This is a genomic window from Sphingopyxis sp. YF1 (assembly GCF_022701295.1).
Classification (GTDB): domain Bacteria; phylum Pseudomonadota; class Alphaproteobacteria; order Sphingomonadales; family Sphingomonadaceae; genus Sphingopyxis.
Genome location: NZ_CP033204.1, coordinates 4,067,359 through 4,125,029, shown reverse-complemented (window position 1 = coordinate 4,125,029; position 57,671 = coordinate 4,067,359). Strand labels below are relative to the sequence as shown.

Below are 57,671 nucleotides of genomic sequence, written 5' to 3'. Positions count from 1 at the left end.
TGAGCTGCGAGGGCGACCGTTTCTCTGACAACATATGCGTCGTCGCGATATATCCGTCCAAGCTCCGAGGACTTCGATCCGGAGGAATTCGGCCTAGCGTTCGGAATAAGATCAAAGGCATGATCGCAACTGAAGCCGAACCACCACGCATGCGAATCTTCGACCCGGTGGTCGGTTGCGTGTTCTACCGGATGGTAGACCGCCGGTCGTAATGTCACGTGACAGATGCGGCGCGCTTCGACGGCTAACCGACGCGTCGGACTCGGCCCTTCTTCGCACAGTCTTGAATAAGTCAAACCGCCATGCACATCGATCCCGATGTCCGGCGGAACGGCGTTTGCATCCCAGCCCCAGAGAGGGTGATCCTTGGGAATGCCGACATATCCGCAGAGAAAGCCATTATCCGTGTTACGCAACATGATGCAGTCGTATCCACTCGCCGTATCGCGCCAGCTGACCTTGTCCGCCTCTCCGAGCCACGCGCCCTTGCCACCGGGCCGCGCGGCCTGATCGTAGAATATTTCTTCTGCGGGAACGACGCATTCGCGAGTTGCATAGGCGCGGCCGGTAACGAGACCGACGCCGCCCTCTCGGGTGACATCGCCTCCGTCGCCGATCAGCTTCTCGGCGGCGAATTCGGAGCCGAGGATCGGCAGCAGCGTGTCGACCGTTGCGGGCACGACGACTAGCGTCGCCGTTTTCCTGCGTACGGCCGTCTGGCGCCGCTCAGCCGGAACAAGCGCCTGCGATTTGATGGTATTCTTAGCCATGCCTATTCTCCCGCTTGGTTTGAAACATCAATGCCACTCGCCCCCGACAAGGCCTCAGGGTGTTGTGCCGGATGGTCTCTGCGCGCGTATCGCGCTCGCTCATCAGCCGCCGGATAGTTGATCCAAGAGCATGAGTTCCGCCGAGTGGACGGCCCAGCCGCGAGGCTCGGCAATGCTATGCTGGCTATGGTCCAAGCGTCACCTCCAGTATGACAGATAATAACAATATCGTTCGATATATCATACGATAAGCGAAGTCAATCGATCGAACGAAAGCGTTCACTTGACCGAACGATCGTTGATTTCTATGTCCCCGATCTCATGGTAAGTTGGGTCTAAGGAGGTCATGGGCGTGTCGTTGGCGATGAGGCTGCAGAACCTTCGCACGTCAAAGCAGCAATCGCTTCAGGAAGTGGCTGACGCTATTGGTGCGTCGAAAGCCCATATCTGGGAGCTTGAGAAAGGCACCGCCAAGAATCCGTCGATCGAACTCGTCCGAAAGCTCGCCGATTATTTTGAGGTGTCCATCGCTCACCTTGTCGGTGAGAAGCCGGACGAAGATGGCGATGACGAGCAGTTGCTCGTAATTTACCGTCAACTGAAATCTCTCGATCTGCGCGACCGCTTGGTTCTTGGAGATATCATCAAGGGAATGCAGAAGCGCCGTTCGGGAGCTTAGAAGAGTCGGCGCGCTTGGCATTGGTCTGAAGGTTCGGCCAATACTGTCGTGGCCGTCACCGGCTCCAGATCCGCGGCGAAGGACTTCGGGGCGGTCGGCGCCTTGGTCGATCGAGCTATCGCCAATTCTGTCAGTCGGTCTTGGGGGCGAATATTTGCATAGCGGACATTCAGCTCAATCGATCGAGGATGATCAAGGAATTGGTAAGCGGACCGGGCTAGTTTATCCCCCATGAAATGGTTCTTTGTAATCGGGCTGGCGCTGACGCCGGCGTTCGCATTCGCGCAGGGCATTAGTGGCTCGGCCCGGGCGATGGACGGCGACACTCTCAATATGGCGGGGATCGTCATCCGCTTGCACGGTGTGGACGCCCCCGAGCTCAACCAGACTTGCGCGCGCGAGGGACAAAGCTGGGCATGCGGCAAAGAAGCGTCGGCGAAACTGGCGCAACTGGTCAATGGTGCCGAAATGCGGTGTGAGCAGCGCGATGTCGATGATTATGACCGGATCGTCGCCAGCTGCACCGCGCGGCTGATAGATCTGGGCCAAGCCATGGTCGAAGCGGGCCTTGCAGTTGCGTTGCCTCAGTTTAGCGATCGCTATCTTGGCGCCGAGGCGCGCGCCAAGGCCCTCAAACTGGGCATCTGGAATTCCGATTTCCAACAGCCGGCCGACTATCGGGCCGCCAATCCCAGAGCCCATCGACCCAAACCGCAGGCATCCGCCGCGCGTCAGCCTATTGCCTCGCCGGCGCCGTCCGGCGTCTATTACCGCAATTGCAATGCGGCATGGGCAGCGGGTGCCGCGCCGTTATACCGCGGTCAGCCGGGATATCGGCCAGAGATGGATGGAGACGGCGACGGCGTGGCGTGCGAACCATTCCGGCGGCGATGAGCAATGAAGATGGGTTGATAGAGGTTCAGCCAAAATTTCTAGCGCGGTGCTGCTACTTTACATACGGCGAAGACGTGACGATGATCGGCTCGAGAAAACTGGCACGATGGTCGCCGCCGGCGCGGATCCCTTTCTTTGGATGTGACGTGCTCCCCTGATTGTTGCCAGTCAGAGGTAGAGTCCGGCTCTTTCTGCGCTGCTACCCAACCTTGGACCACGCGGGCCTGATGTCAGATCTGCGTTGAACCACCGGGACGGTGGTTGCGGCGACCTCGGTCAAACGCCTGCGGACCTTGAGGACCGAATTGCGCACGTTGAGGCACCCGCCCGGAGATCATCATGAGGCTATGACCTCGAAAAGGGGCATGACCCCGGTTCGGATCGACAATCAGGCTTGACAGATACACGCAATTACAGGGCCGTTTGATACTCGAGAACCTTGACCCCCCCACGCAATGGCCTAGTCGGGGAGAGATTCCCGGACCTGATGAAAGACTTGTTATGGCCAGAACCCAGGCTGCCGACTACGAAGATCGCAAAGAGGCGATCCTCGATCATGCTGCCGCCCTTTTTGCACGAAAAGGGTTCCTAGGCACTTCCGTTCTGGACATTGCCCACGCCTGCGGAGCGTCGAAATCGCTGCTGTACCATTACTACCCGTCTAAAGAAGATGTCCTCGCAGGAGTAATGTCATCCCATATTGATGTATTGCTCAACACTGCCTCTGAGGTCCTGGCAGACGCTATGTCGGCTGATGAGAGACTGCGGCAAATGCTCCATCGTTTCTTGGAGCATTATGCTGGCGCGGCCAATCGGCAGAAGGTCCTGCTTCATGAACTCGATAACTTGCCTCCGACGGTTCGAAAGGAAATTGTTTCGAAGCAACGAAAGATCGTTGACGCAGTCCAGTCGCTGCTCGTTCGCGTCTTTCCCGATAAGCTGGCCGACCCCGCAACCGCCAGGGTCAAGACGATGCTGATCTTCGGGATGATTAACTGGACAAGCAACTGGTTCGACCAGAGCGGAAAGCTCACCTACGCCGATCTGGCCGATATGACCCTCGAAATGGCACTCGCTGGACGGGAAGTGAGCTAGCGACCACGCATCTCAAGCATCGAAATCAATATCGACATCATCCGAAATTGGAATGGCCTGGCAGGTCAGGATATAGCCCCGTTCAATCTCGTCCTGTGACAAGGCAAACTGGCGAATCATTTCGACCTCACCCTTGATTACTCGCGCGCGGCACGTCGCGCAGACGCCCGCCTTGCACGCGAATGGGGCTGGCAGTCCGGCAGCCCTGGAGTTCTCCAAAATTGTTTCGAGCTTGGGATCGTACCGTATGGTTCGAGTCTTGCCGTTTACGGTAATCCGGATGGGATTTCCTGCGGCGGCCTCTTCGAGCCGTTCCACGATGGCCCGGCGTTCAACGGTAAGTTCACCCGCCGCAAAGCGTTCGGTCTTGATTAGCTTCTGATCAAGACCGGCAGATTTGAGCACAGTTTCGACAGCCTCCATCATCGCCTCGGGTCCGCAGATGAAAGCTGCATCGATGGCATCACTGGGGAGAAAATGCTCAATGATTGCCGCTGCTTTCTGCATGTCGATCCGGCCGTTCAGTAAGACGAATTCATCGTCCTCGCGCGAGAGGAAATGGTGCACCGCGAGCCGGTCCATATAGCGGTTCTTCAATTGGGCTAATTCCTCGAGGAAGAGAATGCTGCTAACATCGCGGTTGCCATAGAATAACGAGAAATTGCTGCTCGGCTCGCCCTCTAGCCCCGATCGCAACAGGGACATTATGGGCGTGATGCCAGATCCGCTCGCGAACATCGCATAATGGGCCTTGCGGGCGCTGTCGAAAGCCCAGGTGAAGGCACCGGCTGGAGCAAGAGCTTCGACTGAAATGCCTGCAACCAGATTGTCGTTCGCCCAGTTCGAAAATTTTCCGCCATTCATGCGCTTTATGGCAATGCGCAGCTCCTTGTCTTGAGGTGCCGAGCAAATCGAATAGCTCCGCCTGACATCGTCTCCATCAATCATGGCTCGCAAGGTCAGGTGTTGGCCGGGCTCGAACTCGAACTGGTCGGACAAGTCCGATGGCACGGCAAAGCGAACTGTGATCGCGTGTTCGGTTTCCTTAAGAACCTCAGCAATGGCAAGTTGATGGAACATTGACGACATAGCTAATTCCTAATGGCATTTAAAACGATCGAACGGCTCACGGCACTCTATGCATTGCCACAGGGCTTTGCACGGTGTTGATCCGAAGCGGGAAATCTCCATGGTGTTACGTGAACCACACCGTGGACATGCCGCTTGTCCCGACGCTGGCTCGGGGGGCGCAATGCCGTAGCGAAGCAGTTTCTCCCGCCCTTCGAGCGTAATCATTTCGGTTGACCAAGGCGGAGTAAGGACGGTCCGGATCTCGACAGCCTCAAGACCGGCTTGGTCGAGTGCCACTCGGACATTTTGCCTGATCACGTCCGTTGCCGGGCATCCCGTATAGGTTGGCGTAATGCTGACCCACGATAGGCCATCCTTCAAACCAATTTCTCGAACTATTCCGAGCTCAACGATTGAAACTGCCGGAATCTCCGGATCTGGCACCTGCGAAAGCGCCTTGGCAATCTGAGCACCGACTTCATTCGCCGCGTTCACTGGCCTCACCAAGTCGCTGCTGGGTGAGCACGAGGCAGGACCTGCATGATCGCCAACATCATTGAGAGGTGCTCGCTGTGGCGTCCGCCCCGACCACCTTCAACACCCCGGACCTTCTCCGGCATAACCAGTCCTGCCTTCGCAAGCACGGCTCCAACGGCTTGCTCGAAATCGGTTCGCAAGGCCTGCCTCAGCGGAACTATGCCCCTTTCGGCACAATCGATCCAGGATTCATCATCGTGGAACAGATCGTCGATGAAACGCCAGTGCCACTCCAAACCATCCAGTATCCGACTTCGACTGTCTGCAGTCCCGTCCCCAAGCCGAACGATCCAATCTGCGGAGTATTCGGCGTGGTAGCGCAGCTCTTTAACCGTCTTTGCAGCTATCTCGGCGAGTCGATCGTCACGCGAATGGGAGAGCTGTTCGAACAGGGCTTCGGCATAGGTCGCGTAGAGGAAATGACGCACGATCGTTCGCGCGAAGTCTCCGTTGGGTTGCTCCACGAGTAAGGCATTGCGAAATTGCTCTGCATCGCGGTGAAACGCTAGGCGGTCTGCATTCCGGCCACTGCCTTCAACTTCACCAGCATAGTCAAGCAAGAGTGTCGCTTGACCAATCATGTCGAGTGCCAAATTCGACAGACTGAGATCAACTTCGATTGTCGGGGCACGCCCGCACCACTCGCACAATCGCTGACCCAGAACCAGGCAGTCATCGCCGAGCTGGACAAGCGAGCAAAATAGGGAATTGTCCATCACAGTCCTCACATGTGGTTCACGGATTCAGGAAGCACATAGAAGGATGGGTGGCGGTAGATTTTGTTTGCTGCGGGGTCGAACAGCTGCTCACTCTTGGCCCCGTCGGAAGCGACTATATCGGCTGATCGGGCGACCCAAACGCTGACTCCTTCTAGGCGACGAGTATATGTGTCGCGGGCATGACGCAGCGCCATTTCAGCGTCAGGTGCATGCACCGAGCCTGCGTGTCGATGCTCTAATCCGCCGCGAGCCCGGACAAATACTTCCCAAAGCGGCCAGTCCTTCATTTTAACCTCACTCTCAGATCATGCGGCTGCGCGGGCAGATCGCTTCGCCGCAAATGCATCGGCAGCCTCGCGCACCCATGCGCCCTCATCCCAGGCCTTTCGCCGCGCACCCATACGCTCCTTCGCGACAGCCCCCTCGCCGCGCACAACCGCATAAAACTCTTCCCACTCGATCGGGCCGAAATCATAATGGCCCCGTTCCTCGTTCCATTTGAGGACCGGATCCGGAATAGTCAGGCCGAGCAGTTCAGCTTGCGGTACGGTCGCGTCCACGAATTTCTGACGCAGTTGATCGTTTGTCTCGCGCTTGATCCGCCAGCGCATCGATTGCGCACTGTTGGGCGAATTCTCGTCAGGCGGGCCGAACATCATGAGCGCTGGCCACCACCAGCGGTCAAGTGCGTCTTGCGCCATGTTGCGCTGTTCGGTGGTCCCATTGACCATCGAGAGCAAGAGATCGTAGCCCTGTCGCTGATGGAAGCTCTCTTCCTTGCATATGCGAACCATGGCTCTCGCATACGGACCGTATGATGCACGCTGCAGCGGCACCTGGTTCATGATCGCCGCGCCATCGACGAGCCATCCTATCGCTCCAATGTCCGCCCAGTTCAAAGTCGGATAGTTGAAGATCGTTGAATACTTGGCGCGGCCTGCATGGAGCGCCTCGATCATCTCTTGCCTGCTTGTTCCGAGCGTTTCTGCCGCGCAATACAAGTAGAGCCCGTGACCACCTTCATCCTGGATTTTGGCCAGAAGGATCGCTTTGCGCTTGAGGCTGGGCGCTCTAGTTACCCAATTTCCCTCAGGAAGCATGCCCACGATCTCGCTGTGAGCGTGCTGCGAAATCTGGCGCACAAGTGTGCGCCGGTAGCCGTCGGGCATCCAATCATTGGGCTCGATGAAGTCATCCGCCGCGACCCTTGCCTCGAACGCAGCCAGGAGATCAGGATCTTCGACCAGTGCGGGATGTTCTGCGGCGGGTTTGCCCAGTTCCGTCGTGTACATGGTCTCTTTCGCTCCGGTTCCGATCAACCAGGGTCGGGTCGATCAGCAGGTTGACATCATCCTCAGACCAGCCTGCCTCAGCCTTGTCGACATGAGCCATAGCCAGCTCGCGGATTGCACGCAGACACCAAGCCATTGAGGGTTGCACTTGGACTCTGTTGGCAACTTGAAATAGATTTGATCGACCGAATGGTCAATTAATTTATGCTGTCGTGGCTGGGAAACGAGGTCATCAGCGAGTGCATCGCACTCCGACAGTGCAATTCGAGGAGCCTGCCTGTTGAAAGGCTCGTTCTGCGCACAGAGCGCGCCTAGCCTGGCAACGCCTACAGCTCCACGCGGCCGAGTGCGAACTATAACGTAATGAATCTCCGGGTCAGCAGATCCAACCCAGGTCCGGTCTTTAGCTGGCAAGCCGGCCCGGAACGAAACGCGAGAACGCTACGCTTGCAATCGCGCGTAAAGCTCTCGCCGCTAATTCCGCTTGCCATTCATTGTCCGTCCGGGCAGTTAATTCATAACGAGTCGAGCTATGATGGGAGGTGCTATGAGTTATGAGACCATCGTGGTCGACTTCGAAGAGGGCGTGACCAAGATCACGCTCAACCGTCCGGAGCGCCTCAACAGCTTCACCGTCCAGATGCATGAAGAGCTGGCAGATGCGCTGAGCAATATCGAGCGGTCCGATGAAGTCCGTGCCGTCCTTTTGACAGGCGCGGGCCGAGGATTCTGCGCAGGTCAGGATCTCTCGGATAGTTCCGTCGCGCCCGGCAGCGACGCGATCGACCTTGGGCACGCTGTCGATACCTATTATTCGCCCTTGGTGAAGCGACTCGCTGAGATGGCGAGACCGGTCGTCTGTGCGGTCAATGGGGTGGCTGCCGGTGCAGGAGCAAATATCGCGTTTGCCTGTGATATCGTTTTGGCCGGACGCAGCGCAAAATTCATTCAGTCATTTGCCAATATTGGTCTGATCCCGGACTCGGGGGGGACCTGGGTCCTTCCGCGACTTGCGGGTCAAGCCCGCGCCCTTGGCCTCGCGCTCACTGGTGAACCGCTTTCGGCCGAGCAGGCCGAGGCGTGGGGAATGATCTGGAAGTGCGTCGACGATGACGTTCTGGAGAGTGAAGCCATCAAGCTGGCCAAACGCCTTGCCGCTGGTCCGACCCGTGGCCTGGTTGAGACCAAGATGGCTTTGCGAAGCACCTACGACCGCACACTCGACGATGCCCTCGCCTTGGAGCGCGATCTCATGCGCGAGTTGGGCCGTAGCCACGACTATCCGGAGGGGGTTGCCGCTTTCATGGAAAAACGCGCGCCCAAATTCACCGGACAATGATCCGCCCATCACTTGCAAACGGATAATCAATATGACCATCAGGCTGCAGAACTACAGCGTAGACGCTTGGGTGAGCGGTGTCGGCGCGGAACAACCGGTCGTCTCGGCCATCAACGGCGAAGTGGTGGCCCTTGCTAGTAGTGGGGGCCTCGATTTCGCGGCCATGCTTGAGCACGCTCGCTCCGTGGGTGGCCCCGCGCTCAGGGCGATGACCTTTCACCAGCGCGCGAACATCCTGAAAGCACTGGCGCAGGCAATTATCGAGCGAAAGGAAGAGCTTTACGCACTTTCTGTAACAACTGGTGCAACGCGAGGCGACAGCTGGATCGACATTGAGGGTGGAGCTGGAACGCTCTTTTCCATGTCCGCAAAAGGCCGACGCGAGCTGCCGGATGACGTTCTCATTGTTGACGGAGAACTGGAGCAGATTGGCAAGGAAGGCACTTTCGTCGGTCAGCATGTCTACACCACCCTCCACGGTGCAGCGCTGCACATTAATGCCTTCAATTTCCCCGTCTGGGGCATGCTTGAAAAATTGGGACCAGCGTTGCTTGCCGGGATCCCGGTTATAGTCAAGCCAGCCACCGCGACTGCCCAGGTCGCCGAACACGCCGTCCGGATCATGGTCGAAACAGGTGTACTACCAAGAGGCGGACTACAGTTGATCGTCGGCCCGGTGGGCGACACATTCGACCACCTTGGCTGCCAGGATGTGGTCTCCTTCACGGGTTCGGCCGCCACCGCCGTGAAACTGCAAACCCACCCAGTGATAGCCAGAGAAGCGGTGCGCTTCATAGCGGAGCGCGATTCGATCAACGCCTCCATCCTGGGACCCGACGCAGATGCGGACAGCCCCGAATTCGGGCTTTTCGTCAAGGAAATCGTTCGAGAGATGACGGTCAAGGCAGGACAAAAGTGTACAGCGATCCGTCGAGCGTTCGTGCCTCGTGGACTGCTTGATCGCACCCAGCAGGAGATCGAGGATCGTCTCAGCAAGGTTGTCATTGGCGATCCTGCAAATGATACCGTGACAATGGGAGCGCTCGTCGGGATATCCCAACGGGAAGACGTGCGCGCCAAGGCCCGCGAACTCGCCACAGAGTGCAAACTGATATTCGGTTCGATTGACACCGTCGAAACCCTCGGCGATGCGGTGCGAGGTGCCTATCAATCCCCTCTTCTGTTCCGGAATGACGATCCCTGGACTGCGAAAGTTGTGCACGATCTGGAGATCTTTGGCCCTGTCTGCACCCTGATGCCGTACGATGACCCAGGGGACGCTCTTGCCCTCGCCAATCGCGGTAACGGATCGCTAGCTCTTTCGGTTTTCTCCCATTCGCCAGACGTGGTTCGCGCGTTTGTATTGGGCTCCGGGTCCTTTCACGGCCGGCTCGCTTTCATTGATCGAGATTGCGCGAAGGAGTCGACCGGGCACGGGTCGCCGCTGCCCATGCTGATCCATGGCGGCCCTGGACGAGCTGGCGGCGGCGAGGAAATGGGGGGAATGCGCGCCGTCAAGCATTACATGCAGCGCAGCGCCTTACAGGGAAGCCCGCGCAGTCTAAGCACTGTGGTGCGGCAATGGCTGCCTGGCGCTCCGCAAACTGAAGCAATTGCACATCCCTTCAGGAAACGCTTCGGGGAGCTCGAACTCGGATACACCCTGAAGACAGAATCGCGGACGATCACCCTTGATGACGTCGAGCATTTCGCGCACTTCACTGGCGACACCTTCTATGCCCACATGGATGAGGTAGCGGCAGCTGCAAGCCCGATTTTCGGTGGACGGGTGGCCCACGGCTACCTGATCCTGTCGTTCGCTGCAGGCTTGTTTGTCGACCCGGCGCCGGGCCCGGTCCTCGCTAATTTCGGACTTGAAAATCTTCGCTTCATTAAGCCCGTCAAACCGGGAGAGAGCATCAAGGTTGCCCTCACAGCGAAGGCCAAGTCCTTGCGGAGTCCGAAGATGGGAGAGGTCCGCTGGTCGGTAGCCGTAACCAACCAAGACAATGAGTTGGTGGCGGCATACGATCTGCTTACGATGAATGCAGTCTGACGATCTTTGACGGAATCAATCGCGTTCCTCGCGGACTTTTCAGCTGCAGTCACGTGGTGGATTAGGGCTGAGCGATCGCAAAGGTCGCCAAGCCTCCTCTTAGCTGTTTGCAGGCAATCCTAGCGGAACAATCGTCGAAACCTATGTCGAGGCGGGCACGTCCGGCTTAACGGACCGCCGTCCGGCACTCCAGCGGACGATCGCCGACGCCTGCGCGCAGCCGAAACACTATGACGCCGTATTCGTCCACAATTTCTGTAGATGCTTCCGCGATGAGTATGAATGCGAGGGATACCGCAGGAAGCTCGAAAAGGCCGGCGTCAAACTGATCTCGGCGACGCAGGACGTTGGCGAAGGCCCGCAACCGCCGCAGTATGACACAGCTACGCTTGTGCAGGGGCTGTCCACGCCATCGAGTCATATCCTCTTGCGCGCGAATGTCGTCCCGATCGGGCAGTCTTATCGCGAATTCCAATGGCGCGCACCCGAGGAAGAGACGCTGATCCGGCGTTTCGAGTTGTCGGCGGATTGAAGCAACTCGTCGCAAATAAAGAAGGCGGCACCCGTACGGGATGCCGCCTTTTCGACGTATCAGTTGCAATAATCAACCGCGAACGCGCAGCCCGATCCCGAACGTACGGGGGTGAGTGAAGATAGGCTCGAAAAACGCCCCAAAAGAGGGAAGCACGATTCTACGTTCGTCGAATAGGTTGCGCACAAATCCATAAACCTCGAACCGGTCGTCGATGAGCGCGCCGATCTTGCCATTCACTGCTACCCGCGACTGGCTTTCTTCGATCGCTGTCGGAAATGTTAAAGACCGCAGCGTGATCTTTGCTTCATCGGTAAAATTAATATCAAAATGCGAGATCAGTTCTACGCCGTCGTTAAGCTGTGGAGTCCAGTCGACTGCAAGGGAGACATTAACATCTGGCACCAAGTCAAGCGGATCGCCTTTGATATTGCTGACAGTGTCAGTATCGAACCGCATATTGTTATAGCCGAAGGAACCCATCACTGAAAAATCACGCGAAGGCTTGGCCCTGAAACCGAAATCAAATCCGAGACCACTCGCCTCGCCTGAATTCACGGCGATTGCCTGACCGGGATTATTGGGATTGATGTCGTTCGTCTGAACATTCTTATAATCGTTGTAGTAAACCGAAGCCTCGACGAACAGGGTGTCATCGATCAGGCTCAGCTTCGTGCCGGCTTCGTAGGTCCAAAGATCTTCAGGATCAAAGCTGGCCAGTTCCAGCGGAGCACCGGAACCGTTGAACCCGCCGCTGCGGAAACCCTTTGCCGCCGAAATAAAGAAAATCCCCGAGCCGGTATCGGCAGTAAGGCTGACGCGTGGGTTAAACGTATCGAAGCTTGCGCTGTCCTGGAATACCGAACTCGCGGGAAATCCCGTGATTTGGAAGTCGCTTGTCAACGATCGCTTGTCGCGGAAGTATCGCCCGCCGGCTTCGAATGTCAGCCAATCAGTGAGCTTGTAGCCCAGATTTCCGTATAGAGCCCAAGTCTTGGACTCTGCCGATTGGTCGACATTGAAAACTACGCCCAACGCTTCGGCTGGCAATCCGGGAACAGCAGACTCGCCGGTTCCGATGATAATCCCATTCACATCGGTGTCTGTATAGACGGCGCCGAACAAATAGCTGAGAGGGCCGTTCCCATTCGAGGTTAGCCGGAGCTCCTGTGAGAATTTCGCCGTGTTGCCTATCGAGTCGCTCAAGGCGTTAACGAGCAAAGGCGCTCCAAAAAGTTCATTAAAGAACGGCCCCGAATCGTCGATTGAGCGTCCATCGCTGTCCAGATAGCCCGTTGAACTCAATAGCGTGAAGGATCCCGCATCATATTCCAGGACGAGGTTGCCCAGAGAGAATTTCTGCTTCGCGAGCGAGTCAAATCGCTGAGTGGTGTTTTCGCCGTCAAAAGAATAACTCTTGAAAGCCTGCGACCGCTCCGAATAAATGCCGAGGAGCGATGCTTTGAACCCGGTGCTGGGCTCGAGGACCAGTTTTACTTGCAGGGCGCGAGTATCGATGCCGTTGATATCTTTACCCGGAGGCCCGTCGGTCCAGCCTCCCGCATCGTTATACATTCCTGCGAGGCGAATCCCGGCCACGCCGGGAGCGATGGGGATCGAAACGCCCGCCTGAGCCCTAAAACCCGTTTCTCCACCCTTGATGAAGGATACTTCGCCCAATCCGTCGATCTCGATTTCATTGAGGCTGGGGTCGCGGGAAATGTAACGGATCGTGCCGCCCATCGATCCTTCGCCGTAGAGCACGGGCTGGGGGCCGCGCAGCACCTCAACTCGCTGCATGTCAAACAGCTGGATTTCCGGTACGCCCGAGGCGCCGATATTGTTGATGGAGAATTCATCGACATAATTGCCGACGGTAGGCAAACCCTGAAACTGCGAAACACCACGAAGTTGGATGCGTTGGGATCCTGGACCAATGTCGACTAGGCGGAGCGCAGGCACGGCTGCCTGCAGATCGCCAAGCGCCGAAGCGCCGCGATTGGCGATTTCATCTTCGCCGATCGCGCTCACTGCGATAGGCACATCTTCGAGCCGCTCGGCGCGTAATGTAGCCGTAACAATAATGACCGAGCCGTCGCTATCAGCATCCCCCTGTGGCTGAGTGTCAGCTTGCTGAGCGCTCGCTGGCGCGGCAAAGATCACGCTAGACATGAGGGCAACGCCCGCGAGCAGGCTGCCTTTACGCAAAAAAATCCCCTTCATTAACGCCTCCCATTGGACTGGCACGGTTGCTCCCGCTCAAACGCATCTTTCTCCGTGAACCTACTCGATACACTAATGCATCGTGCCTTATTGCGCCCAATAAGGCAAGAGGCGATACATATATGTATTGAGATGTTCTTTCTGATCTGCCCCCTTCTGAGTGATCCAAAATTGATGATATTTTGGACGACGAAGGAGATATGGAATGCCGAGCAAGAAGCATCGCCCGGAAGAGATTATCGGCAAGCTGTGTAAAGCTGAGGTCGTGCTGGCGCAGGCGTGATTATCCCACACCAGCATATCACGCACCAAGTTCTCGCCATTTATCATTTATCCCGTCGATCTCTCCCGCGCCGAGCAACGAAACCGCCGTGCAGCTTATTGATCGCTTAGATACATATGTGTATCGTTCAACTCCGAGAGGGAGACGCCATGATCAGCCAGACCGGAATTACCGACTACCGGGCGTATGGCGTGGTCTATGTGCCGCAGGTGCTTTCAACGGACTGGATCGAACGTCTGGCTAAAGCGACCAACGCGGCCGTTGCGAGCGCACCGGATGACTCGGAAATCTATGAAGGCTCGCGGGTAGCGCCACTTTCCTATGGTGAGTTACAGGTGTGGAAGCGGCTCAGCCCATTCCGCGAGGCGATCTTCGAAGGCAGCCTTGCCAGTCTTGCCGCACGGGCTATGGTTTCTTCAACCGCCCGGTTTTTCTGCGACCAGCTGCTAGTTAAAGAGCCGGGATCGACCCGTCGCACCCCGTGGCACCAGGACATCCCCTATTGGAAGGTCTCGGGCCGACAGGTCTGTTCCATCTGGCTTGCGCTCGATTCCATCCCTAGTACCGCCGCGCTGGAATTTGTCCGCGGCTCGCACGTCTGGGATGAACATAACCCCCAGCACTTCATAGACGCCTCGCCATATGAGGGCACCGGCCTTGCTGCCCTGCCCGATATCGAGGAAGCTCGCACAGACTATGATATCGCGGCGTTCGACATGGCTCCGGGCGATGCCCTGATATTCCAAGGAGCGATTGTGCACGGCGCACCGCCGGCAGGCGAAGCGGCTCGGCGGCGCGCATGGTCGACGCGGTGGCTGGGCGACGATGCTATCTTCGCTGAGAAACCGGGCGAACGGGCGTTCCCTGCCGACGTTACCGACCTCGAACACGGCAAGCCCTATGTCGGGCCGGATTATCCACTGATCCATCGAGGAAACTGACGCTATGACACGAACTTTCAAATATGCGTTCCGGCACCTCGTTTGGTTTGCCAGCGGTCTATCGGCGGCCCTCGGCGCGGCCTCAACAGCAGCTCAATCCAATTCGTTTGCGACCGAAGCGATGATCAACCCCACCCCTGCCCCGCAAGCGCAGCTTGCTGCGGTGCATGACGAGCTGGTCGCAACGCTGCGCCCCTTCGATCTATCCCTGCGCGGATTGCTCGGCGATCCCATCCCGATTTTGCCACCCGACACGCTAGAGCAGTGGGAGGCGGTCGCGGTCAAGGGAGCAGGCGTTCGCGCCAAGCTCGAAGCCATTCCGGCCGGTGGTCTCGACGAGCAGGATCGCTTGACTCGCGACTACCTCATCGCCCTGACCCATGGGATTGAGGACTATCCGCGCTTCTGGCTATATGCCTTTCCCATAACACCCTATGCGGGTGGATGGCGGCATAACACCATTCGGCAATCCGCGATCAGCACGCCGCTAGAGACGGCGGAGCAGCGAGCCTACTATCTCGCTGCGCTAAAGGCCTACGCGGCGCACGTCCGCTCACAACGAGATAAACTAGCCCTGCAAGCGGAGCGCGGAATCCGTATCGCAGTTCCGGCAATACCCGGAGCCCGCCGGACTGCCGCCAACCTCGCGCAAGCGTCGGCAGCCTTCGTGCCCGCGCCCGAACGTCTCGTGTCTGCGAGCTCCGAAGAAGCAGCGTCCTTCCGCGCCGAGGTGACCGCGCTGATCGAAGGTGAGCTGGCCCCTGCCTTCTCAGCGCTGGCAGAGATGTTAGATGACGCCTATGTCGCCGCTGCCCCGCAACGTCCGGGGCTAATGTGGCAGGAAGGCGGCGCTGATCACTATGCTCGTCTCGCAGGCCTGCACACGGGGACCGGCCTCGCTCCGGACGAAATCCATGTGATCGGTGTTGAAATCCTGGTCGATGCGCGGGCCGAATTAGCCGCGATAAAGAAGAGCGTCGGCTTCACCGGCAGTGACCGCGCTTTTGCCGCCATGGTCAATGCCGATCCGCGATTCTCGGCCGCCACGCCGCAGGACGTCGAAGCCCATTTCCGGCGCGGGATGGAAAGGATCGAACCGATTCTCCCGCGCTATTTCTCGTTGCTGCCCAAGGCGCCCTACGGCATCGAACGCGCCCCACCCCATATCGAGGAAGGTATGACCTTCGGCTTTTATCGATCGCCAACGCCCGAGCAGCCGGTCGGCGCGTATGTCTACAACGGTGCCTCGCCCGGGACGACGTCCTATGCCAATGCCGCAGCGCTCATCTATCACGAGCTCTTGCCGGGCCACCATTTCCAAATCGCCCTGCAACAGGAAAACAAGGCTCTACCCCTCCTGCGGCGCGCCAACGGCTTCTTATATCTCAACGCCTATGTCGAAGGCTGGGCGGAATATGCCGCCGATCTGGCGGACGAGATGGGCATGTATGCGACCCCTTACGAGCGCTTCGGGCGGCTCTATTCCCAGATGTTCCTCGCCAATCGCCTCGTGGTCGACACCGGTCTCAACGCGAAGGGCTGGACGCATGAGGAAGCTCGGCGATTCATGCAGGACAACACCTTTGCGTCCGAGGCCGAGATCGAGAGCGAGCTACTGCGCTATTCCACCGACATTCCCGGACAGGCCCTATCCTATGCGATGGGCCAGCGCGAACTGTTGCGGATGCGCGCCGAGGCGCGCGCGGCACTGGGCGAGAAGTTCAGCTGGCCAGCGTTCCATGCGGCGGTGCTGAGTCCAGGAGCCGTGCCGATGTCATTGCTCGATGCGCACCTTAAGCGGTGGCGAGAAGCGGGCGGAGACATGTCGGCCGCAGATCCTGAATGACGCGCCCATGGCTCAGATGAACGAGGCGATCTGATCCAGCGGCTTCTTCTTCAGGGCATGAACCGGCACGGTGGCATCCTTCGCAGAATAGCCAACCACCAGCAGGAGATAGGGCTTCTCGCTCTTGGGCCGGCCGCACAGATCGTTGAGGAAGGTCATGGGCTTGGGCGTGTGGGTCAGCATGCAGAGCCCGGCATGGTGCAGTGCGGCGATCAAAAAGCCCATCGCGATCCCGACGGATTCGGGGACGTAGTAGTTCTGCTGCTCGCCGTCCTCGCGGATGCCGCCCTTCCGCTGACCGAAGACGGCGATGATCCACGGGGCGTGTTCGAGATAGGGTTTGTGCGCATCGGTGCCGAGCGGGGCGAGCGCGTCGAGCCATGCCTCTCCGGCCTTGCCGGCATAGAACTCGCGTTCTTCCTTCTCGGCCAGCTCACGCAAGGTCGCCTTGGCCTCGGGCGTGCCGATCGCGCAGAAGTGCCAGGGTTGGTGGTTCGCGCCGCTGGGTGCGAGGCCGGCAGCGGCGATCGCCGCCTCAATTACGGCGCGCTCGACCGGACGATCGGAGAATTCGCGCACGGTATGGCGCTTCTTCATCCGCGAGAGGAATTCCTGCGCTTCGCCAAGCATGCGGGCAGGCGGCAGTTCGACATGGTCCATCAGTGGGACCGCGTCATGTTCCTGCATTTTTCGTTCTCCAAAGATCTGCCATGCCGACCGTCACGAGGCGAGGCGAGGCGCGCAGGCTCTCACTTCGCCTCGCCCTCCCCGTCCAGAGCGAACCGGCGGATCAGCGCAGCCTCGTCCGGCGCACGGCCATGGAATTCGCGATAGGCCTGTTCGACCGGCACGCAATTGGCCCGGGCGAGAACCAAGTCGAAGTATCGCTCTCCCTCCTTCCGGTCATGCAGGCCGCCCGGAGCGCGCAGGAACACCTCGGCAAGATCGGCCGCGAGAATGTCGGACCACAGGTAGGTGTAGACATTCGCCGCATATTCGCGCGACCAGGTGTGATAGGCGGCCGATGCCTGCATGATCGGATCAGCAGAGGCGGGAAAGCCCCGCTCGGCCAGCACCGCGGCCTCGAAAGCATTGACATCGGGTATCGGCCCGTCGGCCTGGTGCAGCTTCTGGTCGACCAGCGCCATCGCCATGTATTCGGGATTGACGCTGAACACCCTTTCATACTGCCGAGCCGCGCGCAGCCGTTCGCGCAGGTCTGCGGGCATCATCTTTCCGGTGTGATGATGCGGCAGACGGTCGAGCGTGCGGTCAGTCAGAAGCCAACGCTCGTTGAGTAGCGAAGGTACTTCGACGAAATCCCAGGGCACGGTAAGCGATGCAGTTCCGTTATAGCTCGCGGTGCTCGCCAGCATGTGCAGCACATGGCCGAATTCGTGGAACAACACGTTGGCATATTCGAAGGGGAGGAGGATTTCCTCGCCCACGGCGGCTTGCGGCGGGCTCGAATTAAGCACGATCACCGGCAGTTCGCCGGGAGCGAGATCTCCCGCAGGGCGATACTGCGCCGCCCACGATCCTTGAGGCTTCTGCGGGCGCGGACGGATATCGAGGTAGACAATACCCGCAGGTGCGCCCTTGCGGCGCGCGAGATAGACTTCGATTTCCGGACTGACGGTCGGCGCGCCGCTAAGTCGTTCGAAGCTGTAGCCGTAGGTGTCGCCCGCTGCGGCAAAGATCGCGTCGCGCACGCGCGGCAGGGGGAAGTAACCCGCGATCTCCTGCGCATCAATGCCGAAGCGTTCGCGCGTGAAGCGGTCGAGATAGTGGATGCGATCCCAGGGTTCGATGGTGCCGATCCCGTCCTCGCGCGCAAGCACGGCCAGTTCGGTCATGCGGCGGGCATCGGCGGCCATGACCGCGGTCCAGTTTGTCTCGATGATGTCCAAAGCGCGCTCGGGCGTAGCGACCATGCGCGAGGCCAGCACATAGTCGGCAAACCGCGGATAGCCGAGCAACCGGGCCTTGGCCTTGCGCAGGGCGAGGATCTCGGCCGCAATCGGGCGGTTGTCGTACTCGCCTTCAGTGCCGCCGCGGTTCATCCATTGCTGCCACACTTCGCGCCGGGTTTCCCGATCGCGCACGAAGGTCTGAACCGAGAAAACCTGCGGGCGCTGGTTGGGGATGGCAAAAGCGCCTTCGCGCCCCCGGCTTTTCGCGAGATCGGCAGCGGCGGCGATCTGCGCCTGCGGTAAGCCATCGAGCCGTGCGGCATCTTCGAGGAACACGAACTGCCCGGCAGCCTCGCGGTTGAGGTTTTGGTTGAGCTGGAGCTGGAGGCTAGCAAGCTTCCCGTCGATCTCGGCAAGCCGCGCACGCTCGACAGCGCCCAAGCCTGCCCCTGCACGCGCCATCGCCGCATAAGTCAGCTCGGTCAGCCGCGCATCTTCAGGGTCGGAGGTTCCAGACGGGAGCGAACGGTAGACCGCCGAGACCCGCAAGAACAACGCCGGATCGGAAAGCGCCTCGGCCTGCACCGCTTCGTTCATCGCCACCAGACCGGTGCCGACCGCGCGCCAGTTCTCGTCGGAATGGGACGAAAGGAAAGTGCGCAGCAACGCCATCAACCGCCGCAATGGGCGGCCGGCCCGGTCGAGCGGCGCGACCGTGTTCGCAAAGCTCGGCGGAGCGGGATCGGCAGCAATCGCGGCGAGTTCACGGCGGTAGGCTTCGACCGCTGCGGGAACCTGCTGCGCGAGCGCTTCAGGCGTCGCGCGGTCGAACGGCGGCAGGCGCCATTCGCCTGTCCAGTCCGAAAGCGCGCTTGTGGCCGGCCGCTCCGCTGCCGCGGCCCCCGGCGTCTGCGCGAGGACCGACACCGATGCCGCCAGCGCGATGGCCAGCCGGATGCTCACTTGCCCGGCTCCTGCAATGCTGTTGCGGGCGGCGCGTAATTGCCACGCGCGATCTGCCGCAGGACATCTGCCGTCTCGGCGGGGTATTCATAAAGGAAGTTATGGCTCGCGTCGGCTGGCGCAACGATCCGGGTCGAATTGTTCGAGTAGTCGAGATAGCGCTCGCGGGCGACGGCATAGAAGTTCTGCAACCTCTGCGCCTCGCGCTGCTCGGCATTTCGCAGCGTGGAGACATCCGACAGGCCGACCGCGTTCTGCGGCGCAAACAGGTAGAGCGGGACGTTGCCCAACTCCCCCTCGTAAAAGCCGGTCTCGTAGCCCACCGCCGCCATTCCTTGGGGGGTGAGTTCGCGAAAGATCGAATGCGCGGCCATTTGCGTGCGCGGCCGAGTCACATAAGTCTTCTGGATGGAATAGGCCTTGCCCATGGTCGCCGCGATCTTACGTTCGAGCTGGGCGTAGGCGGGCGGGGTTTCAGTCTCACCCTTCAAGGTCTGGTAGTCTAAGGCGAATAGCGAGAAGAAGCCGTTCCACCACGGATCGGAGGACAGCGAGGAGAGTTCCTCCAGCCGCGGCCCATAAAGGATCACGTCGGGCGGGGTCGCATCCATCACCACCAGTGCATGCACCTGCTCCGGACGCAGCCGCGCCATATTGGCTGCCAGCAGGCCGCCGAAGGAATGTCCCGCCAGCATCACCGGACCCTTAACGCCAACCTTGTCGAGCGCCTCCCACATCTGCTTCGCCTGAGTAGCGGTCGAAACCGGGAATCGTGCAGGCCCGCTCCAGCCCGTCCCCGGACGGTCGATCAACACACTGCGGAATTCCGGTTTGAGCGCGTCGTGAAGAAACTTCATCGCCGTCCCGGGGGCATAGCCGCCCCCGAACAACACGATCACCGGGCCCCTGTCCTGCGCCCCCTCGGCGAGCACGTGCAGCCTCTGCCCGTCGACCTCCACGAAGCTGCCGGGCGCGGGGTAGAGCCGCTCCATTCCGGCAACGCGATAAAGGTGAACACCGCTGCCGACCGCCATCGCGGCAGCAAATAGCAGCACGGGGGCAGCGGCCCACCTGCGGCGGGTCAGAACGAAGATGACGCCAGCCAGCACCGCCATACCCGCGGCCAGCACGAGGCCTGCCCAGTCATTGCTCAGAAACCCGTGCATTGCGCTTTAACCCCTCCATCTGAACGTCAAGGAGCAAGCTTACGATACACATATGTATCGCGCAACCGCTGTGTTGTGCTAAAGTTGGTTAGACGTCAGTCTTTGCCGAACAGAACGCGAGTGTAGTGCGGCAGCATCGCCCTGCGTTCCTCAGGACTCTCCCCGAGCTCAAGCGTGTAGTAGCCGATCTGGTGGAAATAAGTAACTCGCGCTCTGGCTTTGGCATCGTTGGGTTCATAGTCGTCGTTCAGAAACATGTCGGTAATCGCCTCGATACGCCCAAGATCAACGCTGCGCACTCGTGCGTGGACCGCTGGATCTATCAGCGCCCATTGCCGTATTGCGGCTTCGAGCCGGGGATCGAACTGCCGTTCTTCCATCCAAAGGTCGATCAGCCGCTGCATGCGTTCAGCCAGCGTCCCGCGTTCGGCGAGCCGGTCGAGGAAATGACGGGCGTTAGAACTTTCCCAATCGAGCAGCAGGTGATCGAGCAAATCCTGGCGGTTCTTGAACCGCCAGTAGAAGCCGCCGCGCGTGACACCGAGACGCACCGCAAGAGGATTGATCTGGACTGCGGCAACCCCGCCCTCGATCAGCATTTCGCGCGCGACGGCAATCCAGTCCTTTTCGACTGGAGTGTCCCTTTTGCTAATCGCATGCGCTTTGGCCGACATGCCTGTGGCGTGAGGCCTGCCGCGATCCATGTCAATCCAGCGCTTCGATAATCGCCTTTTCGCGCTGCATAATTTCGGCGACTTCCTGATTATGAAACGCGACGTCCGCCTGCATTTTCTGACGGATGTACTCAGGTGTCAGCTCGCCACCTTCGGGTTTCTTCACAGGCCATCGGGTCTGAATGATGGTCTGGTAAATCGAAGCATCCGCGCCATCGGGGCGCACCTGATGGAACACATAGGCCGGCACGGGATTTTCGAGCACGATCATCAGAGTCAGCAACCGCGCTTCCTCGTCGATACCGCTGACCATGATTGTCACCTTGGGACGACTTGTGTCGCCTTCCCGAACACCCCGGACAGCGCCCAGCCATACCGTGGGATCGTCGGTGACCGGTGAGACGGCAAAGCCCTGCTGGCGCAGCCTTTCGCCGTCGACATAGAGCCGCTTGAGGTGTTGCCACACGACGTCCGCCGACTTCTCGACGCGCATTTCATAATGATCGGCGAAAGGGGCGAGAACGGTCTCGATATCGTGAGCGACGGGAGCTGCTGCAGCCTTGCCTTCCGCCAGTGCAGGCCATGCGGTAGCCAGCATCGCTGCAGGAACGAGGCAAAGCCCCATCACAACTTTGCGTAGTGTCATCGGCAGGTCTCCCCAAGGGGGCGCTAAAAAAACATTGCTCAAGCGCCTGCACACATGAATACAGATATGTATCGTCCGGTCAATGCGACGTTGGGGGGGGGAAGTGGGAATGAACGGTGCGCAAAGCAAGGGAGGGCGACGCTGGTCATCGCGGCTGATGTTTGTCATCGCGGTGATCGGCTTCGCTGTCGGCCTCGGTAACTTGTGGCGCTTTCCCTATCTGGCAGGGCAGAACGGCGGCGGAGCCTTCATCCTGCTCTATGTCGGCGCGGTGTTCGTCATCGGCCTGCCGCTAGTGATCGCCGAACTGGCCATCGGACGCACGGGCGGGGCCGATCCGGCCCGGGCGTGGCGGCAGGTCGCCGCCAACGAGGGCCGCTCGCCGCTGTGGGGCGCGATCGGCTATCTCGGGGTTGGCTCGAGTTTCCTTGTCGTATCGTTTTATTGCGTCATCGGCGGGTGGACGCTCGCCTTCGCCTGGAACGGGGTGAGCACGCTGACCGGCATCGGAGGAACGCTGGACTTCGCGGCCCTGCTTGCCGATCCATGGGCGCTGACGGCGTGGCAGACCGCCTTTATCGTGATCAATCTCCTGATCATCAGGCTTGGTCTTCAGAACGGCCTCGAACGGGCGATGGCGGTGATGATGCCAATGCTGGCGTTGACCCTGTTCGGCATGCTCGCCATCGCGGTCTTCCAGCCCGGGTTCGTCCCGGCCCTCGAGTTCCTATTCGCCGTCAACCCCGACCACGTCACCTGGGACAGCGCCATCAAGGCGGTGGGTCATGCCTTCTTCTCGGTCGGCGTGGCCGCCGCAGTGTTGGTGACCTATGGCGGCTATCTCGGCCCGCAGGACAGGATCGGGCGACTAGCCGCGATCATCGTGTTTGCCCAGACCGTCGTGGCTCTGCTGGCCGGGCTGGTGATCTTTCCCTTCGTCTTTTCGGTGGGCCTCGATCCGACCGAGGGGCCAACCCTGCTGTTCGTGACCATGCAGACTGTCTTCGCCACCCTGCCCGGCGGCAAATGGCTGGCAGCGGTGTTCTTCATTCTGGTGGTGATGGCCGCCGTCACCTCGAGCGTTGCGCTGTTCGAGATGCTGGCAGCAATCGGCGAGGCACGGGGCATTGCCCGCGGACCGCTGCTCGGCGGCGCGGGGGCCGCGCTGTGGGCGATCGGGATCGGCACGGTGGTCTCGTTCAATCTCGCGGCCGACTGGCGCCCGCTGGCCGGCATGCCGCTGTTCGCCGAGGCCAATTTCTTCGGCGTGCTGGACATCCTGACCTCCGCAATCGCCATGCCGCTCGGAGGCCTGCTGACCGCGATCTTCGCCGGATGGTTCGTGCCCCGCGAAAGCTGGGCGAGGATGCTCGGTTGGCCGGTCGACGGCCACGTGCTGACAGGCTGGCTGATGCTGCTACGCATCCCGGTGCCCCTGATCCTTATCGCAGCCCTCGCCGCAGGGCTGATGTCGTGACGGGCAGCAAGGTGGTTGCCCAATACACTAGTGTATTGTAACGAAAGACAGATGCGACCAAAGACGCCCTTCAACGCGTGGTCCCTGATCCGGGGAGGCTTTTCGCGGCAGCAGGTCTGGCAACCGCAGTGGCGCAAGGCCGAGCCCAAACGGAGCTACGACGTCGTCATCATTGGCGGCGGAGGCCACGGGCTGGCAACAGCATATTACCTCGCCGCGCGCCACGGCCTGCGCAATGTCGCAGTGCTGGAGAAGGGCTGGATTGGCGGCGGCAACACGGGCCGCAACACAACCGTCATCCGCTCGAACTACTTCTATCCCGAGAGCGCTGCCTTCTACGATTACGCCTTGTCGCAGTACGAGCAGCTTTCGCGCGAGCTTGATTACAACATCATGTTCTCTCGCCGGGGGATGTGGGTTCTGGCCCATGACCCGCACCAGCGCGACCGGATGCGCCATTCGGCGAACGCGATGCGGCTGAACGGGGTCGATTCCGAGTTCCACGACGCCGAGAGCGTCTATGCCGCCATCTCTGGACTCAACCCCGATCCGCGCCACAGGATCTGGGGCGGGCTGCTGCAACCGCGCGGCGGCACCGCGCGCCACGACGCGGTGGCCTGGGCCTATGCGCGGGCGGCCAATGCGCATGGCATCGACATCATCGAGCAATGCGAGGTGAACGGCTTCGATCTGGTCCGCGGACGCGTCACAGGGGTGAAGACCAGCCGCGGCATGATCGGATGCGGCAAGATCGGCGTCGCGGTCGCCGGACATTCGAGCGAGATCGCAAGGCTCGCGGGGCTGACCCTGCCGATCCAGTCCTATGCCTTGCAGGCCTTTGTCACCGAACCGGTCAAACCCTGCCTCGATACCGTCGTGATGTCTCCGGCGACAGGCGCCTATGTCTCGCAGACCGACAAGGGCGAGCTGGTGCTGGGCGCGGGGCTCGATCTCTATCTGTCCTATGCCCAGCGCGGCAATCTGCCGTGGATGGAGCGCGCGGCGCAGGGTCTGGTCGATCTGTTCCCGCAGTTTTCGCGGCTGAGGTTCCTGCGCCAATGGGCCGGCATCTGCGACGTGACCCGCGATTCCTCGCCGATCATCGACGAGAGCGCGGTCTCGGGGCTCCATTTCAGCTGCGGCTGGGGCACCGGCGGCTTCAAGGCGATCCCGGCGGGCGGCGTGTGCCTTGCACATCACCTGGCCGCAGGAGAGCAGCATCCGCTCGCCGCCTTCGCCAGCTTTGAACGCTTTGTTACCGGCCGCCTCGTTGACGAGGCCGGCGCTGCGGGGATTGCTCACTGATGCTGCGGATAGCCTGCCCCTTCTGCGGCCCGCGCCCGGAAAGCGAGTTCCACTGTGCCGGCGATGCCAGCCGCCGCCGCCCGCCCGCCGACGCGAGCGATGCCGAGTGGACGGACTACCTCTATTGGCGCGCGAACCCCAAGGGGCTGCACCGCGAACGCTGGCTCCATGCGCTGGGCTGCGGGCAGTGGTTCATCGCCGAGCGCGACACGGTAAGCCATGACATCAGCCGCAGCGAGCCGCTATTCGCCCTCGGCGGCGGAGACGCGACATGACAGCCTGGCGTCTCCCCGAAGGCGGCGCCCTTATCGACCGCGACAGTCCGCTGCGCTGGCGCTGGACCGGACGGGGGCTTGGCGGTTTTGCCGGTGACACGATTGCCTCGGCGCTGCTCGCCAACGACGAGGTTCTCGCCGCGCGCAGCTTTAAATATCACCGCCCGCGCGGGCTGATCGGCGCAGGTCTGGACGAGCCCAATGTGCTGGTGCAGCTGGGCCGCGGCGCACGTACGGTGCCCAACCTCAAGGCGACCGCCGTTGCGATCGAAGACGGCCTGGAAGCGGCGCCAGTCAATTGCTGGCCCTCGCCCGGGTTCGACCTGTTGGGCATCAACGCGCTGATCAGGCCCTTCATCCCGGCCGCGTTCTATTACAAGACCTTCAAATGGCCCGACTGGCACCTTTTCGAGCCGCTGATCCGGCGCGCGGCGGGCCTGGGCAAGGCCCCTGCCATCGCCGATCCCGACCGCTACGAACACGCCTTCGTCAACTGCGATGCTCTGGTGATCGGCGGCGGACGGTCGGGCCTTGCAGAGGCCCTCGCCCTCGCGCAGCGCGGCCTTGATGTTGTGATCGCCGAACACGAACCGTTCTGGGGCGGGCATCGCCGGGGCGCGAGCGCGCAGAACGACGCAGAGCTTGCGCAGCTGGTGGCAAGCCTTTCCGCGTTCGGCAATGTACGGATGTGGCCGCACACGCTGGTCTTCGGGGCGTATGACCACAATGCCTTCGGCCTGCGCCAGATGATCCTGGACCCGCAGGACGATGCCCCCCGGGAACGGCTGATCCACCTGCGCTGCAAGCAATGCGTTCTGGCAAGCGGAGCAATCGAGCGCCCGCTCCTGTTCGCCAATAACGACCTGCCGGGCATCATGCTGGCTTCGGCGGGCCTTGCCTTTCTGCACCGTCAGGCTGTCGTTCCGGGTCGCCGGATCGGGTTTGCCGTCAACAACGATGCCGGCTGGGAGGCGGCCCGGGCCTATCTGCACCGGGGTGTGCGCCCCGCCTTTGTCGTCGACAGCAGGCCGAACCCGCAGGGCCCGGCAGTGGAGACGCTGTGCCTTGCCGGGGTGCCGGTCCTCGGCGCAGCCCGAATCGAAGGCGCGGCCGGTCGCAGACGATTGCGCGGTGTGCGTGTATCGGGGCAGTTCGGCAGCCGGAACCTTGCGTGCGATGCCTTGCTGGTTGCGGGCGGTTTCAACCCGGCTGTCAGTCTCCATTCCCAGGCATCGGGCCGGCTTGCATGGCGCGAGGATCTGGCGAGCTTCGTCCCACGCGAGCATCTCGCCGGATGGCGGGTCCTCGGGCGCGCTGCGGGCAAGGGCCTGCCGCCCGTGCCCCCCATCGCCATTCCCGATCCCAATGCCGGACCGAGCGGTAGCGTATGGGTCGATTACCAAAACGATGTCACGGTTCGCGACGTCGCTCTGGCGGCGCGCGAATCCTACACCTCAGTCGAGCATCTCAAGCGCTACACCACGATGGGCATGGCGACCGATCAGGGCAAGACCTCGACAGTCAATGGCCTTGCAGTCGTGGGCCACCTGACCGGCCGTGCGCCCGCAGAAGTCGGCACGACCCGCTTCCGCCCGCCCTATGATCCCGTCACCGTCGGCGCTTTTGCAGGCGACGCACGCGGGGCGCTTCTCGACATGGTCCAGCGCCTGCCTGCCCACGAGCGGCACCTGTCGCTCGGCGCGCAGATGATGGAATATGGCTCGCACCTGCGGCCAGCAGCCTATCCTGCACCGGGCGAGATGCTCGATGCGGCCATCACGCGCGAGGTTCAGGCGGTGCGCGAGGCGGTCGGCCTGTTCGACGCCTCCCCGCTCGGCAAGATCGAGGTCCACGGACCCGATGCGGCACAGTTCATGGACCTCGTCTGCGTCGCCGCAATGGCAAGCCTCGCGCCCGGACGCTGCCGCTACACCTTGTTCGCCGCCGAGACGGGTATCCTGATCGACGACGGCGTCTGCGTGCGCCGTGGGGACGGCAGCTTCATCCTCGGCACCAGCAGCGGCGGGCGTCAGCGCATGCTGGCGCAGCTGGAGGAATATCTCCAGTGCGAATGGCCGCAGCTCAAGGTCGCCATGATCGACGTCACCGACCAATGGGCAGTGCTCACGTTGGCCGGCCCGCGGGCGCGCAGCGTGCTCGAGAGCAGCGGAATCGCGGTCGATCTTTCGCCCGATTCTCTACCGCATCTCGGCTATGCTGAGGGCAGTTTCGAGGGCAGGCCGATCAGGCTCTCTCGCGTGTCCTATACCGGCGAGCTCAGTTTCGAGGTTTCCTGCCCGGCGGATCTGGCGGATGATATGGCGGGCCAGATACTGACCGTTGGGGCTGGACACGATATCATCCCCTTCGGGATCGAGGCGCTCGACGTGATGCGCATCGAGAAGGGCTTTCTGCATGTCGGCAACGAGACCGATGGCACGACAATGCCGCAGGACGTCCGCTTCGGCGCGGCGCTGGCCCGCAAGGCTTCGGACTTCATCGGACGGCGCGGTGCATTGATGCCGGTCGGCAGAGACCCGGGCCGCAAGCAGCTTGTCGGGCTTGCAAGCCTAGATGGATCGCACCTCCCCGTCGGCGCGCATTTGCGCGCGGCAAGCGGGATGGGATCGGACGGGTGGGTCACCTCATCGGTCATCTCGCCGACACTCGGCTGCCCGCATGCCCTCGCCATGATCGCTGATGGCGGGGCCCGGATCGGCGAGGTCATTGCGCTATGGGATCTCGGTCCGGACAATCGTGGGCGCACCTATCGGGCGCGCATTGTCGACCCATGCGCCTTCGACCCGGACGGCGGGAGGATGCGCGATGCAGCTTGATCCGGCGATGTACGAGAGGCTTGCCGAAGGCGATCTCGCCCTCGCGCGCTATGCCAGCTGGCGGCGCGGCGGCGGGATGGTTGCGGCTGTCGAGGGAATCGCGCAGGCAGCGTCTTTCGGCGAACTTCAGCCGGTGGGCGATGGACATGCCGCCGCCGTCGCACCCGATCGATGGGTGTGGATCGCGACCGGCGTCAGCGCCGCACCCGCCGCCGCACCCGATTGCATCGCCGCCGATGTTTCGGCCGCAGTCGTCGGCTACCGCATCGGTCGCTCGCGGCTTGACGCGCTGCTGCGCCGGCACGCGCCTGCCGCGATGGACGCAAACCTCCTCGCCCCGGGCTTCCGCAGGGTGGGGTTCGCGACATGGACCGTCGAGCTGGCGATCCTTCCCGACCGCCCGGCCCTGGTGATCGTGCCGCGCGGTCACTCCCCCAATTTCGAGGCCCTCGCAGGGCACAGCAACGCAGACAACAAGGATGTCATGGCATGATCCGACACGCGTTCCTCGCCGCATGGCTGATAGGCGCAGCTCAACTTGCTCAAGCAAGCGAACATCAGGGCCGCGTGGCCGGATCGGACAAAGCCGAACAGCCATCCTGGATCGTCGCGGCCATCGCCGAGGAGTCATGGCAAGGAGTGCTGGCCAGCGACAATGCCTTGCGCGATGCGGCGGGGTTGCCCTTCGTCGGCGTCAAGGACATCGACCGTGCCGAAGCCGAGCGCGATGCTGCGGCTGCCCGAACGCTGCTCGCCCGTCTGCGGGTGATTGACCCTGCCGCGCTCACGCCGGACGAGGAGATCACGCGCCAGTTCCTCATCAAGTTCAACAAGGACATCGCCGAAGGCCCGGACAACTGGGTGCACGACTTTGCGATCACACCCTATAGCGGCGTTCTGCCTCTCAATGGCCTCATTGAGCTCGCCTCCAAGTGGCCGCTCGCCACCCCAAAACAGCGCGCGGAATATCTCTGGCTGCTCACCGAGATCGGTGACCGGCTAGACCAGATGAAGGAGAGGACCATCGCCCAGCGCGATGCCGGGATCTATCTTGCCAAGCCTGCCATCGCGTCGCTGCGCGCGACCTATCTCGCGCTCGCTGGCGGAGTGGAGGCACGGCTGGTGCCAAGCCCTGCGCGGCTCGCCGCGATGCCCGACAGCGGCGCGGAGAGTTTCACCGCTGCGGCGCGCGGCGCGGCTGCGGCAAGGATCACCGCCGGCCTCACAGACATCGCGGTGCTGCTCGATGCCGATTACGAGACCCGCGCGCCTGCTGCGATCGGTCTTTCGCAGTATCCCGGCGGCCGCGAGCGTTATCGCCGCGCGATCGCCACCTACACCACCACCGACCAGTCGCCCGAACAGCTCCATGCGCTCGGCCTTCAGTTGGTTGCGAACACGCAGCGTCGCCTCGCCGAACTGCGCGTCCGGATCGGCTTTGCCGGGAGCCAAGCAGACTTTCACCGCATGTTGGACACCGATCCGCGCTTCCGCGTCGCCGATGCCGGGGCGCTGGAAGCCTTGTACCGCAAACAGATCGTCCGGATTGAGCCGCACATTCCCCGCTATTTCGGCCGCCAGCCGAAAGCAGGCTACGGCATCCGCCGCATCCCCGCCGCCAGCGAGGGCGGTGTCGCTTTCGGCTATTACGAGAAGCCTTCGAGCGTCGAGCCTCTGGGCCTGTTCCGCTACAACGGCGCCAACCTCGACAGGCGCTCAATGGTGCAGGCTGCGGCGATCAATTACCATGAACTAATACCAGGGCACCACTTCCACCTCGCCCTGCAAGCCGAGCACACGGCGCTGCCCCCGATCCGCCGTGAACTCGCAAGCCTTCGCCTCAGCGCCTACAACGAGGGCTGGGCCCAGTATGCCGCCAATCTCGCGATCGAAATGGGAGCGGTGAAGGATCCCTATGACCATTATGGTCTCGTCGCGCTCGACGCGATGATGGCGGCGCGGCTGGTGGTGGACACCGGAGTCAACGCTCTGGGCTGGGATTTCGAGCAGGCCCGCGACTACCTCGTGGCCCATACCATGATGTCTTCCGAGCAAGCCTCGGCCGAAGTGCTGCGTTATGCGACCGATGTTCCCGGCCAGGCGCTCGCTTATAAGCTAGGGCACGAGAAATTCGCGCACCTGCGCCGCGAAGCCGAGGCCGCATTGGGGGCAGGTTTCGATATCAGGGAGTTCCACGATACCGTGCTCTCGCCCGGAGCGGTGCAGCTTGATCTGCTCGAAACCCACGTCCGCAACTGGGTGGCGGAGATGCGCTCGCGCTAAACGCCTTTGCAGACAGGCCGAGAAGCCAATTTTACGATTTTTCTCGAATTGGCTGTGGGTTCGCCCGGGCGTATGCTTGATCTAAGCAAAGTAGCAGTTTCCATAATCGAACGCGCCAGCACCATCGGATCGTCCATGGATGGCCAAAAGTCTCCTCATTACCAGAAACAAGCGGCTTCCTCGTCTACGGCCAACACTGGCGATGGAGGCGTCAATGCACTAACAATCCGAATGGACCAGCCCGTGGGGGCCGATCATTCCGCAAAGCGGATTAGTGCATCAGGCGCAAAGCGGTCCTCGTGCGGAACGCAGACGACGCGCAGTCTGCATCGGGAATTATGTCGAGCGATATAAAATTTTCCGCGGAGAATTCTCGTCCCAGACGTCTTCCCCCAGTAACCGCTCGCCACGTTTCCGAATGAAAGAACTAGCCACTTGGATGGCCGCCCAACCGGCATTCTTCGAACGCTCAATCTTGTCTTCCGGCGTATCGGCGTCCTTAAGGTTAGGACTGATTCGTCAGTGCCAGAAGATGAGATTGCGGCGAGTACTACGGCCGAAAAGAAGGCGTTTTGGCACCGATCATAGCGGGTCGCGACGCGCCGCCAGTCTTTCAGTCGGCCGAACATGATCTCGATGCGGTTGCGGCGTTTGTAGCGGCGCTTGTCGTAGTGGAGCAAATCGGCCGCGCCAGTGTAGTCGCTGACCTGCCCAGCGGTCATGAAAAAGGTGATCGGACGACCATTCGCATCGGTCACGGCATGCACCCCACCGCGCAATGTGGCCCGGAAACAGCGCTTACCTGCGAGACGCATGTCCGCTATGGCTACCGGCGGGTGTATTACATCCTCCGCCGCGATGGCTGGGCCGTGGACAGGAAGAAGGTATACAGGCTTTACAGGGAGTTGGGCTTGCAGCTGCGCAATAAACCGCCCAAGCGCCGTGTGAAAGCGAAACTGCGGGAGGATCATGCACCAGCGATCCGTCCGAATGATGTATGGGCCATGGGCTTTGTGCACGATCAGTTGGCGACTGGTCGGAAGCTGCACATTCTGACAGTGGTCGACACGTTCTCGCGGCTATCGCCCGTGGTCGATCCTCGGTTCAGCTATCGTGGTGAAGATGTGGTCGCCACGCTGGAACGGGCATGCAGGGAGATCGGTTATCCCCCCGATACGGCTGGCAAACTCAGCCGGTGCAACCAGCCCACCGGACGTGAGTAAGGCGGAAAACTTTAGACCCGCATGGTCCAAGGTTGGGTAGCAGCGCAACAGCTCGACCGGGGCTCGAATGGGCCGACCTCAAACTTCAAGTCCGGCGATCCTAAGGTCCGGCTCAGCCCATCAGACCCATTCAAGAAGTGCCGAGAACGATCCGCCCCGACGCCCTCACCCGACGTCAACGGTTTGAATGCCTCCAAGGACGAAATCACGCACGAGAGCGGCAAGCTGCTCGAGCTTCAGCTTCCCGTCTGGATTATACCAAGTGTAGGTCCAGTTGATCGTACCGTAGATGAGCAAGGTTATCGGTGTACGAAAAGCTGCAGCTTGGGAGATCTCCGGTCTGATCTTGGCTACGATTGCTGTTAGCAGCTTAACTGGTGCGTCCTCGATCGCGCGCAACTCCTCCTGCTGCTCGCTTGTCAGAACCGTCATTTCATTGAACAAAACCGGGTAGTTGATGCGGTAATTGTCATAGATCCGCAGGCATTCGAGGATGAATTTGTGCAGTGAGACCTCGGGAGCAAGCTCCTCGATATCGATCGCTCCAAGTCGAGCTCGAACGACCTCTAGAAAGTCACGCAGCAGTGTGAAGAGAATGTCCTCTTTGGTCGGGAAATAATGATAGATCCAAGCCTTGGAGGCTCTACAGGCTGAAGAGAGCTCAGAGATCGAGGTTTTCGCAAAGCCTTGCCGAGCGAAGAGACCCGAGGCAGTATCTAGGATCAAACGCTTTTTATCTTCATGGTCCTTAGCCCTAACTCCGACCATATACTGTCATCTCCGCCTCAGGTTCGCGTTGACCTTACACTTGGTCGATCGGAGATCAAGCGCGGATCCCAGCCTTATCCCCGGCACCGGGGCGAGATCCGCGCCTTTCGAAATCAGAAACGGCCAGCAAGCCGTAAGCCCCAGGTACGCCCCAGCTGCCTGGTAACCAGCGTGTTCAACCCGACACCAAGCGGAGCCGGGAACCCACCTTCGGAAATCAGGATTACGTCCTGTTTGTCGGCGAGGTTGTTGACAAAGCCGACGAGGTCGAAATGCTTGCCGTAAATGCCAGCCGAGAGGTTGATAGAAGCATATGACGGCGTTGTACGAGCTGCCGAGTTCTCGCGATCGCCGAACGTACTCGAGCGATAGAGATATTCGCCGCGCGCGCCCAGCGACCAGTCGTCGCTAACCGGGACTCGCAAGGTCGCCGACAGGTTGCCAGTCCACTTGGGAGCCCCGGGCAGCCGGTTTCCGGAAAAATTCAGCGCCCCGTCGGTGTACCTGCTATATTTTGCATCGGTGTAGCCAAGTACTCCATTCACCGTCAAAATGCCGGTCGGTCGCACGGTCAGTTCCGCTTCCAACCCCTGCAGTCGGGCCGATGCGGCGTTGGTCACGATAGCTACGACAGCACCGCCACCGCCGAGGACTTGGGTAAGCTGCGGCGTCTGAATGTTGGAATAATCCTGCCGAAAGGCGTCGGCGTTGAACGTGATGCGATTGTCGAGGAACTGTGCCTTGATACCCAGTTCATAGTTCCAAAGGCTCTCGTCACCAAAACGCAGGGCTTTGAAAGTCGTGATGCGCGGCGAAGTGATGTTGTCGACGTTCCATCCACCCGACTTGAAGCCCTTCGAAGCCGTGCCATATACCATGATGTCGCGTGACGGCTGGTAGCGAAGCGTAAAGGTGGGCGAAACATCTGTCGCGCTGATCCTGTCAAACTCCTGCGGCAGGTTGGGGGCGCCGATCAGCGGAAAGCCTATCTGCTGATAATTGAGGCGCTTGGCTTCGTCGGTGTAGCGAATGCCGACAGTGGCAGTCAGCTTATCGACAAGTTCCCAATCCACACTTGCGAACGCAGCCACTGCTTCAGTGTCAGCCTCGCCAAAGGTATTGCCGACCTGCCCCCTCAGCGGTGCAAATCTGCTGTCAGGACCGAACGTACTTTGTGCGAAGTTATCGGTATCCTGGCGGAAGAGATAACCGCCGATCAAATAATTGATACGCTCGGCAAGTTTGCCGGACAAACGCACCTCTTGCGAAAACTGGGTCTGCTTGGACGCAGACTCGCTTACGACGATCGAGAGTGGGCCGACGTCGGAATCATTGGTTCTCTGGTTTTCGGCCCATCGATAAGAAGTAATTGACGTAAGGGTCGCCCCGAAGCCAGTTTCAATGTCAGCTGTTAGCGCGAGTCCTTTGGTCTTGCGCCGGGCGAGATTAGGGGTGTCGACGTTGCTTTCATAGCGTCCAGTCGGTCCGCCATACCCGGCAGAAACCTCATCTACGTAGCCGTAGTTGTCCTCTTTCAGGTAGTCGGCCGACAAAACGAGCTTGACCAGATCGGAGGGTTTCCAAAGGATCTTTGCACGGCCCCCGTAGCTATCGTCGTTTGCGAAGCGCCGATTGTCGATCAGGTTACGGACGTAGCCATCCCGTTTAACCCGAAATCCGCCCACACTTACCGCAAGACTGCTGGAGAGCGGCGCTGAGATAAACCCCTGTGCTTCGAAACGGTTGAAGCTGCCGGTTGAAAGTTCGAATTGGCCGGTGGGCGTGAAGCTCGGGTTGCGCGTGACGATACTGATCGCTCCGCCAATTGCATTTTTGCCGAAGAGTGTCCCTTGCGGTCCGCGAAGGAACTCGACCCGCTCGACGTCATAGAGCGGGGAGTCAAATGTGTAGCTTTTCCCTTGTACCACACCGTCGATGTAGACCCCAATTCCGCTGTCGAATCCGGGATTGTAGCGTGACTGGCTCGAGACGCCGCGCACGGTAATAGTGGCAAGTGGACCACCGCTAAATGTTACGTTGGGAACAGCAGCTGCCAGTTCCGAGACCCGCACATTGTCACGTTCGGCAATCTTGTCGGCTGAGACTGCCGAGATCGCGATCGGCACATCCTGAAGGCGCTCGGTGACCTTCCGGGCCGTGACAACGATTTCATCAGGCGCCTTGTCGTCCTGTGCATCGTCCGCTGCTGCGGGCGTATTCTGCGCGAGGGCTGCAGGCGCAGCTGAGACCATCAAAGTGACCAGGGTCGCCCAAGCAATTGATCGACGAATCATTTTGTTTCTCCCCCAAATTGGTGCAGTGAAACTGCCATTAACCGACCAGCCGGTCAATATATGATTGTAACCTGCTTTTGACCGATATAAGCAAGGGGTCGTGTCCGGTGCGGTGGAGAATCAAGAATGGGGATCGAGTTGGGCGGGTCGCTGGGATCTCTCATCGCGAGAGCCTGTAAACGCTGGCATCCTCGCATTGCGCTTGAATGGCCGGGAGGTTCACTCACTTACGCCGAACTGGGCAATCGCATTTCTCAGTTCATCTCGGCCTTTGGCTCGCTCGGGCTCGCCCGTGGCGGGGCCCTGGCAATTATGGCGCCAAACCTTCCCGAAACCGCTATTGCCAATGCTGCAGCTATGGTTGCCGCCATCCGCGTCACGCCGGTTTCGCTCTTCATGTCCGACGAGGATCTGGCCTACATCCTTAGCGATGCCGAGATTGACGTCATACTGGTCGCACCTGAGCAGGCCGAGCGAGTAGCATTGTTGGCGATGAATCTGGACCGTGTTATCCAGGTTGCGACTCTCGGTGCAGCCCAACAAGGCATCGACCTTATGGCGCGGGCTAATACAGCCGCCCCGTCCATACTGGAGTCAGTCGCTCAATGCGGTGATATCGCGGTGATTGCTTACACTGGGGGGACCACCGGCCGGCCAAAGGGAGTCGTCCATACCCACAGTTCGACTCTGGCAACGGTTTTGATGGCAGCAAGTGAATGGGAATGGCCGAGTCCCACGAATGTCGTAGCCGTCACTCCGGTGTCACATGCAGCGGGAATGCTATGCTACCCTGCATGGCTGAGAGGCGGAACCTTTCATCTATTACCTTCATTCGAGCCGGCGGGCTTGGCGGACTATGCGCGCAGGCACAACGTCACCGCAACTTTCCTCGTCCCGACGATGATCTACCGGTTAATCGACCTTGCAAAGGATACTGGGCTCGATCTTGGACCGCTCGAAACGATCATTTATGGCGGCGCGCCGATTGCCATTCCGCGTCTTGTTGAAGCGATCGAGCTTTTCGGACCATTGTTCATGCAACTCTATGGCCAGACTGAGGCGCCAACCTGCATCGCTTATCTGGCCCGGGAACAGCATGTGCTGAGTCGTCCAGATCGATTGGGTTCCTGTGGAGTGCCGCTGGCCAGTGTGGATATCCAACTTGTTGATGCAGATGGCGCGCCCGTCCCCACTGGTGAATGCGGGGAAATATGTGTCCGTGGGGCCTTTGTGATGCAGGGCTATTGGCGGCGTGAAGCAGACACTGACGAAGCGATGCGTGATGGCTGGCTTCGAACTGGCGACGTGGGACGCTTTGATGAAGACGGCTACCTCAGCATCGTCGATCGCACTAAGGATCTGATTATCACGGGCGGCTTCAACGTCTACCCGAACGAGATTGAGCAGGTCATTGCAGGTATTCCGGGGGTTCTGGCCTGCGGCGTGGTAGGCATCGATGATCCGCATTGGGGCGAGGCCGTTACAGCATTCATCGTCCCTGTGGACTTAACCAACACGCCTGATCCTGCTGAGGTCGCGCGTGTTGTCCGGGAGCGCCGAGGTGCAGCCGCAGTTCCCAAGCGCATCGAATTCATCAAAGCCTTGCCGGTCACGCCGATCGGTAAGATCGACAAGAAAGTGCTGCGACTATGGCGACCAGATGCAGTTGAGGCGCATTCGCAATGACCTCGACCAACGCCAAAGCAACCGTCTCTTCCCGAGCTGGCTGGTGGGCAGCTGTACTGTTCACTGTCGCCGCAATGGTTTCCTACACTGACCGCTTCATACTTTCGCTGCTCGTTGATCCAATCGAACGCGAACTTGGCATTAGCGATGCGCAGTTTAGCATCATTGTAGGTGCAGCGTTTGCGGTCTTTTACACTGCCATGGGTGTTGCCGCAGGTTGGCTGGCCGACCGCCACAACCGCAAACGCATGATCATTTTCGGAATACTGATCTGGAGCATCGCAACGATTGCGACCGGTTTCGCTCGTGATTTCGAGTCGATGGTCATCTTGCGCGTTGCTGTCGGCACAGGCGAGGCAATGCTTATGCCTGCTGCGGTATCGATGCTCGCCGATATGTTCCCACCGGAGCGGCGGAGTATGCCGCTGGCGCTGCTGATGCTCGGAATGATCGCCGGAAACGGCTTTGCCTTTCTGTTGGGCGGGGCACTGGTTGAGCTGGCTGGTCACCAGGCATTCAGCGGACTACCTGTGCTGGGTGGACTCTCTGGCTGGCGCATCGTCATGGTAATTGCTGGCACGCCTGGAATTTTCCTTGCGGCAGCGATCGTTTCCATCCGCGAACCAATGCGTGCTGTTAGCCGACCGCCCAATTCGCTGGCAGAACCGTTGGCGTGGATTTGGCGGCAACGAAGACAGCTTGCCCCCATCTACTTTGGATGCGCAGCTCTCTCGCTCGGCGATTTCGCGCTGGTCAGTTGGGCGCCTTCGCTCATGATCCGCAGCTATGGTGTCTCGACCTCTTCGACCGGCTTCATCTTCGGTGTGCTTGCCATCCTTGCCGGATCGCTAAGCGCGCTAGCCGGGGGGGCTGCCGCCGGTCGACTGAGAGCCACAGCCAAGGGTGACCGACGACCTGCCGCGATTATTGCCGCAACGATCGTGGGACTGGCCGGTACGGGATTGCTGCTAGTTCCAAGCGCTTACGGCGTCATTGGCGCGATCTCGGTCTGGGGTTTCTCGAGCGCCTTCGCACAAACAGTTTCACTGCCCCTGTTCCAAGAGCGTCTCGTCGACGAGGTGCGCGGAATTGGCTCATCATTGGGCGGCGTGTTTAATATCATGCTCGGGCTGAGCATTGGTCCAGTCCTTGTTCCCGTTTTCAAGGACCTGGGCATGGCGCTGGCCCCGGCGTTACTCATGGCAATGGCAATTGCCGGCACGGCTGCAGCGGCGCTTTTTGCGATGCTGGTGCTCCGTCTTCCGGCCTCCACTGCCGAGCCTCGCTCTTAATGGATCTGTGCATGTCCCAACAAAAGACGATCAGCCTTCTGGACCCGGTGATTCGCCAGTTGGAGCGATTCAACGCACACGATGCCGAAGGCTTTGCCGCCTGTTTCTCATGCGATGCGCGATTTGAACAATTGACGGGTCCGCCAGTGGCTGTGGGTCGCGCGGAAATCGTACAGGTCTATAGGCGGTTGTTTGCTAGGGTCCCCAGCCTTCGGATGGAGCTCATCGGGCGGATGATCCGCGACAACTACGTCGTTGATCATGAACTTGGCGAAGGTGACCCGACGCGCGGCCCGGATGGTCGCTTTGAGACCATAGTCGCCTATCGTGTCGCTGGCGATTGCATCGATGGGGTCTGGTTTATTCGCTAGGCTGAAAAGTCGACAGGCTCGAATGGCCACATCGGCCGGGAGCGCTTGTGATAGTGACGGATGGACGACTGCTGGCTCGAAGCGACGTAGATCACACTGCGCCCCATGTCCCCGAAACCGATTCTCCACTGCTCGGACGACTTTACGGCAACGTAGCGCTTTTTCGCAGGTTCGACACCGACCGCCCGGAACATCTCGGGACCGTAGCACTGGTCCCGAATCTCGCTGACGATGATGTCGAGACCGCCAGTACTAATGCAAACGACACGTCCCAGGGGCGGCCGGGAACCCTGCAGGTTTTGGGTGACATTCTTGGCAAGCCCTGTGATTTTGCCGCGAACGTCGAGAGGCAGCCCGGATGCCTCGCCGACCTTGCCACCGACACGCAGCGAAAAATCGGCACCAAGGCCCGCTTCAAAGGCCAATCGTACTGCGAGAGGATCCCATATCGGACCAATGCATGCCGGGATCAGTGCATTATCCAACATCGCCCGGGCCAATGCCATATTGTCACCCGAAGCCCCACCGCCGGGATTGTCCGAACTATCGACCAAAATTACGGGAAAAGCGGTCGCAGCCTTGGCAAGCTCGATATCGGCCGCAAAGCTTCGCTCTGGGCCGTTACCTTTCATGATCGGAGCCATCGCTTGGTATCGGCGAGCAAAGTCTTGTGCGATCGACGCTGCAGCCGGCTGGTCATTGTTGGTATAGATCAGCACTTTCGACCCCATGCGCGCTACATCGCCCGCACGAAAGCCTTGGATCAGTGAGCCGGAAAGGACTTCCCCTCGCCGCTCGCGCTCGATCAGCTCTGCGACCAAGTCCTTCATCGGTGACGACTGCGTCGTCAATCCGCCGACCATCCGGCAGTCGAACAGGCTTGAGGTCGGCCTGATCTCGCCCGCACGGACTCTCTCGAGCAAATCGAGAAGATCGCGCGCGCGCTCGACATAGTCCGTATGCGGATAATATTTGAACGCCACAATGACATCGGCAGCGCGGACCATTCGCGGCGACAAGTGAGCGTGAAGATCAAGCTCAGCCCCTAGCGCTACATCTGGCCCGACAATCGCCCGGGCACGCTCGAGAAGGTCCGCCTCGCACTCGTCCTCCCCGAAGGCAAGCATTGCGCCGTGTAAACCGAAAGCCACGATATCCACCGGCATTGCCCGTCGCAGTTGATCGAGGATCTCGTCGCGCAGCAGTTGGTAGGCTTGCGCGCTGACCGGACCACCCGGCATGGCGAAGGCACAGGTTCCCTCGATGACCTCGTAGCGTCCCTCGCGGGCACGCTCTCGAGCGGCCCAAAGCGGTCCGGTCGCCTCGGTTGCGAAATCCGGGTGCTCTCCGGGGCGCCAGAGCATCGTCGCCTGGAATGCATCCAGTCCGGTTGGCAAGGGTGAGAATGAATTCGTCTCGGTGCCGAAGGTCGCCACAAACACGCGCAACCCTCGACCCAGCAGGGTTGCACCTGTCGCCTTCGATCCAGCCATCGACAATATGCCTCCCATCAATGTTCGACGATCAAGCATAACACGAGTCTTCGGTTTGATGTTGTTCGCAGCAAGCCGCTGCATCTCCATCTCATAGATCAACCGAACGGACAGTCAATTCTTGTTGACCGTCTCGGGTCGATCTGAAATGTTAGCTGAAAGGAACGGGAGAATTGAATCATGCGGGAGTTTGTCAAACAGCGACCTTTGCTCTGCTTCTATGCGTTGGCGATCCTGATCGCTCTCGCGGCCCATGCGCTACGCGCGATGAGCCCGACTCCGCTCGGCCCGATGTTCAAGATGCTGCAAGAGACGCACGCTCACCTCAACATTATTACCGCTGTCAGGTCCACGTTCGAGTATCCGGGAGCCTATACGCTTTTGCTGTTTCCGGCCGCCCCAATGTTCGCGGCTCTTATCGTAACCGGTATCGGCTATGGGCGTGCAGGATTTCGTGAACTGCTGAGCCGCTGCGCCCCGTGGCGATCGCCTGTTTCCTGGCGTCAGGGCGTTACTGTCATAGCTGTGTGTTTCCTTGCGTTCTTCGCGCTCACAGGAATTATGTGGGTTCAGACATTCATCTACGCTCCGCCTGGTACGCTTGATCGCACCTTCCTGCGCTATGGGTCAGATCCCCTCGCTATTTATGCGATGTTGGCAGCATCTCTGCTACTCAGCCCTGGCCCACTGCTCGAAGAACTGGGCTGGCGCGGCTTTGCGCTGCCGCAGCTCCTCAAGAAGTTTGACCCTCTGGCCGCAGCGGTGATCCTCGGCCTCATGTGGTGGGCTTGGCATTTGCCGCGCGACTTGCCGACGCTGTTCTCCGGCGAACCTGGCGCGGCCTGGGGCGTTATCGTCAAGCAATTCGTTATCATTCCGGGGTTCATTGCCGGCACCATCATCGCTGTCTTCGTATGCAACAAGCTCGGCGGATCGATGTGGGGTGGCGTGCTCATTCACGCGATCCATAACGAACTGGGCGTAAACGTCACTGCCGAATGGGCTCCAACGGTTGCAGGGCTTGGGTGGCGCCCTTGGGATTTGGTCGAATTCGCCGTGGCCATTGGGCTCGTCCTGATTTGTGGAAGGAGCCTTGGTGCCGCATCTCCTGACAATGCGCGATTGGCTTGGGGCAACGTGCCGCCAAAGCTGCCGGGCGTAGCGACTGACAAGTCCGGCGCGAACGCGTGAGCAACATGTCCCGGTGGGTTCCGAAAACATTTCGGGATCACCCAGCGGTCTTACTGCTGGCTGCGACGGAAATGTGGGAGGCCTTCTCCTATGTCGGGCTCAGAACCGTACTGGTCTACTACCTTACGCAGGACCTGGGCTATTCGACCGAGGACGCCTCACTTATCTATGGGACGTTCCTCGGCGTAGCCTATGTAACGCCAATCCTAGGTGGGTGGATCGCCGATAGGTTTATTGGCCGATCGGCGGCAATTGTCGGTGGCGCATTGCTGAAGATGGCCGGGTACATCGGCCTTTTGTTTGGCGCGAACGTTACGGGCTGCCTCGCCGCAATTGTCATTGGCAATGGCCTGTTTCTTCCAACTCTGCCCGCTACGCTGGGTGCTCTTTTCTCGCCGAACGACCCCGATCGCCAGCGCAGTTTCAGCTTCTACTATCTCGCAGTGAGCGCTGGTGCGCTGCTGGCACCGCTGATCTGCGGCACGCTTGGAGAGAATTTCGGCTGGCGGTACAGCTTCCTCGCTTCCGCTACCGGGCTTGCAGCAGCCATCGTTATCTTTCTCGCCGGACGCCATCTTCTGCCTCCAGACCGACCTGGAGCAGCGTCCCATCTGGTCGACGAAACGCCGGTGGCGCAGGCGAGCCAGTCCGTCATCCCGCTCCTGGCAGGTGTCCTTGCAGCAGTAATCGTCTTGCGGGTCGCTTATGAGCAACTCGGCAACACTGTCGCGCTTTTCGCCGCCAGCCAGGTCGATCGTTCGCTAGGGGCAGATATCACCATCCCTTATACCTGGTTTCAGTCGCTCAATCCGCTGGGGGTCATTCTGTTCACCCCGCTCCTCGTCTGGGGCTGGCGTAAGGCCGCCGCGAGAGGTGGCTCGCAGAACGACTATTTCAGGATGGCCATTGGTAGCTGCATCATGGCCGCGGCCTTTATTGGGCTCGCTTTGATCATCCAGCTCGGGCAACCCGGTCAGATTTTCTGGCCTGTTCTTGCAGCATTTTTTCTGATGGTAACCTTTGGCGAGTTGTGGGTGCTTCCGGTCGGTCTCAGTCTGTTTGCGCGCCTAGCGCCTGCAGGGCGAGGTGCAGTCACCATCGCGTTCTGGTATAGCGCGCGAGCCGCTGGCAATTTTCTTGCCGGATTGATGGGGCGCGCCGAACCTGCACTCGGATATGGCAACTTCTTCCTGCTTTGCGCAGTGTTTCCGCTGCTGGCAGCAACGATCTTCGTCGCGATCGGCAAGCGCTCGCGGCGAGCTACGGAAGCCGTCTGAACTCTATCCCGCTCAGATTGACGGTGTGAAATGTAAAGATTTGAGGACCAACAGCATGCAACGAAAATGCAGCGTCCGGGCCCACAAGGTCATCTGCCAGCGCAGCCTCTAAAGGCACTGCACCTGCAGGAGTATCCAACGACCATCCCTTCAGATCTCTTGACAGGGTCACAGTGATGCCAAGCTCATCGCTGCGATATTGTCCGGGCCGAAACAACTTGGTTTCAAGTGCGCCAGTTCCGACATAATCGTACGGAATGGGTCCACTTTCAGTCCACTGAACGACACGCTCGATTCCAACCTGTGCGACTGCATAGCTTAGCAGAACACCCCGGCGCGCGCGGTAGATGCCGTCCTGGCGGCGCGTCACTTTCTCAGCTCTCATATTGTAGCTGACAATCGGCTCACCGTCTCGGTGAGCGACGATGAGATACTGTCCGTACAAGGGATCGCGATAATAGCCGTCAGGCGCGGAGCGCAGGTCGCCAACTTTCCCCAGGCGTTTCATTTCGGCAGGATCAATTGCGCGATCAAATGCTGGATCGGGCGCCCCCGGCTTCACGAGCAAAGCAATTTTGCGCGCACGCTCAGCTGGCGCGATATCGTCGCGATTGCACATCACGCTGATACCAATGCCGCTGTCCGGATACAGCACATCCATGGCGCGATTGCCTACAACCAAGCCCGAATGCGACACAACACGCTCGCTTTGCCGATCATCCACGAACAACCCACCGGCATAATCGACAGATCTGCCAGAACGCAGTTTCCCGTTCGCGAGGCGGGCCACTTCGAGTGCCTCACCGCCGGTTGTCGCCGCGAGCGATGCCCCATGCCAAAGAGCAAGATCGCCAACATTAGTCCGCACGCCGCGGTCGCCATAGCCTTGCCAGGTCCAGGCTGCGGAGACAAAGCTACCGTTCTTGTCGATTTGATAGCCGCGCGCGTCACCTGCAACGAGACTGGTCGTATCAAGCGTTGCGCGAGTTTCCGTCATGCCCGCCGGAATGAAGAGCCGCTCCCGCGCAGCATCCGGAAATGACTTTCCGGTTAGGCGTTCCACGATTTCTGCGAGCAGGAAGTAATTGGTGTTGACGTAGGAAAAACGACGGCCAGGTGGGCCGTCGAGTCCGCGTTGCGCCTTGACGAAGGCCAGCACTTCCTCGCGGGAATGGGGTTTGCTCTCATCGTCTCCGCGTGCCCTGAATGCATCGAAATACTCGCGAATGCCGCTGGTGTGGTGCAACAAGTCCGCGACCGTGACCGGATCGTAGACCTTAGGGAGGTCAGGCAGATAGGTGCGGATAGATGCCGCCAATTTAAGTCGGCGTTCCTGTACCAAGATCAGGATGAGAGCGGCCGTGAACTGCTTCGATGTTGACGCCAGTTCGAAGCGTGTTGCGGGTGTGATCGGCTCGCGGGTGGCTAGATCAGCAAGTCCAAAGCCGCCCTGATAGAGAACCTTGCCGCGCAGATCCACAGCATAAGCGCAGCCCGGTTGATCCGGCCGGATATCAGCAAATACCGCATCGAGCTCCTTCGGATCGACATGGGAAGTCGCCATTGGCATTGCGACCGTCAGCGCCAGGAAAAGCTTTGTTGCAGTCATCAGATCTTGCCTCGCTCATTCAGCCAATCGAACCGCTGGATTTCCAGCGCATTTGATGGCAAAGCGATATTTCATATTCCGCCCGGTCGGTCAATCAAAGAGAGGGATTTCCTGATGCGAAAGCGTGCAATCATCCTAGGCGCAGCTGCGCTGGTGGCATCCTCTGTCGTATTCGCTCGCAATGGAGCCCCGATGCAGTCGGCACACCGCGACGCAATCGTGCTCGATACTCATATCGACACCCCTGCATTGCTGCACGTTGTCGGCTGGTCGATTATGGATCGCCACTCGCTTTCGGTAGACGGAACACAGGTTGACCTTCCGCGCATGCGAGATGGCGGGCTTGATGGTGGCTTCTTCGTCGTCTTCACCGAGCAGGGCCCGAGAACCCCGACAGGTTACACCGTGGCGCGCGATGAAGCATTGATGCGCACCCTTGAAATTCGGGACATGGTCGCGCGACACCATGAGGCCTTTGAACTTGCAACACGGGCAGACGACGCCGAGAAGATCGTCAAATCGGGCAAGCGGGCCGTCTTCATGAGTATGGAGAACAGTTATCCAATCGGCCAGGATTTGTCGTTGATGCACACCTTCCGTGCGCTCGGTGTAACGATGATGGGCCCGGTCCACGTCGGCAACAATGATCTGGCGGACAGCTCAAATCCCGACAATGGGCCAGAATGGCATGGCCTGTCTCCGCTTGGGCGCCGGTGGGTAGCCGAGGCCAATCGACTCGGTATCCTGATCGATGCTTCACACGCTTCTCCGGAGGCGCTGGATGATATTCTTGCGCTTTCCAGCGCGCCCATCATCTTGTCCCACAGCAGTCTCAAAAGCCTTGCTGACAATCCTCGAAACATCGACGACACGAGGCTGCGTGCGCTTGCCGCGAAGGGCGGTGTCATTCAGATCAATGCCGTGTCGAGCCATCTCGGCGTGCCCAACAGTCCTGGACGCGCACCGGCCCGCGCTTTGCTCGGGCAACCGGTCGCCACCATCGCCGAGCTTCGCGAGCAGCGCGCCACTGTGCTCAAGATCGAACGTGAAAATCCGGCGCCGCGCGCCGATCTCGATCTTCTGGTCGCTCAGATCCGCTACGCTGTCGCGCTTGTCGGTATCGATCATGTCGGTTTGTCGGGTGATTTCGATGGTGGTGGCGGTATCGATGGCTTCGACGAAGCGAGTGACTATCCACGGATAAGCCAGCGCTTGCTGGCGGCCGGCTTCACGGCGGAAGATCTCCGCAAGTTCTGGGGAGGAAACGTGCTGCGGGTCCTGCGCGAAGCGCAGGCTCGGGCCGAGCTAACTGCAGTTGCTGGACTGCGATGATGCAATCACTGGAGTGCAGCCTGCTGTTCCGCGGCGGCCTCGTCATCGACGGCACCGGAACGCGCGGCGTGATCCAGGATGTGGCAGTCGAAAACGGGGTAATCGTTGCGACCGGAGACCTTTCTCGATGGCGTTCGCGCGAGACAATCGACATAGCAGGCCGAGCGCTTTGTCCTGGCTTCATCGACGCACATACTCATGACGATCACTTCGTGTTCGCCGACCCTTCGGCGCTTCCCCGGGTCAGCCAGGGGGTAACCACGGTCGTCGTTGGAAACTGCGGCGTGAGTCTCGCCCCCTTCGTCGCCTCCGGAGAGCTCCATTCCCCCTTCGCAGAAGTCGCCGCCAAGGCTGACTTCCGCTTTGCACGTTTCCGCGATTATCTCGACGCACTGGAAGGCGCACCACCCGCGGTCAACGTCGCCGCGCTTGTCGGTCATACCACCCTTCGCGCCGCGACGATGGACAGGCTCGATCGTCCTGCAACCGCCAGTGAGCGCATGGCGATGCGCTCACTGGCCGCTGAGGCCATGGCCGCCGGGGCGATTGGTATGTCCTCAGGGCTCTTCTATCCGCCTGCCAGGGCTGCGCCGATGGAAGAGGTGATGGCAATTGCGGAGGTTGTCTCCGAGTACGGCGGTATCTATGCGACCCACTTGCGCGATGAGGCTGGTGCCATCGATGCCGCAATTGATGAGGCGCTCCTTATCGCCGAACGTGCGGAAATGCCGCTGATCATTTCGCATCACAAGCTCATGGGCGAGGCCAATTTCGGCCGGGCGCCTGAAACGCTGCGCAGGATTGTCCAGGCGTCAACTCGGCAGGAAGTTGCGTTTGATGTCTACCCTTACGTTGCGGCTGCTAGTTCGTTCAATCTTGACCTCTACCGCCTCTCGAAGCGCGTTCTTATCACGTGGAGTGCCGCTAAGCCTGATGCTGCAGGCCGAGAACTTGATGAAGTCGCAGCCGAACTAGGTATCAGCGGCGAGGCGGCGCTGACCGCACTGGCGCCGGGCGGCGCGGTTTACTTCTGCATGGACGAGAATGACCTGCGCCACATCCTTGCCTCCCCTGACGCGATGATCGGTTCGGACGGGACTACCACCAGTATTCGTCCTCACCCTCGACTGTGGGGGACGTTCACGCGAGTTCTCGGACGTTACGCGCGCGAGGAGGGTCTATTTCCTTTCGAGGAAGCGATCCGCCGAATGACAAGCTTGCCAGCGCGACGGTTTCGAATGGCCGGGCGCGGCGTGATTGCCGCTGGCGCCGTGGCAGATCTGGTTGTGCTGGATCCGGCTACAGTTGCCGACGCCGCCGACTTCGAAAACCCGGTCCAGCCAAGCAGAGGGGTCGAGAGCGTCTATGTTGGTGGGTTGCCTGTCTATTGCCACGGGCAAGCGACAGGTGCGCGGCCGGGTCGCGTGATAAGGGGGGCGCAGAAGCGCCTCAAGTAAGACCGGGCCTTGATCATCTTCCATGCTCTGAACTGCACCGAGCTGATCAGTGGTAGCAGGTGGTCACCCAAAGAGTCACGGCGCAGCATTTCTGTCGGGACATCATTACTGGTCTCTGGCAGTCCGCGTGCGCCGTTAAACGCCGGTCCTGCGAGCAAGGCGCAAGTCAGATCATCCATTGACCGACCGTTCGATTAATGGGATAGCGCGACTCATGGCGAAGGATATCGCATCAGCGCTTGACTGCAGTGAGGACAGCTAGGTGGAGTTCGATTTTTCCGAAGATTACCGGCTCCTTGCCGACCAGTTGCGGCGCGCTCTCGACGTAGCTGCACCACTGGAAGCAGCGCGGAAAACTGTCGACAGCGGCCAAGTTAACCAGTCTGCCTGGAAACTGCTCGGCGAGTTGGGAATCCTAGCCAGCGGCATATCGGCGGATTTTGGTGGCCACGACCTCGGGCCGGTCCCGATTTGCCTGGCTGCAGGAGCAATTGGATGGTCGGTGGCTGCAGTGCCGACCGCGTCATTGTATTACGCCACCCCCTTGATCCAGTCGTGCGGGTCGCCCGAGCAACGGGCTCGCTGGCTGCCTGTACTCGCTAGCGGAGCAGCGACAGCCTGCGTAGCGACAGATACAACGCTCGCTACCCTGGGCGATCGCATTTCGGGTGCTATTTCGCCTGTTTCTGGCGGTAGCGATGCATCAGTCGCCATTGTCCAGGCCGACAATCAGCTGTGGCTTGTCGACCTGGGCGCAAACTCCGTCGAGCGGGAGGCGTTAGAGAGCCTGGATCCGGGTCGCCCCCTCTGCCGCATCACATTTCGGAATACTCCAGCCACTCCCATGGCCGACGACACTTCCGATTTCGCGCTCAACCACGCAGTTGTATGCGTTGCCTTCGAACAGATTGGTGGAGCCTCCCGAGCTCTCGATGGGGCGATTGCTTATGCGCGCGAACGCCAGGCTTTCGGCCAAAGCATTGGTTCATACCAAGCCATCAAGCACAAGCTGGCCGACATCTGGACCAAGATTGAGATCGCACGCGCGCATGCAATGTATGCTGCGTGGTCGCTTGGTGCCCGGGCAAGCGACTTGCCGCTCGCTGCTGCCGCGGCTCGTGCTGCTGCGACCGAAGCCTATCTGTTTGCCGCGCAAGAAACGCTACAGGTCCATGGCGGCTACGGCTTCACTTTCGAAGCAGACTCACACTTATTCTACCGTCGGGCCCGAGCGCTTGCGGCCAGCCACGGACCTGCGATCGAGTGGCGGTCGCATTTAGCCGCTAGGCTGATCGCCGGCGAGGCCGCGCTGCATTGAAAGGCCTGCAGATGGACTTTGCCGATTCTCCCGTCGATGCCCAGTTCCGCGCTCTTGCACGGGAGTGGCTTGCCGGTCATGCACCGGTAGCGCGCGGTCGGGGGCGGGTTTCCTGGTCTGATGATGCAACACTTGTGGCTGCAGCTCGGGATTGGCAAAGTAAGAAGGCCGCTGCCGGTTACGCCGCTGTCGCACTGCCACGCGAGTATGGCGGAGGTGGCGGGACAACCGCTCAGCAGGTTATCTTCCGGCAGGAAGAAGAGCGATACGACGTCCCATTTGGCGTCTATGAAATTGGACTCGGTATGTGCGTGCCGACCTTACTCGCACTTGGGAGCGATCTGGTCAAAGAGCGGTTCATTGCCCGCGCGATCAATGGTGACGAGATTTGGTGTCAGCTATTCTCGGAACCTGCCGCCGGCTCTGATCTTGCTGCCTTGCGAACGAAGGCCGTGAAGGCTGGAGACCACTGGGTTGTCGAGGGTCAGAAGGTTTGGACCACCGGAGCACAGTTCTCTGACTATGGCCTTGTGCTTGCAAGGACCGATCCCGGCGCGACCAAACATGCCGGGCTGACGCTCTTCATTGTCGACATGCGCGCGCCCGGCGTCGAGGTCCGACCAATCCGGCAGCTCGATGGTGGCGCCGAGTTCAACGAAGTTTTCCTGTCCAGTGTTGTAATCCCGGACGAGTTTCGTTTGACCGCGCCAGGCGGCGGCTGGGCAGGAGCAATGACGACGCTCATGTTCGAGCGACTCAATGTCGGTGCGAATATCGGGCTGATCGATTCATCGACATTGATCGATCTCAGCGGGCGCCTCGAAACATCAACCGGACGCGCAAGCGACGATCCTCTTGTTCGCGACATGATTGCCCAAGCATACTTGAATGATCGCGGGCTCAAGCTGCTCACCTACCGAACCTTGACGTACCTAGGTCGCGGCCAGCTGCCCGGGCCAGAGCAATCGATCACCAAGCTAGTGATAGCCAGCCAGGCGCAGTTGATTGCCAACTTGCTGCTTGACCTGCGCGGACAGGAAGGAGCGCTTGCCGGGGACGCCCTGGGCAAAGGCTGGGAGGCTGTTGAGAGGTCCTGGAGTTTTGGCGCGGCCATGCGGATTGCGGGTGGTACGGACGAGATCCTACGCAACGTGATTGCAGAGCGTGTGCTGGGTCTGCCGGCGGCCAAGCGCGACGATACCGCTCGCCCGTTCAATGAGAATCCGGCGTGATCACGCACACCAGAGGGGCACAAGCTCGACCGGCCGATTGCTTCGGCGCACCGGCAGCCAGTGATTCCGCACCCCGGAACAGTTCCCGTCCCAAATTCCTCGCAATTGCCGGTCGCAGCCACGTCTTGCAGCGGGGCCGTTTTGTCGGACTGTGTAAGAGTGACCTCATGTGGAGGCCGTTGCCAGCATTCGACTGCGGGCCACGCGCGGCGAGGGCCAAGTGGGGCGAAATACCTGATCGTCTCGGCAGGCGCGCCGGCGCTTGCACCGTTCGTTGCACGGACTGAAGCGGGGCAAAGGAGCGGCCTTTCAAAATCGCCACGGTGGCTAAAAATTCTTTATCCGAAGGGAAGACTGATGACTGATACACTTCGCTATGATGGACGGGTTGCCATTGTCACTGGCGCTGGCGGCGGCTTGGGGCGGGCACATGCCCTAATGCTCGCCAGCAGAGGCGCGCGCGTCCTTGTCAACGACCTCGGATCGTCGGCGGCCGGCGCTGGGGCTAACACTGGACCAGCGGCTAAGGTTGTCGAGGAGATCCGCGCGGCCGGCGGCGAAGCGGTAGCTAACACGGACTCGGTCATCGATGGTTCCAGGCTGGTCGAAGCAGCGCTCGATCATTTCGGGCAGGTCGACATCATCGTCAACAACGCCGGGTTTCTGCGTGACGTCGGCTTTCACAAGATGACCGAACAGGACTGGAGTGATCTCTATGACGTCCATATGCTGGGAGCATTCCGGATCGTTCATGCCGCCTGGCCGCGGCTGCGCAACCAGAGCTACGGCCGGATCATCAATACTTCTTCGGCCGCTGGGATTTATGGCAACTTCGGCCAGGTCAATTATGGCACTTTCAAGCTTGCGCTCCACGGTTTCACCCAAGCCCTCGCGGTTGAAGGACGCGCCCGCAACATTCATGTCAACTCGATTGCACCGGCGGCGGATTCGCGCCTGACCCGAACAGTCATGACACCTGAACAGCTCGCTCCGATGCGCGCAGAACTTGTCAGCCCGCTTGTCGGTTGGCTGACCCACGAGACCTGCAGCGAGACTGGCGGCCTGTTCGAAGTCGGCGGCGGCTGGGTGAGCAAGCTGCGCTGGCAACGCAGCCGAGGCGAACGAATCGGAGGCGGTGAAGATTTCGCCCCGGAACAGGTTCGCGACGCATGGCCGACGATCATTGATTTCGCTGACGCAGAGGCACCAGGTGACTTTGCAGCGGGGATGGCACCATTCCAGAAGATTATGGAAGGCGCATGAGCAAAGGGTATGCGATCGCGCTCGAGGTCGAACGCGACGGACCGATCGCGATCGCACGCCTTGCATCGCCCGAGCGGGGCAATTCGCTTGGGCCGGCTGACCTAGGTCGCATCACCGACCTGATCAACGATCTGGCCGTAACCGAGGGTGTTGGGGTCATTGTTCTGACCGGGAAAGACGGAATCTTTTCGGCCGGAGCTGCGCTCGATGTTCTGGCCGACAGCCCTGCCGATGAACTGGCCGCAATCGTCGCAAACCAAACCGGACGGCTAGCGGCGGCGATCGCCGGATCTCCGGTCGCCATCGTCGCTGTTGTTGACGGTGCTGCTGCAGGTTCGGGCGCCGGAATCGCCTTGCTCGCGGATATCATGGTCATGTCTTCCAGCGCACGGCTGCTCTTTCCGTTCGCTCGGCTGGGTCTGGTTCCTGACACGGGCATCAACCGCAGCCTGATCGCGGCAGTGGGTGCGGCGCGGGCACGCGCCCTGCTGATGACTGGAGGCTCGCTGTCTGCTGAGCAATGCCTTAGCCTGGGTCTGGCGGAAACTGTCGTACCCGCCGATGGACTTGCCGATGCAGTGCAAAAACTGACGATCAAGCTGGCGGGGGTTCCGCGCGGAACGCATGGCGCCATCAGATCCTTGTTAGCTTCCAGCGAGGCGGAAGCAGGACTAATAGCCGAGGCCCAGGCTCAAGCTGACAGGATGCGCGATCCGATCACTCAAGCAGCTCTGACCTCTGCACTCGCCCTTCTCAGGGGCTCCTGAGCTCGGTGCTGCAATCTATCGGGCAGCCGCTGCAGCGACGAATGCGTCAAACAGGCAGCGATCAGCTTCCGAAATGTGAAATTCCGGGTGCCACTGGGTAGCTATCCAGAAATATCGATCCCGTCGCTCGATCGCTTCGACAACGCCGTCAGGAGCAACTGCGGCTGCACTCGCTTCGACCCCTGCCTCGGTAACCCCCTGCGAATGCAGACTGTTTACCGGCAGACGGTCGCGACCAACGATTTCGCGAAAACGGCTCCCCGGCGTGACGATAACTTCATGCGCCGCCTCTTCATAGGGCGCCGCATCGCGATGCATGTGCCATTCGGGACGCACCGACTTGAGTGAAGGAACGATTGTGCCGCCAGCGGCGACATTCATGACCTGGAACCCACCGCAGATACCGAGCAGAGGTAGATCGCGCTCCGTCACGCGCTGCACTAGAGCCAATTCAAACCGAGTCCGCGCGACTTTCTCCGCTGGTTCCTGATTAACAGTTGAGGGATCGATAAGCTGGGGGTGGGGAAACTGATACCCACCGCCGGAAATGAGCACGCCGTCCAGCACACCGAGATAGTCATCGATGAGCTCGGCCTCGTGCGGGAGCATCACCGGCAGGGCGCCAGCGCCCGACAGGGCTGCCATCATGGCCTGGTTGGCGAAATAATGAAGTTGCCGCGCATCACTTCGCAATTCGACATCAGCCGTGACACCGATGAGTGGTCTGCGCATCAGGCCGTACCCGCAATTGCTCGGTCGATCGCCGACGCAAGCTTGTCAACGATTTCGCCCACTTGCGCTTCGGTGATGATGAACGGGGGAGCAAGCAAGATGTGGTCACCCTGAGTACCATCCACTGTCCCGAACCCCGGATAGCACAGCAGACCTCTGTCCATCGCCGCGCTCTGGATTGCGTTCCAAACCATTCGCTCAGGGGCGAATGGCTCCTTGCTCTCCCGATCGGCGACAAGTTCAATTCCGAGTAGCAGCCCCCGCCCGCGCACATCGCCGATATGGGGATGCTGGTTGAACTTGTCGTTCAAGGAATCCCGCAGGAGTTCGCCCTGGCGGCGCACATCGGCGAGAAGGTCCTGCTCTTCGATTTCCTGCAGTACAGCGAGGCCTGCCGCGGCGGCGGTCGCGTGACAGTTATAGGTATGGCCATGGAAAAAGAACCCTCGACCTCCAGCTAAGGTTGCCACGATCCGGTCGCTGACAAGGATTGCGCTAAGCGGCTGATAGCCGGCACCAAGGCCTTTCGCGACAACGGCGATGTCAGGGACCACCCCATCCTGTTCGCATGCAAGGTAGGTTCCGCAGCGTCCGGCGCCTGCCAGGATTTCATCGAGAATGAGCAGGACACCATACTTTTGGCAGACCGCCTGGATCGCCTGGAAATAGCCCGAAACCGGCGGAATACATCCCGCAGTGGCGCCGACGACAGTTTCCGCAACGAATCCGGCGACGTTTTCCGGACCAAGTTGAATGATGGCGTCTTCGAGCTCGTCTGCGAGCCGGCGGACATATTCGGCTTCAGTTTCCCCGCTGCTCTGCTCACGGTAAGCATAGCAAGGCGAGACAAAATGATGCGGGGGTAGAAAGCCCTCGAAGAGCGATCTGCGGATGAGGTTCCCGCTAACGCCGAGTGCTCCAATCGTACATCCATGATAGCTCTGACGCCGGGAAATGAAGCGGGTTCGACCGGGTTCACCGTTTTCATTATGAAACTGCAGCGCAAGCTTGAGCGCGCCATCCATCGATTCTGATCCGCCTGAACCGGGATATACCCAGTCGAGCCCGGCCGGCGTCGCGGCAACCAGCGCTTCGGCGAAACGTTCGACCGCATCCGTGGTGAAGTACGCGTTATAGAGATAGGGCATGGTATGCGCCTGGGCGGCAATAGCATCCGCCACCCGGGTGGCGCTGTGGCCTAGGCACGAGACCCCAGCCCCCGACGCGGCATCGAGATAGCGCCGGCCGGCAGCATCGATGACATAGGGTCCATCACCTCCAACGGCGACAGGGTATTCACGGCCAAGCAGTCGGCGCATTACATTGGTCATACCGAGACCTCCCTACCCACCAGTCGATCCGGCAGGACCTGATCCGGTGTCAAACCAAAAGCTGCAAGGCCTTCCGGCCATGACCCTCCCGTTACGAGCGCAGACACAATCGCTGCCATTGCCGGCGCTGTCTGCAAGCCGTATCCGCCTTGCCCCGCCAGCCAGAAGAACCCATCGGCGTCGGGCGCGAACCCGGCCGTTGGGACACGGTCAGAGACGAAAGAGCGCAGCCCTGCCCAGCGATGCTGGATCCGCGGCACTGTCATCGTCGTATATTCCTCGACCTTCCACGCTGCCAGCGCCAGGTCATATTCCTCAGGCTGAGCGTCGGTGGGAGGACTATCGACTTCGTCTACTGGCGACGCCAGAATCCGCCCGGATTCCGGGATCATGTAGAAGTCGTCGACTGCGGCCTTGACGAATGGCCACTCGCTGGCGTCGATCCCGTTCGGGGGGTCGAACATAATCACCGTCCGCCGCTTTGGCTCAAGACCAAGGGGCCGCACGCCTGCCAGCCCGGCCACATGATCCGCCCAAGCTCCGGCCGCATTGATTAGCACTGGCGCAGCATATTGCTGACCGCGTTCGGTTGTCACCTGCCACAACCCTGCCTTGTAATCGATACACACGACACGGGATCCGGTAACGGTTTCACCATTGCCATGCTTGATCCTTCGGGCATAGGCTTGCAGCAATCGATCGGCATCGAGCCTGCGACCGCCGTAATCGACCACTCCTTCGACGATGTCGTCTCCGCCAGTCTTCAGTACTGGCACCATTGCCTGCATGACTTTTTCGTCAACCCGCTCGATCGTATCGGTGAACAGCCGCATCTCGGTTTCGAGCCCAGCCAGCGCCTCCACCATTGTTGGGCGAGCCACGAACAGCGCTGGTGTCGGTCTGCAAAATGGTTGGTCCGAGAAATCGCCTGGCGGTTGCTCGAAAAACTCCCGACTATAGGCGGTCATGGCGCGCACTGCATGGTTGCCAATGCCAAAATGGTAGTATGTCGCGCTACGCCCGGAAGAATGATAACCCACCGCCTGTTCAGCTTCGAGCACCACCACGCGCGCGTAACTTGCCAGAGCCGCGGCAGCTGACATGCCGGCGATCCCGCCCCCGATTACTAGCACATCCGCACAGTTCATGTCGCACTCGCAGGCCCGCGGCCATACCGTTGCATCACTTCGACAAGCTTGTCGTTCGGCAGTGCATGCACAATTGTTCCATCGGCGCCGGTCATCGAGTCCGACATGGTCATGGAATTGATGATTGCCTCTTCGACCGCTTCTGAGGCAGCGCGAAAGAGCGGGTTCATGGCCTCATTTGGCAGCATGCGAAGGCCTTCTGCGATCGCGACATCATTGAAGGGCACGCGATTTCCGGTTGAGAAGGCGATTATGAAGTCGCCCGATCTATTTGATCCGAACCCACCGACTCGGCCCAAGCCAATGCCGCCGCGGCGTGCCAGTCTCGCACATTGCGGCGGCAACAGCGGCGCATCTGTTGCGAGTATGATCACGATCGAGCCCTGATCGCGCCGCTGGGGACTATCCACGACCTCATAGCCGAGATGCCGACCGACCGGGACACCATCGACGGTAAGCTCGGACCGATTACCAAAATTCGATTGAACAAGAGCGCCGACGGTAAAGCTACCGCAGGGGGTGGCCGCTACTCTTGATGAAGTCCCAATCCCGCTTTTGAATTCGAAAGTCATCATGCCCGTGCCGCCACCAATTGAACCTTCGGCGACCGGTCCGCCAGTGGCAGCATCGAGCGCTGCGACGACGTCTGCCCGGATAATCGGCCCTTCCCAACCGTCATTGAGCACGCCATCGAAGGTTTCGCCGGCCATCGGTTGGTGCCATCGGTCATCAATGCCGTTCTGCTTGGGATGAGCCAACAGCGTGTCACGCAGGACCCCAATCGAAAAAGCCGAGCTCATGCAGATTGGTGAGGTGAGAACGCCGGTTTCAGCAATCCAATGGCTGCCGGTAACTTCGCCGAAGCCATTGAAGGAATGGAAGCCAGCAAAGACCGATTCCTGCCAGTAGGGCACGCGCAGCGGATGGATGGCAGTGACACCGGTCCGCAAGATACGCGGCGAGTCTGCAATCCGCGTTACGTGCCCAACTCGGACCCCGGCAATATCGGTTATCGCATTTAGCGGCCCCGTCGGCAGCTGCCCGATCGTCAGCCCGAGGTCGCGATATCTGCATTGTGTCATTCGGATTACCATTTGCCCCACAGAAAACTGACTGATCAAAACATGGACTATGAATTAACCGTCCGGACGGATAATGCAACCGGAATCGCTGATCCTTGACTGCCGGGTCCGCTCTTTGACCCGATCGCGCTTGTCTGGCGCAAGCAGCTGCCTTGGCTGGTGGGCTGATTGCCCATTCATCTAGCGATCCCAGGAGAGACCGATCTCGCGCAAGGCAAAGCCCGGCCAAGCCCATCGGCATATAGCCACCCGAGGAGGCTCGAATTGAGCTCTTGTGCGACAGCTAGCCGTGGTGATCTTTGATTCCACGCCCCATAGATCATTGATCAGCCGGTCGGCTGTTTATAAATTGACCGAACGGTCGATCAATGCTAGCCCGCGCCGCTAATGGGGTAATCAAGGGGAGAAGGGTCGATGCGTAAGTTACCGTTTTTTCTCGGTGCTGTTCTGATCAGCACGCCAGCCTTCGCGCAGGAGGCCGATTCGCCTTCAACCGAGCCGGAGATCAACGACAACGCCATCGTCGTAACAGCCCGCAAGCGGGATGAGCGAATTGTCGATGTGCCGCTTTCGATCAGCGCTCTCGGAGCTGGCGATATCGATGCGAAAGCATCCCTGCGACTGCTCGACCTGGCCAACTCGGTCCCGAATCTTGTCAACATCAGCAATGGCAACGATTCTCTCTCGCTGATCGTCGTGCGCGGGGTCGCCAGTCAGTCGCGGGTGAACGCGGGATTCGATTCCGGTGTCGGCGTCTACGTCGACGGGGTAGTTCAAGGTAAGCTCTACAGCTTCAACCAGGAATTGTTTGACACCGAGCGGGTTGAATTCCTGCGGGGTCCCCAAGGAACGCTTTTCGGCCGCAATTCGATTGCCGGCGCGATCAGCATTACCACCCGCAAGCCCGAGTTCGAATTCGGCGGCGATGCAACAGTGCAACTCGGCAGTTACGACGAACGTCGATTTTCTGCCTTCCTGACCGGACCCGTTGCCGAAGACAAGCTTGCAATCAGCATCGGTGGCTTCCGGACCACTCGGCACGGCTATATCACCAACGTCCTCGATGGGCAGGATATCGGCAACATCGATTCCGTCGGCGGGCGGATCAAGGCCCTATGGCGGCCAAACAGCGATGTATCGGTCTTGCTGTCAGCAGATTATACGAACGAGGACCAGCTTGCTCCTGTACCGCAGCCGATTAGCGGATATGGCGCTGTCACTGGCACCTACAAGACCAACACCAACCTTCCCCCGATTGCGAAACGCGAGTTATTCGGTGTTTCCGGTCAGATCGACTGGTCAACCTCAACTGACCTGACCCTGACTTCGATTACCGCCTACCGGACCGCCTCCTCGTTGCGCAATAATGATCCCGACTTCGGCCCATTGGCAGTCGTGGACAGCCAAAAAAAGCAGGATCAATGGCAATTCTCCCAGGAGTTGCGCCTTGCTGGCAAGCTGGGGCCTCAATTTTCCTTTGTCAGCGGCCTTTACTATTTCAAGCAGGAGGTTGACGGTTATGCCTCGAGCACTTTCGGCAACATTACCAACGTCCCGGGATTCCTGAGGGGGCTGACCGGTTCTACGAGCGGGGTGGTAGGATCGGAATCCTTCGCAGGCTTCGTCAATGCTGATTGGGAGGCGCTACCGCGCCTAACGCTGACGCTCGGGGCACGACTGACCTATGAGAATCAGACCCTCGACTTCCGTCAGCAAGGCTTCCCGTTCGTTGCGCCCACCCTGCCACGTGAAACCGATGCTGGTTCCGATACCGATTTCTCGCCCCTTGTTACCTTGCGCTACAAGCTTGCGCCGAGCGTATCGATCTACGGGACGGTGTCGCGCGGATACAAGAGCGGGGGCTGGAACCTCGACAACGTAACGAGCTTCTCGATCACCTCGTTTAAACAGTTGCGGTTCAATCGCGAGCAGCTGACCAACTATGAAGTTGGTTTGAAGGGTGACGTTCTGAACGGTGATCTGGGCTTTGCATTCTCCGGCTTCCAGCAAAACTATGGCGACATCCAGACCGCGAAACTTGTGCCAGTACTGGGCGGCGGCGGGGCGCTGATCGCGGTTGTCTCGAATGCTGCGAGCGCGAGAATCCGTGGGCTCGAAGGGGAAGTCAAGGTTCGTCCCTTCAAGCCGTTCACGGTTGTCGGAACGCTCGGCTACGCTGACGCGCGGTTCAAGGACTACCGCGATACCACGGCCGGCGGCGCCCCGTTGATCTTCGACGGCAACCGTATTCCGAATTCTCCTGAACTGACAGCCAGCCTCACCGCCACATTGCGAGTGCCTGTGAATGACAGGCTCACCTTGGGCGGGCGCGCGCAATACAGCTATGTCGATGGCTTCTTCCAGGATCGCGATAACAGCGCCGCGTTGCGGATCCCGTCTCGCGACACCGTCGACATGTCGATCGAAGCCGAGATCGACAAAAACTTCCGGCTGGCGTTCAATGTCAGCAACCTGTTCAACAACCAGGTTCCGGTCTCTGTCGGTCCGGGCGGTTTCGGCTTTCCGGGTGTAGGGGCAAATCAAAACGTTCAGTTGTCCCTGCCGCGGATGTGGAATGTTCGAGCAAGCTTGAAGTTCTAGTAATCCCGGATCCCAGGTTAGCGATTCTGGACGAAAGTCCCGAAGGGATCGGATAGAGGCGTGCGGCTTTCAGACCCACCGAGGCCGCCCGCCTCTTCAACTCTGCTGCACCGATCACCTCGTTCACTTCTGCTCACAGCCTTGACTTAGGATCAGCCGGGCCCAGGGCTGCGTGTCGAGACATGGTCATGATGCATTTTCTGGAACTGCAGGCTCATTCCAGGGCTCGATAGCTATGCATAGCCATGACGCGGCGCGACCGGGCAGCTTTTGATACCAGGCAAGCTGTTTCAATCGCCCAGCAGCGAAATCACGAACGCTATCCTAAATTCAAAGGATGGCCATAATGGCGGTGGAATTCGGATAATCCAACGATGATAGCATTTTG

At 60.1% G+C, this 57,671-nt stretch carries 45 protein-coding genes and 2 pseudogenes (1 of these 47 running past the window's edge); 26 read left to right on the top strand and 21 right to left on the bottom strand.

Annotated features, from left to right (window positions below; all coding sequences use genetic code 11):
• A protein-coding gene (locus tag EAO27_RS19840) for a hypothetical protein (protein WP_242774278.1) crosses the window boundary here: on the bottom strand, window positions 1–770 show its 5' portion. The gene continues 97 nt to the left of window position 1, outside the view; only the first 770 of its 867 coding nucleotides appear in the window; its start codon is at window positions 768–770; its stop codon lies beyond the left edge, outside the window.
• 346 nt (window positions 771–1,116) lie between these two features.
• On the opposite strand from EAO27_RS19840, the gene EAO27_RS19835 reads away from it, so the two are divergent.
• The 3 genes from EAO27_RS19835 to EAO27_RS19825 all read left to right on the top strand — a co-directional run bounded on the left by EAO27_RS19835 (window position 1,117) and on the right by EAO27_RS19825 (window position 3,438).
• Window positions 1,117–1,449, top strand: a complete 333-nt coding sequence (locus tag EAO27_RS19835; RefSeq protein ID WP_062186695.1) for a helix-turn-helix transcriptional regulator — start codon at window positions 1,117–1,119, stop codon at window positions 1,447–1,449.
• Between the two features lie 231 nt (window positions 1,450–1,680).
• The gene (locus EAO27_RS19830) at window positions 1,681–2,343 is read left to right on the top strand and encodes a thermonuclease family protein (RefSeq protein ID WP_242774274.1); all 663 of its coding nucleotides are present in this window, start codon (window positions 1,681–1,683) and stop codon (window positions 2,341–2,343) included.
• Window positions 2,344–2,844: 501 nt separating this feature from the next.
• Window positions 2,845–3,438, top strand: a complete 594-nt coding sequence (locus EAO27_RS19825; protein ID WP_242774271.1) for a TetR/AcrR family transcriptional regulator — start codon at window positions 2,845–2,847, stop codon at window positions 3,436–3,438.
• A 12-nt stretch (window positions 3,439–3,450) separates the two neighbouring features.
• Here the strand turns inward: EAO27_RS19825 and EAO27_RS19820 are convergent, their stop codons facing one another.
• The 5 genes from EAO27_RS19820 to paaA are packed head-to-tail and all read right to left on the bottom strand — an operon-like array spanning window position 3,451 to window position 7,057.
• On the bottom strand, window positions 3,451–4,527 hold the full coding sequence (locus EAO27_RS19820) for a 2Fe-2S iron-sulfur cluster-binding protein (protein ID WP_242774268.1): 1,077 nt from the start codon (window positions 4,525–4,527) through the stop codon (window positions 3,451–3,453).
• A gap of 9 nt (window positions 4,528–4,536) precedes the next feature.
• Window positions 4,537–5,004 (bottom strand): 1,2-phenylacetyl-CoA epoxidase subunit PaaD, encoded by a 468-nt coding sequence (gene paaD, locus EAO27_RS19815; protein ID WP_278190109.1) that lies wholly within the window; start codon window positions 5,002–5,004, stop codon window positions 4,537–4,539.
• A gap of 5 nt (window positions 5,005–5,009) precedes the next feature.
• Window positions 5,010–5,762 carry a 1,2-phenylacetyl-CoA epoxidase subunit PaaC gene (gene paaC / locus EAO27_RS19810; protein ID WP_242774266.1) on the bottom strand — a complete coding sequence of 251 codons (753 nt, stop codon included), beginning with the start codon at window positions 5,760–5,762 and terminating at the stop codon, window positions 5,010–5,012.
• 8 nt (window positions 5,763–5,770) lie between these two features.
• A complete protein-coding gene (gene paaB, locus EAO27_RS19805; RefSeq protein WP_242774260.1) occupies window positions 5,771–6,052 on the bottom strand; it encodes a 1,2-phenylacetyl-CoA epoxidase subunit PaaB in 282 nt (93 codons plus the stop codon).
• A gap of 18 nt (window positions 6,053–6,070) precedes the next feature.
• Entirely contained in the window at window positions 6,071–7,057 is a 987-nt protein-coding gene (gene paaA / locus EAO27_RS19800) for a 1,2-phenylacetyl-CoA epoxidase subunit PaaA (protein ID WP_242774249.1), read from the bottom strand.
• A 547-nt stretch (window positions 7,058–7,604) separates the two neighbouring features.
• Between paaA and paaG the strand changes: the two genes are divergently transcribed.
• Window positions 7,605–8,396 carry a 2-(1,2-epoxy-1,2-dihydrophenyl)acetyl-CoA isomerase PaaG gene (gene paaG / locus EAO27_RS19795; protein WP_242774246.1) on the top strand — a complete coding sequence of 264 codons (792 nt, stop codon included), beginning with the start codon at window positions 7,605–7,607 and terminating at the stop codon, window positions 8,394–8,396.
• Between the two features lie 31 nt (window positions 8,397–8,427).
• A complete protein-coding gene (paaZ, locus tag EAO27_RS19790) occupies window positions 8,428–10,452 on the top strand; it encodes a phenylacetic acid degradation bifunctional protein PaaZ (RefSeq protein ID WP_242774242.1) in 2,025 nt (674 codons plus the stop codon).
• Window positions 10,453–11,056: 604 nt separating this feature from the next.
• Here paaZ and EAO27_RS19785 read toward each other — a convergent pair.
• The gene (locus tag EAO27_RS19785; protein WP_242774233.1) at window positions 11,057–13,207 is read right to left on the bottom strand and encodes a TonB-dependent receptor; all 2,151 of its coding nucleotides are present in this window, start codon (window positions 13,205–13,207) and stop codon (window positions 11,057–11,059) included.
• 432 nt (window positions 13,208–13,639) lie between these two features.
• On the opposite strand from EAO27_RS19785, the gene EAO27_RS19780 reads away from it, so the two are divergent.
• Both EAO27_RS19780 and EAO27_RS19775 read left to right on the top strand, forming a co-directional pair.
• Entirely contained in the window at window positions 13,640–14,431 is a 792-nt protein-coding gene (locus tag EAO27_RS19780; protein WP_242774230.1) for a phytanoyl-CoA dioxygenase family protein, read from the top strand.
• A gap of 4 nt (window positions 14,432–14,435) precedes the next feature.
• The gene (locus EAO27_RS19775) at window positions 14,436–16,277 is read left to right on the top strand and encodes a DUF885 domain-containing protein (protein ID WP_242774227.1); all 1,842 of its coding nucleotides are present in this window, start codon (window positions 14,436–14,438) and stop codon (window positions 16,275–16,277) included.
• 12 nt (window positions 16,278–16,289) lie between these two features.
• Here the strand turns inward: EAO27_RS19775 and EAO27_RS19770 are convergent, their stop codons facing one another.
• From EAO27_RS19770 to EAO27_RS19750, 5 genes are all read right to left on the bottom strand, one after another.
• Window positions 16,290–16,964: a nitroreductase family protein gene (locus EAO27_RS19770; RefSeq protein ID WP_242774225.1), complete on the bottom strand. Its 675-nt coding sequence runs from the start codon at window positions 16,962–16,964 to the stop codon at window positions 16,290–16,292.
• Window positions 16,965–17,026: 62 nt separating this feature from the next.
• A complete protein-coding gene (locus EAO27_RS19765) occupies window positions 17,027–19,153 on the bottom strand; it encodes a M3 family metallopeptidase (protein WP_242774224.1) in 2,127 nt (708 codons plus the stop codon).
• Entirely contained in the window at window positions 19,150–20,319 is a 1,170-nt protein-coding gene (locus tag EAO27_RS19760) for an alpha/beta hydrolase (RefSeq protein ID WP_242774217.1), read from the bottom strand. The genes EAO27_RS19765 and EAO27_RS19760 overlap by 4 nt, the downstream gene beginning before the upstream one ends.
• Window positions 20,320–20,414: 95 nt before the next feature.
• Window positions 20,415–20,993, bottom strand: a complete 579-nt coding sequence (locus tag EAO27_RS19755; protein WP_242774214.1) for a TetR/AcrR family transcriptional regulator — start codon at window positions 20,991–20,993, stop codon at window positions 20,415–20,417.
• Window positions 20,994–21,024: 31 nt separating this feature from the next.
• Window positions 21,025–21,639, bottom strand: a complete 615-nt coding sequence (locus EAO27_RS19750) for a hypothetical protein (protein ID WP_242774211.1) — start codon at window positions 21,637–21,639, stop codon at window positions 21,025–21,027.
• Between the two features lie 109 nt (window positions 21,640–21,748).
• On the opposite strand from EAO27_RS19750, the gene EAO27_RS19745 reads away from it, so the two are divergent.
• Genes EAO27_RS19745 through EAO27_RS19720 form a run of 6 tightly spaced genes read left to right on the top strand, consistent with a single transcriptional unit; the run spans window position 21,749 to window position 29,816 of the window.
• Window positions 21,749–23,116, top strand: a complete 1,368-nt coding sequence (locus EAO27_RS19745) for a sodium-dependent transporter (protein ID WP_242774204.1) — start codon at window positions 21,749–21,751, stop codon at window positions 23,114–23,116.
• 51 nt (window positions 23,117–23,167) lie between these two features.
• Window positions 23,168–24,421: a sarcosine oxidase subunit beta family protein gene (locus EAO27_RS19740; protein ID WP_242774202.1), complete on the top strand. Its 1,254-nt coding sequence runs from the start codon at window positions 23,168–23,170 to the stop codon at window positions 24,419–24,421.
• Complete coding sequence (locus EAO27_RS19735; RefSeq protein ID WP_242774199.1) at window positions 24,421–24,696, top strand: sarcosine oxidase subunit delta; 276 nt, start codon at window positions 24,421–24,423, stop codon at window positions 24,694–24,696. The genes EAO27_RS19740 and EAO27_RS19735 overlap by 1 nt, the downstream gene beginning before the upstream one ends.
• Window positions 24,693–27,533, top strand: a complete 2,841-nt coding sequence (locus EAO27_RS19730) for a 2Fe-2S iron-sulfur cluster-binding protein (protein WP_242774196.1) — start codon at window positions 24,693–24,695, stop codon at window positions 27,531–27,533. The genes EAO27_RS19735 and EAO27_RS19730 overlap by 4 nt, the downstream gene beginning before the upstream one ends.
• The gene (locus EAO27_RS19725; protein ID WP_242774187.1) at window positions 27,523–28,026 is read left to right on the top strand and encodes a hypothetical protein; all 504 of its coding nucleotides are present in this window, start codon (window positions 27,523–27,525) and stop codon (window positions 28,024–28,026) included. Before EAO27_RS19730 ends, EAO27_RS19725 begins: the two co-directional genes overlap by 11 nt.
• Window positions 28,023–29,816: a DUF885 domain-containing protein gene (locus tag EAO27_RS19720; protein WP_242774184.1), complete on the top strand. Its 1,794-nt coding sequence runs from the start codon at window positions 28,023–28,025 to the stop codon at window positions 29,814–29,816. The genes EAO27_RS19725 and EAO27_RS19720 overlap by 4 nt, the downstream gene beginning before the upstream one ends.
• A 539-nt stretch (window positions 29,817–30,355) precedes the next feature.
• Here the strand turns inward: EAO27_RS19720 and EAO27_RS19715 are convergent.
• Window positions 30,356–30,583: pseudogene (locus tag EAO27_RS19715) on the bottom strand (IS5/IS1182 family transposase); the annotation flags it as partial.
• 36 nt (window positions 30,584–30,619) lie between these two features.
• On the opposite strand from EAO27_RS19715, the pseudogene EAO27_RS19710 reads away from it, so the two are divergent.
• Window positions 30,620–30,985, top strand: a pseudogene (locus EAO27_RS19710) (IS3 family transposase); the annotation flags it as partial.
• Window positions 30,986–31,204: 219 nt separating this feature from the next.
• Here the strand turns inward: EAO27_RS19710 and EAO27_RS19705 are convergent.
• Both EAO27_RS19705 and EAO27_RS19700 read right to left on the bottom strand, forming a co-directional pair.
• The gene (locus tag EAO27_RS19705) at window positions 31,205–31,765 is read right to left on the bottom strand and encodes a TetR/AcrR family transcriptional regulator (protein WP_242774180.1); all 561 of its coding nucleotides are present in this window, start codon (window positions 31,763–31,765) and stop codon (window positions 31,205–31,207) included.
• 155 nt (window positions 31,766–31,920) lie between these two features.
• Window positions 31,921–34,158 (bottom strand): TonB-dependent receptor, encoded by a 2,238-nt coding sequence (locus EAO27_RS19700; protein ID WP_242774172.1) that lies wholly within the window; start codon window positions 34,156–34,158, stop codon window positions 31,921–31,923.
• Between the two features lie 69 nt (window positions 34,159–34,227).
• Between EAO27_RS19700 and EAO27_RS19695 the strand changes: the two genes are divergently transcribed.
• The 3 genes from EAO27_RS19695 to EAO27_RS19685 are packed head-to-tail and all read left to right on the top strand — an operon-like array spanning window position 34,228 to window position 37,450.
• Complete coding sequence (locus EAO27_RS19695) at window positions 34,228–35,787, top strand: AMP-binding protein (RefSeq protein ID WP_242774170.1); 1,560 nt, start codon at window positions 34,228–34,230, stop codon at window positions 35,785–35,787.
• The gene (locus EAO27_RS19690) at window positions 35,784–37,079 is read left to right on the top strand and encodes an MFS transporter (protein ID WP_242774167.1); all 1,296 of its coding nucleotides are present in this window, start codon (window positions 35,784–35,786) and stop codon (window positions 37,077–37,079) included. Before EAO27_RS19695 ends, EAO27_RS19690 begins: the two co-directional genes overlap by 4 nt.
• Before the next feature lie 11 nt (window positions 37,080–37,090).
• Window positions 37,091–37,450, top strand: coding sequence for a nuclear transport factor 2 family protein (locus EAO27_RS19685; RefSeq protein ID WP_193749245.1), 360 nt, complete (start codon window positions 37,091–37,093; stop codon window positions 37,448–37,450).
• On the opposite strand, the gene mlrC is transcribed toward EAO27_RS19685, so the two are convergent.
• Window positions 37,447–39,045: a microcystinase MlrC gene (gene mlrC / locus EAO27_RS19680; protein WP_242774163.1), complete on the bottom strand. Its 1,599-nt coding sequence runs from the start codon at window positions 39,043–39,045 to the stop codon at window positions 37,447–37,449. The two genes, EAO27_RS19685 and mlrC, sit on opposite strands and share 4 nt — an antisense overlap.
• 78 nt (window positions 39,046–39,123) lie before the next feature.
• On the opposite strand from mlrC, the gene EAO27_RS19675 reads away from it, so the two are divergent.
• The gene (locus EAO27_RS19675; RefSeq protein WP_242774160.1) at window positions 39,124–40,134 is read left to right on the top strand and encodes a CPBP family intramembrane glutamic endopeptidase; all 1,011 of its coding nucleotides are present in this window, start codon (window positions 39,124–39,126) and stop codon (window positions 40,132–40,134) included.
• Window positions 40,135–40,139: 5 nt separating this feature from the next.
• A complete protein-coding gene (locus tag EAO27_RS19670; RefSeq protein ID WP_242780670.1) occupies window positions 40,140–41,411 on the top strand; it encodes a peptide MFS transporter in 1,272 nt (423 codons plus the stop codon).
• On the opposite strand, the gene EAO27_RS19665 is transcribed toward EAO27_RS19670, so the two are convergent.
• Window positions 41,395–43,020, bottom strand: coding sequence for a serine hydrolase domain-containing protein (locus EAO27_RS19665; protein WP_242774156.1), 1,626 nt, complete (start codon window positions 43,018–43,020; stop codon window positions 41,395–41,397). The two genes, EAO27_RS19670 and EAO27_RS19665, sit on opposite strands and share 17 nt — an antisense overlap.
• Before the next feature lie 192 nt (window positions 43,021–43,212).
• Between EAO27_RS19665 and EAO27_RS19660 the strand changes: the two genes are divergently transcribed.
• From EAO27_RS19660 to EAO27_RS19635, 6 genes are all read left to right on the top strand, one after another.
• The gene (locus EAO27_RS19660; RefSeq protein ID WP_242774153.1) at window positions 43,213–44,352 is read left to right on the top strand and encodes a dipeptidase; all 1,140 of its coding nucleotides are present in this window, start codon (window positions 43,213–43,215) and stop codon (window positions 44,350–44,352) included.
• Window positions 44,349–45,809 carry a D-aminoacylase gene (locus tag EAO27_RS19655; RefSeq protein ID WP_242774150.1) on the top strand — a complete coding sequence of 487 codons (1,461 nt, stop codon included), beginning with the start codon at window positions 44,349–44,351 and terminating at the stop codon, window positions 45,807–45,809. The genes EAO27_RS19660 and EAO27_RS19655 overlap by 4 nt, the downstream gene beginning before the upstream one ends.
• A gap of 262 nt (window positions 45,810–46,071) precedes the next feature.
• A complete protein-coding gene (locus tag EAO27_RS19650; RefSeq protein ID WP_242774137.1) occupies window positions 46,072–47,127 on the top strand; it encodes an acyl-CoA dehydrogenase family protein in 1,056 nt (351 codons plus the stop codon).
• 11 nt (window positions 47,128–47,138) lie between these two features.
• Window positions 47,139–48,359: an acyl-CoA dehydrogenase family protein gene (locus tag EAO27_RS19645; RefSeq protein ID WP_242774135.1), complete on the top strand. Its 1,221-nt coding sequence runs from the start codon at window positions 47,139–47,141 to the stop codon at window positions 48,357–48,359.
• A 357-nt stretch (window positions 48,360–48,716) separates the two neighbouring features.
• Window positions 48,717–49,622 carry an SDR family NAD(P)-dependent oxidoreductase gene (locus EAO27_RS19640; protein ID WP_242774132.1) on the top strand — a complete coding sequence of 302 codons (906 nt, stop codon included), beginning with the start codon at window positions 48,717–48,719 and terminating at the stop codon, window positions 49,620–49,622.
• Complete coding sequence (locus tag EAO27_RS19635) at window positions 49,619–50,389, top strand: enoyl-CoA hydratase/isomerase family protein (protein WP_242774129.1); 771 nt, start codon at window positions 49,619–49,621, stop codon at window positions 50,387–50,389. The genes EAO27_RS19640 and EAO27_RS19635 overlap by 4 nt, the downstream gene beginning before the upstream one ends.
• A gap of 15 nt (window positions 50,390–50,404) precedes the next feature.
• Here the strand turns inward: EAO27_RS19635 and EAO27_RS19630 are convergent, their stop codons facing one another.
• The 4 genes from EAO27_RS19630 to EAO27_RS19615 are packed head-to-tail and all read right to left on the bottom strand — an operon-like array spanning window position 50,405 to window position 54,721.
• Window positions 50,405–51,121 (bottom strand): gamma-glutamyl-gamma-aminobutyrate hydrolase family protein, encoded by a 717-nt coding sequence (locus EAO27_RS19630; protein ID WP_242774126.1) that lies wholly within the window; start codon window positions 51,119–51,121, stop codon window positions 50,405–50,407.
• Window positions 51,121–52,452 (bottom strand): aspartate aminotransferase family protein, encoded by a 1,332-nt coding sequence (locus EAO27_RS19625; protein WP_242774122.1) that lies wholly within the window; start codon window positions 52,450–52,452, stop codon window positions 51,121–51,123. Before EAO27_RS19625 ends, EAO27_RS19630 begins: the two co-directional genes overlap by 1 nt.
• Window positions 52,449–53,600, bottom strand: a complete 1,152-nt coding sequence (locus EAO27_RS19620; RefSeq protein WP_062186651.1) for an FAD-binding oxidoreductase — start codon at window positions 53,598–53,600, stop codon at window positions 52,449–52,451. The genes EAO27_RS19625 and EAO27_RS19620 overlap by 4 nt, the downstream gene beginning before the upstream one ends.
• A complete protein-coding gene (locus tag EAO27_RS19615) occupies window positions 53,597–54,721 on the bottom strand; it encodes a P1 family peptidase (protein WP_242774119.1) in 1,125 nt (374 codons plus the stop codon). The genes EAO27_RS19620 and EAO27_RS19615 overlap by 4 nt, the downstream gene beginning before the upstream one ends.
• 375 nt (window positions 54,722–55,096) lie before the next feature.
• Between EAO27_RS19615 and EAO27_RS19610 the strand changes: the two genes are divergently transcribed.
• The gene (locus tag EAO27_RS19610; protein WP_242774116.1) at window positions 55,097–57,283 is read left to right on the top strand and encodes a TonB-dependent receptor; all 2,187 of its coding nucleotides are present in this window, start codon (window positions 55,097–55,099) and stop codon (window positions 57,281–57,283) included.
• Window positions 57,284–57,671 lie beyond the last annotated feature (388 nt).

What these genes read in the sequence shown, in the direction of transcription:
- EAO27_RS19630 (WP_242774126.1), bottom strand. Translation starts at nt 51,121, where the DNA reads ATGCGCAGACCACTCATCGGTGTCACGGCTGATGTCGAATTGCGAAGT.
- paaZ (WP_242774242.1), top strand. Translation starts at nt 8,428, where the DNA reads ATGACCATCAGGCTGCAGAACTACAGCGTAGACGCTTGGGTGAGCGGT.
- EAO27_RS19825 (WP_242774271.1), top strand. Translation starts at nt 2,845, where the DNA reads ATGGCCAGAACCCAGGCTGCCGACTACGAAGATCGCAAAGAGGCGATC.
- EAO27_RS19640 (WP_242774132.1), top strand. Translation starts at nt 48,717, where the DNA reads ATGACTGATACACTTCGCTATGATGGACGGGTTGCCATTGTCACTGGC.
- EAO27_RS19750 (WP_242774211.1), bottom strand. Translation starts at nt 21,639, where the DNA reads ATGACACTACGCAAAGTTGTGATGGGGCTTTGCCTCGTTCCTGCAGCG.
- EAO27_RS19665 (WP_242774156.1), bottom strand. Translation starts at nt 43,020, where the DNA reads ATGACTGCAACAAAGCTTTTCCTGGCGCTGACGGTCGCAATGCCAATG.
- EAO27_RS19660 (WP_242774153.1), top strand. Translation starts at nt 43,213, where the DNA reads ATGCAGTCGGCACACCGCGACGCAATCGTGCTCGATACTCATATCGAC.
- EAO27_RS19610 (WP_242774116.1), top strand. Translation starts at nt 55,097, where the DNA reads ATGCGTAAGTTACCGTTTTTTCTCGGTGCTGTTCTGATCAGCACGCCA.
- EAO27_RS19690 (WP_242774167.1), top strand. Translation starts at nt 35,784, where the DNA reads ATGACCTCGACCAACGCCAAAGCAACCGTCTCTTCCCGAGCTGGCTGG.
- EAO27_RS19685 (WP_193749245.1), top strand. Translation starts at nt 37,091, where the DNA reads ATGTCCCAACAAAAGACGATCAGCCTTCTGGACCCGGTGATTCGCCAG.
- EAO27_RS19735 (WP_242774199.1), top strand. Translation starts at nt 24,421, where the DNA reads ATGCTGCGGATAGCCTGCCCCTTCTGCGGCCCGCGCCCGGAAAGCGAG.
- EAO27_RS19770 (WP_242774225.1), bottom strand. Translation starts at nt 16,964, where the DNA reads ATGCAGGAACATGACGCGGTCCCACTGATGGACCATGTCGAACTGCCG.
- EAO27_RS19695 (WP_242774170.1), top strand. Translation starts at nt 34,228, where the DNA reads ATGGGGATCGAGTTGGGCGGGTCGCTGGGATCTCTCATCGCGAGAGCC.
- EAO27_RS19645 (WP_242774135.1), top strand. Translation starts at nt 47,139, where the DNA reads ATGGACTTTGCCGATTCTCCCGTCGATGCCCAGTTCCGCGCTCTTGCA.
- EAO27_RS19625 (WP_242774122.1), bottom strand. Translation starts at nt 52,452, where the DNA reads ATGACCAATGTAATGCGCCGACTGCTTGGCCGTGAATACCCTGTCGCC.
- paaA (WP_242774249.1), bottom strand. Translation starts at nt 7,057, where the DNA reads ATGTACACGACGGAACTGGGCAAACCCGCCGCAGAACATCCCGCACTG.
- EAO27_RS19675 (WP_242774160.1), top strand. Translation starts at nt 39,124, where the DNA reads ATGCGGGAGTTTGTCAAACAGCGACCTTTGCTCTGCTTCTATGCGTTG.
- paaC (WP_242774266.1), bottom strand. Translation starts at nt 5,762, where the DNA reads ATGGACAATTCCCTATTTTGCTCGCTTGTCCAGCTCGGCGATGACTGC.
- EAO27_RS19730 (WP_242774196.1), top strand. Translation starts at nt 24,693, where the DNA reads ATGACAGCCTGGCGTCTCCCCGAAGGCGGCGCCCTTATCGACCGCGAC.
- EAO27_RS19760 (WP_242774217.1), bottom strand. Translation starts at nt 20,319, where the DNA reads ATGCACGGGTTTCTGAGCAATGACTGGGCAGGCCTCGTGCTGGCCGCG.
- EAO27_RS19755 (WP_242774214.1), bottom strand. Translation starts at nt 20,993, where the DNA reads ATGTCGGCCAAAGCGCATGCGATTAGCAAAAGGGACACTCCAGTCGAA.
- EAO27_RS19670 (WP_242780670.1), top strand. Translation starts at nt 40,140, where the DNA reads ATGTCCCGGTGGGTTCCGAAAACATTTCGGGATCACCCAGCGGTCTTA.
- EAO27_RS19820 (WP_242774268.1), bottom strand. Translation starts at nt 4,527, where the DNA reads ATGTCGTCAATGTTCCATCAACTTGCCATTGCTGAGGTTCTTAAGGAA.
- EAO27_RS19780 (WP_242774230.1), top strand. Translation starts at nt 13,640, where the DNA reads ATGATCAGCCAGACCGGAATTACCGACTACCGGGCGTATGGCGTGGTC.
- EAO27_RS19830 (WP_242774274.1), top strand. Translation starts at nt 1,681, where the DNA reads ATGAAATGGTTCTTTGTAATCGGGCTGGCGCTGACGCCGGCGTTCGCA.
- EAO27_RS19835 (WP_062186695.1), top strand. Translation starts at nt 1,117, where the DNA reads ATGGGCGTGTCGTTGGCGATGAGGCTGCAGAACCTTCGCACGTCAAAG.
- EAO27_RS19620 (WP_062186651.1), bottom strand. Translation starts at nt 53,600, where the DNA reads ATGAACTGTGCGGATGTGCTAGTAATCGGGGGCGGGATCGCCGGCATG.
- EAO27_RS19655 (WP_242774150.1), top strand. Translation starts at nt 44,349, where the DNA reads ATGATGCAATCACTGGAGTGCAGCCTGCTGTTCCGCGGCGGCCTCGTC.
- EAO27_RS19725 (WP_242774187.1), top strand. Translation starts at nt 27,523, where the DNA reads ATGCAGCTTGATCCGGCGATGTACGAGAGGCTTGCCGAAGGCGATCTC.
- EAO27_RS19775 (WP_242774227.1), top strand. Translation starts at nt 14,436, where the DNA reads ATGACACGAACTTTCAAATATGCGTTCCGGCACCTCGTTTGGTTTGCC.
- EAO27_RS19785 (WP_242774233.1), bottom strand. Translation starts at nt 13,207, where the DNA reads ATGAAGGGGATTTTTTTGCGTAAAGGCAGCCTGCTCGCGGGCGTTGCC.
- paaB (WP_242774260.1), bottom strand. Translation starts at nt 6,052, where the DNA reads ATGAAGGACTGGCCGCTTTGGGAAGTATTTGTCCGGGCTCGCGGCGGA.
- EAO27_RS19635 (WP_242774129.1), top strand. Translation starts at nt 49,619, where the DNA reads ATGAGCAAAGGGTATGCGATCGCGCTCGAGGTCGAACGCGACGGACCG.
- EAO27_RS19745 (WP_242774204.1), top strand. Translation starts at nt 21,749, where the DNA reads ATGAACGGTGCGCAAAGCAAGGGAGGGCGACGCTGGTCATCGCGGCTG.
- paaG (WP_242774246.1), top strand. Translation starts at nt 7,605, where the DNA reads ATGAGTTATGAGACCATCGTGGTCGACTTCGAAGAGGGCGTGACCAAG.
- EAO27_RS19740 (WP_242774202.1), top strand. Translation starts at nt 23,168, where the DNA reads ATGCGACCAAAGACGCCCTTCAACGCGTGGTCCCTGATCCGGGGAGGC.
- EAO27_RS19720 (WP_242774184.1), top strand. Translation starts at nt 28,023, where the DNA reads ATGATCCGACACGCGTTCCTCGCCGCATGGCTGATAGGCGCAGCTCAA.